Source organism: Nocardia paucivorans NBRC 100373 (assembly GCF_000308675.1).
GTDB classification, from domain to species: domain Bacteria; phylum Actinomycetota; class Actinomycetes; order Mycobacteriales; family Mycobacteriaceae; genus Nocardia; species Nocardia paucivorans.
On sequence record NZ_BAGE01000041.1, the window covers coordinates 346,029 to 402,931 of the forward strand.

At 66.9% G+C, this 56,903-nt stretch carries 56 protein-coding genes and 4 tRNA genes (2 of these 60 cut by a window edge); 17 read left to right on the forward strand and 43 right to left on the reverse strand.

Translation table 11 applies throughout. From position 1 onward, the window contains the following. A protein-coding gene (locus ON32_RS13075) for a RelA/SpoT family protein (RefSeq protein WP_040791299.1) crosses the window boundary here: on the reverse strand, positions 1-993 show its 5' end (the start). Its footprint begins 1,413 nt before the window's first position; only the first 993 of its 2,406 coding nucleotides appear in the window; the start codon lies at positions 991-993; its stop codon lies beyond the left edge, outside the window. Between the two features lie 313 nt (positions 994-1,306). Between ON32_RS13075 and ON32_RS13080 the strand changes: the two genes are divergently transcribed. Next, a complete protein-coding gene (locus ON32_RS13080) occupies positions 1,307-1,690 on the forward strand; it encodes an MmcQ/YjbR family DNA-binding protein (RefSeq protein ID WP_040791095.1) in 384 nt (127 codons plus the stop codon). Positions 1,691-1,703: 13 nt separating this feature from the next. On the opposite strand, the gene ON32_RS13085 is transcribed toward ON32_RS13080, so the two are convergent. The 6 genes from ON32_RS13085 to yajC all read right to left on the reverse strand — a co-directional run bounded on the left by ON32_RS13085 (position 1,704) and on the right by yajC (position 9,473). Continuing rightward, a complete protein-coding gene (locus ON32_RS13085) occupies positions 1,704-3,341 on the reverse strand; it encodes an ABC-F family ATP-binding cassette domain-containing protein (RefSeq protein WP_083874421.1) in 1,638 nt (545 codons plus the stop codon). Between the two features lie 196 nt (positions 3,342-3,537). Next, a complete protein-coding gene (locus ON32_RS13090) occupies positions 3,538-4,110 on the reverse strand; it encodes an adenine phosphoribosyltransferase (RefSeq protein WP_040791301.1) in 573 nt (190 codons plus the stop codon). A gap of 36 nt (positions 4,111-4,146) precedes the next feature. Further along, on the reverse strand, positions 4,147-5,862 hold the full coding sequence (locus ON32_RS13095) for an ABC transporter substrate-binding protein (RefSeq protein WP_040791096.1): 1,716 nt from the start codon (positions 5,860-5,862) through the stop codon (positions 4,147-4,149). A 19-nt stretch (positions 5,863-5,881) separates the two neighbouring features. Further along, positions 5,882-7,087, reverse strand: coding sequence for a protein translocase subunit SecF (secF, locus tag ON32_RS13100; RefSeq protein ID WP_051133183.1), 1,206 nt, complete (start codon positions 7,085-7,087; stop codon positions 5,882-5,884). A 5-nt stretch (positions 7,088-7,092) separates the two neighbouring features. Beyond that, the gene (gene secD, locus ON32_RS13105) at positions 7,093-8,937 is read right to left on the reverse strand and encodes a protein translocase subunit SecD (RefSeq protein WP_040791098.1); all 1,845 of its coding nucleotides are present in this window, start codon (positions 8,935-8,937) and stop codon (positions 7,093-7,095) included. Positions 8,938-9,110: 173 nt separating this feature from the next. Further along, positions 9,111-9,473, reverse strand: a complete 363-nt coding sequence (gene yajC, locus ON32_RS13110; protein ID WP_040791099.1) for a preprotein translocase subunit YajC — start codon at positions 9,471-9,473, stop codon at positions 9,111-9,113. Positions 9,474-9,644: 171 nt separating this feature from the next. Here yajC and ON32_RS13115 point away from each other — a divergent pair, with 171 nt between their 5' ends. Beyond that, the gene (locus ON32_RS13115) at positions 9,645-9,896 is read left to right on the forward strand and encodes a DivIVA domain-containing protein (protein ID WP_051133184.1); all 252 of its coding nucleotides are present in this window, start codon (positions 9,645-9,647) and stop codon (positions 9,894-9,896) included. A gap of 74 nt (positions 9,897-9,970) precedes the next feature. On the opposite strand, the gene ruvB is transcribed toward ON32_RS13115, so the two are convergent. The 4 genes from ruvB to ON32_RS13135 form a co-directional block, all read right to left on the reverse strand. Then, positions 9,971-11,077, reverse strand: a complete 1,107-nt coding sequence (ruvB, locus tag ON32_RS13120; protein ID WP_051133185.1) for a Holliday junction branch migration DNA helicase RuvB — start codon at positions 11,075-11,077, stop codon at positions 9,971-9,973. Positions 11,078-11,083: 6 nt separating this feature from the next. Further along, on the reverse strand, positions 11,084-11,689 hold the full coding sequence (ruvA, locus tag ON32_RS13125) for a Holliday junction branch migration protein RuvA (protein ID WP_040791100.1): 606 nt from the start codon (positions 11,687-11,689) through the stop codon (positions 11,084-11,086). Next, positions 11,686-12,255 carry a crossover junction endodeoxyribonuclease RuvC gene (gene ruvC, locus ON32_RS13130; RefSeq protein ID WP_040791304.1) on the reverse strand — a complete coding sequence of 190 codons (570 nt, stop codon included), beginning with the start codon at positions 12,253-12,255 and terminating at the stop codon, positions 11,686-11,688. Before ruvC ends, ruvA begins: the two co-directional genes overlap by 4 nt. 89 nt (positions 12,256-12,344) lie before the next feature. Beyond that, a complete protein-coding gene (locus tag ON32_RS13135; protein ID WP_040791101.1) occupies positions 12,345-12,857 on the reverse strand; it encodes an O-acetyl-ADP-ribose deacetylase in 513 nt (170 codons plus the stop codon). A 47-nt stretch (positions 12,858-12,904) separates the two neighbouring features. Here ON32_RS13135 and ON32_RS13140 point away from each other — a divergent pair, with 47 nt between their 5' ends. The 3 genes from ON32_RS13140 (at position 12,905) to ON32_RS13150 (ending at position 14,151) form a co-directional block, all read left to right on the forward strand. Next, positions 12,905-13,111 (forward strand): DUF5988 family protein, encoded by a 207-nt coding sequence (locus ON32_RS13140; protein WP_040791102.1) that lies wholly within the window; start codon positions 12,905-12,907, stop codon positions 13,109-13,111. Positions 13,112-13,243: 132 nt separating this feature from the next. Further along, the gene (locus ON32_RS13145) at positions 13,244-13,657 is read left to right on the forward strand and encodes an ArsR/SmtB family transcription factor (protein WP_051133186.1); all 414 of its coding nucleotides are present in this window, start codon (positions 13,244-13,246) and stop codon (positions 13,655-13,657) included. Beyond that, the gene (locus tag ON32_RS13150) at positions 13,654-14,151 is read left to right on the forward strand and encodes an SRPBCC family protein (protein ID WP_040791103.1); all 498 of its coding nucleotides are present in this window, start codon (positions 13,654-13,656) and stop codon (positions 14,149-14,151) included. The genes ON32_RS13145 and ON32_RS13150 overlap by 4 nt, the downstream gene beginning before the upstream one ends. Before the next feature lie 87 nt (positions 14,152-14,238). Here ON32_RS13150 and ON32_RS13155 read toward each other — a convergent pair whose 3' ends face one another. The 3 genes from ON32_RS13155 to ON32_RS13165 all read right to left on the reverse strand — a co-directional run bounded on the left by ON32_RS13155 (position 14,239) and on the right by ON32_RS13165 (position 16,609). Then, positions 14,239-14,991 (reverse strand): YebC/PmpR family DNA-binding transcriptional regulator, encoded by a 753-nt coding sequence (locus ON32_RS13155; protein WP_040791104.1) that lies wholly within the window; start codon positions 14,989-14,991, stop codon positions 14,239-14,241. A gap of 42 nt (positions 14,992-15,033) precedes the next feature. Then, complete coding sequence (gene pdxT, locus ON32_RS13160) at positions 15,034-15,636, reverse strand: pyridoxal 5'-phosphate synthase glutaminase subunit PdxT (RefSeq protein WP_040791306.1); 603 nt, start codon at positions 15,634-15,636, stop codon at positions 15,034-15,036. A gap of 148 nt (positions 15,637-15,784) precedes the next feature. Next, positions 15,785-16,609, reverse strand: coding sequence for an acyl-CoA thioesterase (locus ON32_RS13165; protein ID WP_040791105.1), 825 nt, complete (start codon positions 16,607-16,609; stop codon positions 15,785-15,787). Between the two features lie 94 nt (positions 16,610-16,703). Here ON32_RS13165 and ON32_RS13170 point away from each other — a divergent pair, with 94 nt between their 5' ends. Next, on the forward strand, positions 16,704-17,318 hold the full coding sequence (locus ON32_RS13170; protein WP_040791106.1) for a nucleoside/nucleotide kinase family protein: 615 nt from the start codon (positions 16,704-16,706) through the stop codon (positions 17,316-17,318). Positions 17,319-17,393: 75 nt separating this feature from the next. Here ON32_RS13170 and pdxS read toward each other — a convergent pair whose 3' ends face one another. The 11 genes from pdxS to ON32_RS13225 form a co-directional block, all read right to left on the reverse strand. Further along, on the reverse strand, positions 17,394-18,314 hold the full coding sequence (pdxS, locus tag ON32_RS13175; RefSeq protein WP_040791107.1) for a pyridoxal 5'-phosphate synthase lyase subunit PdxS: 921 nt from the start codon (positions 18,312-18,314) through the stop codon (positions 17,394-17,396). 434 nt (positions 18,315-18,748) lie between these two features. After that, complete coding sequence (locus tag ON32_RS13180) at positions 18,749-19,792, reverse strand: NUDIX hydrolase (RefSeq protein ID WP_040791307.1); 1,044 nt, start codon at positions 19,790-19,792, stop codon at positions 18,749-18,751. Further along, a complete protein-coding gene (locus tag ON32_RS13185; protein WP_040791108.1) occupies positions 19,792-20,916 on the reverse strand; it encodes a glycosyltransferase family 4 protein in 1,125 nt (374 codons plus the stop codon). Before ON32_RS13185 ends, ON32_RS13180 begins: the two co-directional genes overlap by 1 nt. After that, positions 20,913-21,959, reverse strand: coding sequence for a phosphatidylinositol mannoside acyltransferase (locus ON32_RS13190; RefSeq protein WP_083874427.1), 1,047 nt, complete (start codon positions 21,957-21,959; stop codon positions 20,913-20,915). Before ON32_RS13190 ends, ON32_RS13185 begins: the two co-directional genes overlap by 4 nt. After that, positions 21,956-22,633: a phosphatidylinositol phosphate synthase gene (gene pgsA, locus ON32_RS13195; protein WP_040791109.1), complete on the reverse strand. Its 678-nt coding sequence runs from the start codon at positions 22,631-22,633 to the stop codon at positions 21,956-21,958. Before pgsA ends, ON32_RS13190 begins: the two co-directional genes overlap by 4 nt. A 3-nt stretch (positions 22,634-22,636) precedes the next feature. After that, entirely contained in the window at positions 22,637-23,242 is a 606-nt protein-coding gene (locus ON32_RS13200) for an ATP adenylyltransferase (protein ID WP_245551008.1), read from the reverse strand. 94 nt (positions 23,243-23,336) lie between these two features. Next, positions 23,337-25,403: a threonine--tRNA ligase gene (gene thrS / locus ON32_RS13205; protein WP_040791110.1), complete on the reverse strand. Its 2,067-nt coding sequence runs from the start codon at positions 25,401-25,403 to the stop codon at positions 23,337-23,339. Positions 25,404-25,605: 202 nt separating this feature from the next. Further along, positions 25,606-26,238, reverse strand: a complete 633-nt coding sequence (locus ON32_RS13210; RefSeq protein WP_051133188.1) for a (2Fe-2S)-binding protein — start codon at positions 26,236-26,238, stop codon at positions 25,606-25,608. Further along, positions 26,235-26,672: a TIGR02611 family protein gene (locus ON32_RS13215; RefSeq protein WP_051133225.1), complete on the reverse strand. Its 438-nt coding sequence runs from the start codon at positions 26,670-26,672 to the stop codon at positions 26,235-26,237. Before ON32_RS13215 ends, ON32_RS13210 begins: the two co-directional genes overlap by 4 nt. A gap of 163 nt (positions 26,673-26,835) precedes the next feature. Then, the gene (locus ON32_RS13220) at positions 26,836-29,115 is read right to left on the reverse strand and encodes a SulP family inorganic anion transporter (protein ID WP_040791113.1); all 2,280 of its coding nucleotides are present in this window, start codon (positions 29,113-29,115) and stop codon (positions 26,836-26,838) included. A 621-nt stretch (positions 29,116-29,736) separates the two neighbouring features. Beyond that, positions 29,737-29,808 (reverse strand) — tRNA-Val (locus tag ON32_RS13225). Positions 29,809-30,171: 363 nt separating this feature from the next. On the opposite strand from ON32_RS13225, the gene ON32_RS13230 reads away from it, so the two are divergent. The 3 genes from ON32_RS13230 (at position 30,172) to ON32_RS13240 (ending at position 30,434) form a co-directional block, all read left to right on the forward strand. Continuing rightward, positions 30,172-30,244: transfer RNA gene (locus tag ON32_RS13230), tRNA-Gly, on the forward strand. 43 nt (positions 30,245-30,287) lie between these two features. After that, positions 30,288-30,358 (forward strand) — tRNA-Cys (locus ON32_RS13235). 1 nt (position 30,359) lies between these two features. Beyond that, positions 30,360-30,434: transfer RNA gene (locus ON32_RS13240), tRNA-Val, on the forward strand. Between the two features lie 559 nt (positions 30,435-30,993). Here the strand turns inward: ON32_RS13240 and ON32_RS13250 are convergent. The 10 genes from ON32_RS13250 to ON32_RS13295 form a co-directional block, all read right to left on the reverse strand. After that, positions 30,994-31,374 carry a hypothetical protein gene (locus tag ON32_RS13250; protein ID WP_040791115.1) on the reverse strand — a complete coding sequence of 127 codons (381 nt, stop codon included), beginning with the start codon at positions 31,372-31,374 and terminating at the stop codon, positions 30,994-30,996. Between the two features lie 20 nt (positions 31,375-31,394). After that, positions 31,395-31,946, reverse strand: a complete 552-nt coding sequence (locus tag ON32_RS13255) for a DUF3558 domain-containing protein (protein ID WP_040791116.1) — start codon at positions 31,944-31,946, stop codon at positions 31,395-31,397. Between the two features lie 1,213 nt (positions 31,947-33,159). Beyond that, on the reverse strand, positions 33,160-33,318 hold the full coding sequence (locus ON32_RS28850; protein WP_157224181.1) for a hypothetical protein: 159 nt from the start codon (positions 33,316-33,318) through the stop codon (positions 33,160-33,162). A gap of 298 nt (positions 33,319-33,616) precedes the next feature. After that, positions 33,617-34,810: a phage major capsid protein gene (locus ON32_RS13260; protein ID WP_051133189.1), complete on the reverse strand. Its 1,194-nt coding sequence runs from the start codon at positions 34,808-34,810 to the stop codon at positions 33,617-33,619. 13 nt (positions 34,811-34,823) lie between these two features. After that, a complete protein-coding gene (locus ON32_RS13265) occupies positions 34,824-35,363 on the reverse strand; it encodes an HK97 family phage prohead protease (RefSeq protein WP_051133190.1) in 540 nt (179 codons plus the stop codon). A gap of 373 nt (positions 35,364-35,736) precedes the next feature. After that, positions 35,737-36,051, reverse strand: coding sequence for a hypothetical protein (locus ON32_RS13270; RefSeq protein ID WP_157224182.1), 315 nt, complete (start codon positions 36,049-36,051; stop codon positions 35,737-35,739). A 2-nt stretch (positions 36,052-36,053) separates the two neighbouring features. Then, positions 36,054-36,263 (reverse strand): hypothetical protein, encoded by a 210-nt coding sequence (locus tag ON32_RS13275; RefSeq protein WP_040791118.1) that lies wholly within the window; start codon positions 36,261-36,263, stop codon positions 36,054-36,056. A 49-nt stretch (positions 36,264-36,312) separates the two neighbouring features. Then, positions 36,313-38,322, reverse strand: coding sequence for a hypothetical protein (locus ON32_RS30060; protein ID WP_245551009.1), 2,010 nt, complete (start codon positions 38,320-38,322; stop codon positions 36,313-36,315). Between the two features lie 314 nt (positions 38,323-38,636). Then, positions 38,637-38,843, reverse strand: coding sequence for a helix-turn-helix transcriptional regulator (locus ON32_RS13290; protein WP_040791120.1), 207 nt, complete (start codon positions 38,841-38,843; stop codon positions 38,637-38,639). A gap of 257 nt (positions 38,844-39,100) precedes the next feature. After that, entirely contained in the window at positions 39,101-40,252 is a 1,152-nt protein-coding gene (locus ON32_RS13295) for a site-specific integrase (RefSeq protein ID WP_040791313.1), read from the reverse strand. 390 nt (positions 40,253-40,642) lie between these two features. Between ON32_RS13295 and ON32_RS13300 the strand changes: the two genes are divergently transcribed. Further along, on the forward strand, positions 40,643-41,920 hold the full coding sequence (locus ON32_RS13300) for a sigma-70 family RNA polymerase sigma factor (protein ID WP_245551010.1): 1,278 nt from the start codon (positions 40,643-40,645) through the stop codon (positions 41,918-41,920). Here ON32_RS13300 and ON32_RS13305 read toward each other — a convergent pair. The 3 genes from ON32_RS13305 to ON32_RS13315 all read right to left on the reverse strand — a co-directional run bounded on the left by ON32_RS13305 (position 41,892) and on the right by ON32_RS13315 (position 45,444). Further along, entirely contained in the window at positions 41,892-42,851 is a 960-nt protein-coding gene (locus ON32_RS13305; protein ID WP_245551011.1) for a hypothetical protein, read from the reverse strand. The two genes, ON32_RS13300 and ON32_RS13305, sit on opposite strands and share 29 nt — an antisense overlap. Positions 42,852-42,992: 141 nt before the next feature. After that, positions 42,993-43,907, reverse strand: coding sequence for a LysR family transcriptional regulator (locus ON32_RS13310; RefSeq protein ID WP_040791121.1), 915 nt, complete (start codon positions 43,905-43,907; stop codon positions 42,993-42,995). Between the two features lie 7 nt (positions 43,908-43,914). After that, positions 43,915-45,444 (reverse strand): flavin-containing monooxygenase, encoded by a 1,530-nt coding sequence (locus ON32_RS13315; protein ID WP_083874434.1) that lies wholly within the window; start codon positions 45,442-45,444, stop codon positions 43,915-43,917. A gap of 143 nt (positions 45,445-45,587) precedes the next feature. On the opposite strand from ON32_RS13315, the gene ON32_RS13320 reads away from it, so the two are divergent. After that, a complete protein-coding gene (locus ON32_RS13320) occupies positions 45,588-46,193 on the forward strand; it encodes a GNAT family N-acetyltransferase (protein ID WP_083874436.1) in 606 nt (201 codons plus the stop codon). On the opposite strand, the gene ON32_RS13325 is transcribed toward ON32_RS13320, so the two are convergent. Both ON32_RS13325 and zapE read right to left on the reverse strand, forming a co-directional pair. Further along, the gene (locus tag ON32_RS13325; protein WP_040791122.1) at positions 46,140-46,943 is read right to left on the reverse strand and encodes a tyrosine-protein phosphatase; all 804 of its coding nucleotides are present in this window, start codon (positions 46,941-46,943) and stop codon (positions 46,140-46,142) included. The two genes, ON32_RS13320 and ON32_RS13325, sit on opposite strands and share 54 nt — an antisense overlap. 164 nt (positions 46,944-47,107) lie before the next feature. Continuing rightward, positions 47,108-48,124: a cell division protein ZapE gene (zapE, locus tag ON32_RS13330; RefSeq protein WP_040791123.1), complete on the reverse strand. Its 1,017-nt coding sequence runs from the start codon at positions 48,122-48,124 to the stop codon at positions 47,108-47,110. Positions 48,125-48,159: 35 nt separating this feature from the next. On the opposite strand from zapE, the gene ON32_RS13335 reads away from it, so the two are divergent. The 4 genes from ON32_RS13335 (at position 48,160) to msrB (ending at position 52,468) form a co-directional block, all read left to right on the forward strand. Then, positions 48,160-48,921 carry a pyrimidine reductase family protein gene (locus ON32_RS13335; RefSeq protein WP_040791318.1) on the forward strand — a complete coding sequence of 254 codons (762 nt, stop codon included), beginning with the start codon at positions 48,160-48,162 and terminating at the stop codon, positions 48,919-48,921. Between the two features lie 32 nt (positions 48,922-48,953). Next, positions 48,954-50,522, forward strand: coding sequence for an alpha/beta hydrolase (locus ON32_RS13340; protein ID WP_040791124.1), 1,569 nt, complete (start codon positions 48,954-48,956; stop codon positions 50,520-50,522). Between the two features lie 96 nt (positions 50,523-50,618). Further along, complete coding sequence (locus ON32_RS13345) at positions 50,619-52,019, forward strand: glycosyltransferase family 87 protein (RefSeq protein WP_083874438.1); 1,401 nt, start codon at positions 50,619-50,621, stop codon at positions 52,017-52,019. After that, the gene (gene msrB / locus ON32_RS13350) at positions 52,016-52,468 is read left to right on the forward strand and encodes a peptide-methionine (R)-S-oxide reductase MsrB (protein WP_040791125.1); all 453 of its coding nucleotides are present in this window, start codon (positions 52,016-52,018) and stop codon (positions 52,466-52,468) included. Before ON32_RS13345 ends, msrB begins: the two co-directional genes overlap by 4 nt. A 102-nt stretch (positions 52,469-52,570) precedes the next feature. Here msrB and hemQ read toward each other — a convergent pair whose 3' ends face one another. From hemQ to hemE, 3 genes are all read right to left on the reverse strand, one after another. Further along, complete coding sequence (hemQ, locus tag ON32_RS13355) at positions 52,571-53,266, reverse strand: hydrogen peroxide-dependent heme synthase (RefSeq protein WP_040791320.1); 696 nt, start codon at positions 53,264-53,266, stop codon at positions 52,571-52,573. Positions 53,267-53,362: 96 nt separating this feature from the next. Continuing rightward, the gene (locus ON32_RS13360; RefSeq protein WP_040791126.1) at positions 53,363-54,712 is read right to left on the reverse strand and encodes a protoporphyrinogen oxidase; all 1,350 of its coding nucleotides are present in this window, start codon (positions 54,710-54,712) and stop codon (positions 53,363-53,365) included. Between the two features lie 65 nt (positions 54,713-54,777). Continuing rightward, on the reverse strand, positions 54,778-55,833 hold the full coding sequence (gene hemE, locus ON32_RS13365; protein WP_040791127.1) for a uroporphyrinogen decarboxylase: 1,056 nt from the start codon (positions 55,831-55,833) through the stop codon (positions 54,778-54,780). Between the two features lie 324 nt (positions 55,834-56,157). Between hemE and ON32_RS13370 the strand changes: the two genes are divergently transcribed. Both ON32_RS13370 and ON32_RS13375 read left to right on the forward strand, forming a co-directional pair. Next, the gene (locus ON32_RS13370) at positions 56,158-56,709 is read left to right on the forward strand and encodes a DUF3000 domain-containing protein (RefSeq protein ID WP_051133228.1); all 552 of its coding nucleotides are present in this window, start codon (positions 56,158-56,160) and stop codon (positions 56,707-56,709) included. A gap of 21 nt (positions 56,710-56,730) precedes the next feature. After that, a protein-coding gene (locus ON32_RS13375) for a ribonuclease D (RefSeq protein ID WP_083874440.1) crosses the window boundary here: on the forward strand, positions 56,731-56,903 show its start. It continues 1,153 nt past the right edge of the window; only the first 173 of its 1,326 coding nucleotides appear in the window; its start codon is at positions 56,731-56,733; the stop codon falls past the right edge of the window.

The window sequence follows — 56,903 nt, forward strand, 5'->3', positions numbered from 1 at the left end:
GTGGATATCGTCGAAGTCCTTACCCTTGACGATCATCTTCTGGTAGATCGACCAGTAGTGCTTGGGGCGGCCCTCTACGATGGCATTGATCCGGGAGGCGGCGAGAGTATTGACGATCTCGGCGCGCACCTTCGCCAGATAGGTGTCGCGCGATGGCGCGCGGTCGGCGACCAGTCGCACGATCTCGTCGTACTTCTTGGGATGAAGGATGGCGAAGGCCAGGTCCTCCAACTCCCATTTGACGGTGGCCATGCCCAGCCGGTGTGCCAGCGGCGCGATCACCTCGAGGGTTTCGCGAGCCTTCTTCGCCTGCTTCTCCGGGGGCAGGAAGCGCATGGTGCGCATATTGTGCAACCGGTCGGCCACCTTGATCACCAGGACACGCGGGTCACGGGCCATGGCGATGATCATCTTGCGGATGGTCTCGGCCTCGGCCGCCGAACCGAGATTGACCTTGTCCAATTTCGTGACGCCGTCGACCAGATGCGCGACCTCGGGTCCGAAATCGGCGGTGAGCTGCTCCACCGAGTAACCGGTGTCCTCGACGGTGTCGTGCAATAGCGCGGCGACCAGGGTGGTGGTGTCCATGCCCAGCTCGGCGAGGATATTGGCGACTGCCAACGGATGGGTGATATAGGGATCACCCGATTTGCGGAACTGGTGTTTGTGCCGTTCGTCGGCCACATCGAAGGCGCGCTGCAACAGGGCGAGGTTGGCCTTCGGATACAGCTCCCGGTGCACCGTGGCCAAGGGTTCCAGAACCGGCTTGACCGCCGCGATCCCACGCTGTCCGGTCATTCGCCGGGCCAGCCGGGCACGCACCCGCCGGGAGGCAGAGGTCGGCACCGCGGCCGTCCCGCCCTGGCGGGTCCGATCGGAATCGGTGCGGGACCGGGGCGTGGGGGCCGCACCAGGAGGAATGGCCGGGACATCGCCGGATCGCTGGGCGGACGTCGGTTGCTCGACATTCGCTTCGCCCAGATGCTGAGCCATGCCACCACCTCTCCATGCCGCGGTCCGGACCGGCTCCGAACCCGCAACTTCCTCCCGGAATACCAACTCTAGCCGCCGCACCGGTATCGCATACCCCCCACCGATGCCGAATGCGCCGGCCACGATAACTCGACTATTCGAAACGTCGGCGTTCAACACAACGCCGACCACCCGCCGAACCTTCCCGAGTACCTGCGATGAGACCGCCCGGACACCCTTTACCGACCGCAGCGCCGACCGGCCCCGAAACGGCGGTATTCGTCGACCCGGCGCAGACCACATCCGGGTGGGACCGGGCCCTTACACTGCGACCATGGATCCGTTGGAGCGGCTGCGGGCCATCTGCCTGAACCTGCCGGAGACGAGCGAACGCCGTAATCACGGCTCACCGGCGTTCGTGGTGCGGTCGAAATCGTTCGCGATATTCCTCGCGGCCGGTCGCCACGGCCCCGGATCGGATCTCTGGTGCCCCGCCCCCGAAGGGGTGCAGGCCGAGGTCGTGGCCGCCGAACCCGAACGGTTCTTCGTCCCCCCGTATGTGGGTCGCGGCGGATGGATCGGGGTGCATCTCGACATCGATCCCGACTGGGACGAGATCCGCGCGATCATCCACGACGCCTACCGGAAGGTCGCACCGAAGCGGCTCTCGGTCGGCCTGAACCCACCCGCCACGACCGCCCCACCAACCCACGCCTGAGCGCCGGACCGGATCATCCGGTCGCCTCCGGAGACCCGCCGGGTACAGGATCGACCTGCGCCGACAGCTCGGACTCGTCCGTCAATCCCGCCGGGGTGAGCACGAGGCGCCGGGTCACCCCGATCTCGTCCAGGAACCGCGGATCGTGACTCACCACGATCAGGGCGCCCTGGTATGCCGCCAAGGCCTGGGTGAGGTGGCCGAGACCGGACAGATCGAGATTGTTGGTGGGCTCGTCGAGCAGCAGGAGCCGCGGCGCCGGTTCGGACGACAGCAGCATCGCCAGCGCGGCGCGCAACCGCTCCCCGCCGGACAGGGCCGAAACCGGGATATCGGCCTCGGCGCCGCGGAACAGAAAACGGGCCAATCGAGCGCGGATACGTTCGGCATCGGCATGCGGGGCCGCGGCCGCCACATTCTCGAAAACCGAACGTTCCTCGTCGAAGATGTCCAGTCGTTGCGGAAGCATGCGCCAGGGCACCTTCGGCGGCTCGGCGGCGATCCGACGCAGCAACGTCGTCTTGCCCGCCCCGTTACGGCCGGTGATCGCCAGGCGCTCGGGTCCGGACATCCCGAGACTCACAACCGGGCCATTGGCCAACCGCACCTCGTCGAGCGCGATCACCTCCTGCCCGGGATACAACCGGGTGTGCGGTAGGTCGACCCGGATCTCCCGATCGTCGCGCAACAACTCCTCGGCCTGCTGCAACTGCTCCTTGGCGGCATCCAGTTTCTCGATGTGGTTGTTGCGCAACTTCCCGGCCGCGACCTGAGCCTGACGTTTACGCATCCCCATGACGATCTTCGGCTCCCGCTTGTTCTCGTACATCTTGCGGCCGTAGCGCTGCCGGCGATCCAGTTTGATGCGGGCCTCCGCCAGCTCCTTCGCCTGTTTGCGCACATCACTGCGGGCATCCCGGATCGCGGCCCGGGCCACCTGTTGCTCTGCCTCGACAATGCGCTCGTATTCGCTGTAGTTGCCGCCGAACAACCGCAGCTCACCGGTCCGCAGTTCGGCGATGGTCGCCATACGTTCCAGGAGTTCCCGATCGTGGCCGACCACCAACACGGTGCCGGAGAACTGCTCGACGACCTCGTACAACCTTGCCCGCGCCACCCGGTCCAGATTGTTGGTGGGTTCGTCCAGCAACAGCACATCGGGTTCACGTAGCAGTTCGGCGACCAGCCCGAGCAGTACGGTTTCCCCGCCGGACAGGGTTTCCAGCCGTCGGTCGAGTCGGTCCACCGAATCCGCGAGATGGTCGAGACCGAGCCGCCCGAGCAGCGCGATGGCGCGTTCCTCGACATCCCATTGTCCGCCGACGAGGTCGAAGTCGGCCTCGTCGCCGGTCCCGGCTTCGATCCGATGCAGCGCCCGCCGTATCTCGGCTATCCCGAGCACCGCGTCGACCCGCTCCCCCACCGCGAGACCGAGGTCCTGTCGCAGGTATCCGAGCAGACCGGTGACGGTGATCGAACCGCGTGCGGGGGTCAGTTCACCGGCCACGAGTCGGAGCAGGGTGGATTTACCGGCCCCGTTGCTCCCGACCAGCCCCACGTGCCCGGGACCGATGACGGCGTCGAGTCCCGCGAACACCGGGGTGCCGTCGGGCCAGGAGAAAGAGAGATCGGAAAGGACGATATTGGCCATGCCTGCCTCACAGAGGTTTCGAACCGAACGCGGCGCGCGGGGTGCGGGCCGCCCGAACGACTACCTCAGGAGAGCAACGGCGAACTCCGATCAACGGGAACAGGACTCGACCAGAGTAGCCACACCGATCATCCCGTGCCAGTGTTTTCTCGACCGGCTTTTCGACCGAGGGGTTCCGACCGGGGTGTCCCTCGTATCACACGGTGACGATGGAGGTGAGCGGATAGTCCCCCTGCCGGGCACGTCCGTCCAGGAACCCGAGTTCCAGTACGACCGCCGCCGCGACCACATGGGCGCCGGCGGAGACGAAGAGATCCGCGGCCGCGGCGAGGGTGCCGCCCGTGGCCAGCACATCATCGAGCAGGAGCACCCGACGGCCCGGCAGATCCACGCCCTCGCCGGGAATTTCCAGCGCGGCAGAACCGTATTCGAGATCGTATTCCCGGGTGACGACCGGCGGCGGCAGCTTGCCGCGTTTACGCACGGCCAGCACCCCGGTACCCAACGCGGTGGCCACACCGGCGCCGAGCAGGAAACCACGGGCGTCGACCCCGGCGACCAGGTCCACATCGGGGGCCAGGGCGGCCAGACAATCGATAACGGTGCGGAACCCCTCGGAATCAGCGAAAACGGGAGTGAGATCGGCGAACCGAATACCGGGCGAAGGGAAGTCGTCGACCCAACGAGTATGCCGATGGACCAGTTCGGCCGCCTTGGCCGTACGCTCGGCGATCGTATTGTCCGACTCGATCGCCGCATGCTTGCTCATCGACACCACTCCATTCTCCACAACCCACAACACCGCTCATCGCTGGAGCACCCACCGGTCCATATTCCATCCGGTCCCGGCCCGGGTGGGTCCCGCGATGCCGTTCTGCAAACCGCCGCCGAAGGCGATGGTGCGCGGAGTGGCGAACAACGGAATGCTCGGCAATTCCGCCCACAGAAGATTTTCCGCTTCGGCGAGCAGACCCAGCTGCACTCCCGAATTGTCATCGGCGGCAAGCTGATCCGTTATCGCATCGTAGCGGCCGTTACGGAAGTGCCCGAAATTCAATCCGCTACCGGTGCGCAATGCGCCGGTAGCGGTCACCCCGGTCAGCGAACCGGCCGGACCGGGCGCGGCCGCGGGGCCGGCCAGTACGGCGTCCACCTGTGCCTGTGCGAGTCGGTCGGGAGTGAAGTCGGGGGTACCGGCGTCCTCCACCGTGATACCTGCCGGTTTGCAGGCCTCGGCGATCGCCTGCACCGTGCGAGCACGCCGGGCATCGGGAGCCAGATAACCGATCCGCACGGTGGGATGGTCCACACCGGCGGCGGTCAAGGCGGCGGTGGCACGTTTCACATCTGAACCGTCGAACGGCGCCCCCGCCCCGGCGACCGCGGAATAGAAAACCGAATCCTGTTGCACGATATGGGCATTGACCGGCGACGAACCGACACCGGCCTCTGGGGCGTCCTCGACCCGGCCGAGTTCGTCGAACAGCGCACGACGCGGTATGCACAAGGCCAGTGCCCGCCGGACATCACCGGAACGGAAGACGCCGTCGGTGCCCAGGATCAATTGCTCGGTGCCCCGACTCGCCACCTGGTGCACGTCGAACCCGTCCAGGTCCAGTTCCGGAATCGACCCCGCGCCGATATCGACCACGGCCACCGACCCGTCGGAGATCTTGGCAGCGAGATCGGCCGGTTTCGGCCAGATGACGATCCGCCCGGTCGCGGGCCGATCCCCCCACCACTGTTCGTTGGCGACCAGGACCAGGCCGTCCTCGGCGGTGAACGATTCGATCCGATACGGGCCGGAGGACGGGAAACGGGTCGGATCGAGCTCGCCGGGGGTCATATTCCACCCGGTGTTCCAGAAATCGGCCAGCTTTCCCAGCGCCGCCATATCACCGGACTGGACCGCGGACACCACATCCGGCACCCCCGCCGCCTGCGCGGCCACATGCGCGGGCATCAGCTCCCCCGCGGCGAAGAGGGTGCGCCAAGGCAGATAGTGCCGGCCCGGACGGAACACCACGGTCGCGTCCTTGGATCCCGATTGGCAGTCCACTCGTTCGATGGCCGAGTAACCGGCCGTGCTCGCGGTGTCGAACAACGGAACCTGACCACCCGGCCCGGGCTTGGTGAACCGTCCGCTGCGCGCGGCCCAGGTGAGCACCAGATCGTCGCAGGAGGTGGGTACTCCGTCGGAATAGACTCCCTCGGGATTGAGCCGGTACTGGATGGTCTGGGCTTCGCCGGGTACCTCCTTGGCGGTGCCCACATCCGTATCGGCGACCTGCTGCCCGTCCGGGCCGGTGTAGAAGAAGCCGGTCAGCACCCGACCGAATACGGCCGCCGCGCCACCCGCCGCACCGGCGGTGCTGCCGGCGTTGTAACTGGTGACCGCGACATCGACGGCGTAACCGATCGACGGCACCTGATCCTTGCCGCCGGAGCAACCGGCCGCGAGAGCGGCGACCACCACGGTGGTGCCCAGTATCGCGATCACCCGGCGCACGGATTGCCGCATCGAGGAACCCCCTAGCTGGTCAGTACCGCTTCTTCTGCCGTTTTCCAGTCGGTCTGGCGCCGGGACGGGGAGCGCCCGCCGCGGCCCGACGCGGTATGTCGGAGGAGGCTCTCCCCGGGGCCGCCCGCCGCTCGCCACGGGGGCCGGTGCGATCGTCCGATACGCCGGCGGCATTGGCTCGTTTCGCCAGCACCTTCTTGGTGTGCGCGGCGACCGGGCCCCAGCGTTCCTTCAACGAGACCAGCATCGGCGTGGCGAAAAAGATCGACGAGTAGGCGCCGACCACCAGCCCCACCAGCTGGATCAGCGCCAGATCCTGCAGGGTGCCGACGCCGAGCATCCACACCGCGATCACCATGAGCCCGATGATCGGTAGCGCGCCGATGACCGCGGTGTTGATCGACCGCATCAATGTCTGGTTGACGGCCAGATTGGCCTGTTCGGCGTAGGTGCGCCGGTTGAGATGCAGGATGCCGCGGGTGTTCTCCTCGACCTTGTCGAAGACGACCACCGAGTCGTACAGCGAGAAGCCCAGGATGGTCAGCATGCCGATAACGGTCGCCGGTGTGACCTCGAAGCCGACGAGCGCGTACACCCCCGCCGTGACCAGCATGTCGAAACCGAGCGCGGCGAGGGCGGCGAGCGCCATATCGCGTTCGTAGCGAATGGTGATGTACGCGGTGACCAGCACCAAAAACACCACCAGCGCGATCAGCGCCTGCCGGGTGATCTGGCCGCCCCAGGTCTCGCTGACATCGGAGACACTGATCGCGTTACGGCTCGGGTTACCCGCGTCATCGGTGGGTTGGAACCGGTCGAACAGCGCGGCCTGGAGGGCCTCGGCCTGTTCGGATTCCAGGGTGGACGACCGGATGAGAATGGTCTTCGTATCACCACTTCCCACGGTCTGCACCGACTCGGGATCATCGCCGATGACCTCGTGGTACACCTGTTCGACCGCGGTGGTATCAGCCGAGCCGGCCGGGAACTGGACCCGCGTACCGCCGACGAAATCGATCCCGAGAGTGAATCCGCGCAGCAGGATGCCGGCCAGACAGACGAGCACGATCAGCGCGGTGATCGCGTACCACATCCGGCGTTTGCCGACGACATCGAGCACACCGGTCCCGGTGTAGAGACGATTCATCCAACTGTGCCTGGGCAGGGTCGAACCGTCGTCCTCGAGAGCCCGGTGCTCCATTGCGTGCGTTGTGGGGCTGTTCATCGTCCTCACGCCTTCCCGACCGCGGCCTCGGCCGCCTTGCGCTCACGGGCCAACTGCTGGATCGCGCCGAGGCCGTTCACCGACGGTTTCGCCCAGAAGGGGGAACGGGCGGCCAGTTGCACCAGCGGGGCCGTCACCAGGAACACCACCACCACGTCGAGGATGGTGGTGAGTCCGAGGGTGAAGGCGAAACCACGCACCTGCCCGACGGCCAGTACGTACAGTACGGCCGCGGCGATGAAACTCACCGCATTACCCGACAGGATGGTGCGGCGCGCCCGCTCCCATCCACGGGGCACGGCCGAACGGAAACTACGTCCTTCGCGCATTTCGTCCTTGATGCGTTCGAAGAACACCACGAACGAGTCGGCGGTCATACCGATACCGATGATGAGACCGGCGATACCGGCCAGATCCAGGGTGAACCCGATCCACCGGCCGAGCAGCACCATGATCCCGTAGACGGCGATACCGGAACCCAGTAGCGACAGCGCGGTGAGGAAGCCGAGCATCCGGTAGTAGATCAGGCAGTACAACAGCACCACGGCCAGGCCGACGGCGCCGGCGATCAGACCGGCCTTCAGCGACGACAGGCCGAGCGTCGCCGAGACGGTTTCGGCCTCCGATGTCTGGAACGACAGCGGCAGAGAACCGTATTTGAGGGTATTGGCCAGTTCCTTGGCGCTGGTGGCGGTGAAGTTTCCGGAGATCTGGGTGCGACCGCCGTGTTGCGGGCCCTGCTGCACGACCGGTGCGCTCACCACCTCCGAATCGAGCACGAAGGCGACCCGCTTGTAGAGGTATTCGCCGGTGAGGGTGGCCCAGGCGTCGCTACCGCCGCCCTTGAACTCCAGGTTGACCTCGTGTCGCGCCTGCTGAGGGTTGAATCCCGAGGTGGCGTCGGCGATCTCCTGACCATCGATGCGGCTCTTGTCGAGCAGGAACACCTCCGTGCCATCGGCGGAGCAGGTGACCAACGGCAGATTCGGATCGTCGTTACCCGCCAGCGGGTCGGCGCCGCTGCAATCCAGGGTGGCCATGGCGGTCTGCTGGACGGCCGGGTCGGTGCTCTGGCGCAAGGCCTTGGCCGCAGCGATGTCGCGTTGTGCCCGCTGCTGAGGGCTCAGCGAGGCGTCGTCGGGCTGCTCGGCCGGAGCGGGGGCCGGGGGCGCCGACGGTTCGGGCGCGGGGGTGGTGGGCGCTTGGGCCGGGAATACCCGCTGCTGCGGGGTGGAGCCCTGCGTCTCCGATTCGCTCGTCGTGCCGTTCTCGGCAGAATCGGTGCCGTCCTCGGCGGAACCGGTGGTGTCCTCGGCAGAATCGGTGTTCTCCTCGGTGGAACCGGTCTCGTCGACCGTTCCGGACGCGTCCTCCGCACCAGGTGTGTCCTGGGACGGGGTCGCGTCGCCCTCGGCGGGAGCGGGGGCGGGAGGGGCCTCCGGCGCGACCGGAGCCGTCGGGGCCTGACCGGGAGGCCGAGCATCCAGGACCGGGCGGATGTACAGCTTGGCGGTAGTGGCCAAGGTGCGCGCCTGCTGGCTGTCGTCCCCGGGCACGGTGATCACCAGGTTGTCCCCGTCGATGATGACCTCGGAACCACCCACACCGAGCCCGTTGACCCGGTTCTCGATGATTTCCTGCGCTTTCCGCAGGCTGTCCTGGCTCGGCCGGCTACCGTCCGGGGTACGAGCGGTCAGGGTGACGCGGGTGCCGCCCTGCAGATCGATGCCGAGTTTGGGCGTCGGGGACTTGTCACCGGTGAAGAACACCAGTGCGTAGATCGCGGCCACCAGCACGCCGAACAGAGCGAGCCAGCGGAGGTGGTGCGCCGATCCCTGAGACGGTGGCACGGGTCGTCATCTCCTAGGCGGAAGTCGGGTGGAACAGTCGGGTTGCGCGCCGATCCACATCGGATACCGGTGGTATCCGATGGGCGAACCGCACAGGTGAGCGGTCTGTGCCCGGAGGCGGCAGCGCAGTGTAACCACGCGGGGTGCCCGCCCACGCGCCGAACGACACGAACTCAGTCCTTGGACAACCGGATGTCGGTCTGCTCGGCGGTTTCCTCGACGGGGTCGGTGTCGGTCGCCCCGGTCTCCTCGCCGGTATCGGCCTCGTCGGTCGGGATCTCGTCGTCGGTGCGTACCTCGCGGATCGCCTGGCGCAACCAGGTGGTTACCACGTCCTCGGCGATCTCCAGATCGACGGTGGTCTCGTCGACCTCGACCACGGTGCCGTACAGCCCCGAGGTGGTGGTGACCCGGTCGCCGACCTTCAGGTTGTCCTGCATATCGGTGATCTTCTCGGCCTCCCGCTTCTGACGGCGGATACCGAGGAACATCGGCACGAGCAGGGCTACCAGCAGTAGCGGGAACAACACGTCCATGGTCGAAGTCAGTTCCTGATCCGAGTGGTGTGGGCACGGGTACCCCCATAGTCTGCCGGCTCCGCCGAGGCGCGCTACATCCGCACACCCGGAACCACCACGAGTCGCGCTCGACCGAGGCGCCGCGGAAAGCCCGCCGGCCGGGTCATGCCCGCCGGCATAATCCGATCCATGACCCCCGAAGATGTGCACCGAACCACTTTTGCCACGGCTCTGCCCTGGCAACGGGGTTACCGGATCGCCGACGTGGACGATTTCCTCGATCACATCGCGGCGGCCCTCACCGGCCGGGCCGCCCTGACGGTGGCCGATCTGGATCGGGTTGCGTTCGGTGAGGCGAGGTGGTGGACCCGCGGTTATCGCGCCGAACAGGTCGACGCCTTCATCCAGCGGGTACGGGCCGAGTTCGGGTCCCGAGCCTGATTCCGGGGACGGCAGCGCATCGAGCCGGCGCACCGCGCCCGCCGAACCACCGCCCGATCGGTCGAGCAGATCGATCAGTCGAACAGGTCCAGGGTGGGTTGCGGTTCCCGGCCACGCACCTCGATCGACCCGAAGACCAGGTCCGGGGGCGGAACCATACCGAGGTGCTCCCAGGCGGCGGCGGTGGCGACCCGACCGCGCGGGGTGCGGGCCACCATTCCGGCCCGGACCAGGAACGGCTCGCAGACCTCCTCGACGGTCGCCGCCTCCTCCCCCACCGCTACCGCGAGGGTGGACACCCCCACCGGACCACCGCCGAAACCGCGCACCAGCGCGCCGAGCACGGCCCGGTCGAGACGGTCCAGACCGAGGGGGTCCACATCGTAGACTTCCAGCGCGGCGCGAGCGACCGGAACGGTGATCCGACCGTCGGCGCGCACCTCGGCATAGTCGCGGACCCGGCGCAACAGCCGGTTGGCGATGCGCGGGGTGCCGCGGGAACGGCCGGCGATCTCGGCGGCGGCGTCGTCGTCGATGGCGAGGCCGAGGATCCGCGCCGAACGCTGCAGAATGCGCAGCAACTCCTCGGGCTCGTAGAAATCCATATGCCCGGTGAAGCCGAACCGGTCACGTAGCGGGCCGGTGAGCGCCCCGGATCTGGTGGTGGCACCGACGAGCGTGAACGGGGCGATATCCAGCGGGATGGATGTGGCGCCCGGTCCCTTGCCGACCACCACATCCACCCGGAAATCCTCCATCGCCAGATACAGCATTTCTTCGGCGGGCCGGGCCATCCGGTGGATCTCGTCGATGAACAGCACATCGCCCTCGACCAGATTGCTGAGCATGGCCGCCAGGTCACCGGCGCGTTCCAGCGCGGGACCGGAGGTGATGCGCAGCGAGGTACCGAGTTCGGTGGCGATGATCATGGCCAGGCTGGTCTTCCCGAGACCGGGCGGGCCGGACAACAGGATGTGGTCGGGGGTGCCGCCGCGGCCGCGAGCGCCGCGCAATACCAGCGCGAGCTGTTCCCGGACCCGGGACTGGCCGATGAAATCGTCCAGCGAGGTGGGGCGCAGACCGGTTTCGATATCACCGTCGGAGTGCAGATAGTCGGGGCGGACCGGGGACTCCGCGCGGTCACCGGTGATATCAGGGGTGGGGGACTCGTCGTAATCCATGGCGTACTACCGGTTCTTTCCCAACAGACCGAGCGCGGTGCGCAGCACGGTGGAGTTGTCCGCGTCCGGGCGATCGGCGAGGACCATGTCGACGGCCTTCTCGGCCTGTTTGAGCGGGAACCCGAGCCCGGTGAGCGCCTCGGTGACCTGATCGCGCACCGGGGTGAGCACCGACGCCGCGGCGGTACCCGCCGGGCTCCCGGGCACCGGCACCTGGTTCACCTTGTCGCGCAACTCCACCACCATGCGCTCGGCACCGCGTTTACCGATGCCGGGAACCCTGGTGAGGGCGGCGATATCACCCGCCGCCAGGGCCTTGCGCAGCGCTTCCGGCTCCAGGACGGCCAGCACCGCCATGGCCGATCGCGGCCCCACACCGGATACCGTCTGCAACAACCCGAACAGGTCCCTGGCCTCGGTATCGGCGAACCCGTACAGGGTCATCGAATCCTCCCGCACCACCAGCGCGGTGTACAGGCGGGCCTGCTCGCCCCGGGTGAGCCCGGCCAGGGTCGCGGGGGTGGCGTTGAGCCGATAGCCGACTCCCGCCGCCTCGAGTACCACGTGGTCGAGTGCGAGCTCGAGTACCTCTCCGCGGACCGACGCGATCACTCGCGCACCGCCTTTCGTTGTCGGTCGAGCCTGTCGATGTACTGTTTACGCGCCCGTTCGGCCCGGGCCTCGGCCTCGGCCATTCGGGCCATCAGCGGCGCCCGCCAGCAGTGACAGATGGCGAGCGCGAGCGCATCGGCGGCATCGGCCGGTTTCGGCGCCGCCGCGAGCCCGAGGATACGGGTCACCATGGCGGTCACCTGAGCCTTGTCCGCCGAACCCGATCCGGTGACGGCGGCCTTCACCTCGCTGGGGGTGTGGAAGGCCACGGGGATACCGCGCCGCGCGGCCGCCAGGGCGACGACCCCGCCGGCCTGCGCGGTTCCCATGGCGGTGCGCACATTGTGCTGGGAGAAGACCCGCTCGATCGCCACCACGTCGGGCCGATGGGTGTCCATCCACTGTTCGGCGGCGTCGGCGATGCGCAGGAGGCGTTGCGCGAGCTCCAGCTCCGTGGGAGTGCGGACCACGGTCACGTCCCGGGCCCGAACCGCACGACCCGCCCCGCCCTCGACCATGCTCAGACCGCACCGGGTGAGCCCGGGATCGACACCCATCACCCGCACGGACACCCCTTCCGAAACACGAACAGTTGTTCGAAGTCTAGTGCAGCCCTCGGTATGTCGTCGGCGACGACATACAACCGGGGCCGAGCTCAGCCGGTAAGGGCCGCGGTGAACACGGCGTGGGCGGCGGCGTCGAAGAGCACGAACCGCACCTCGTCCGCCTCGGTCGGCGTCGCGCGCACGGTCTCCACGGCAATCCGCGCGCCGTCGTCCATGGGCCACCCGTAGATACCGGTGGATATAGCAGGAAACGCCACCGTCCGCGCGCCCAGTTCGTCGGCCACCCGCAGGGATTCGCGATAACAGGACGCCAACAGCGCCGAACGATCCTCACGGGTGGACCAGACCGGCCCGACGGTGTGCACGACCCAGCGGGCGGGTAACGCACCGGCCGTTGTGGCCACCGCCTGTCCGGTCGGCAGCCCATCGGGATACCGAGTTTCGCGCAGGCGCCGACATTCGGCGAGGATCTCCGGACCGCCCCGGCGATGAATGGCCCCGTCCACTCCCCCACCGCCCAGCAGGGAGGAATTGGCGGCATTGACCACCGCGTCCACTTCTTGTTCGGTGATATCACCGCGCACCAGCGTCAACGAGACCATGCCCGGATTCTTTCACCCACCCCGGACACACTCCTACCATCGGACATATGAGCACCGCAGGTATGGCTGTCCTCGAGGGCGGGCCCAGGGACCTGCTCGACCGCATCGTTTCCGTGGAGTCTCCGGATTCGGACGTCAGGATTCCGTTCCGAGGCGGCTACGAACATTTCACCCCCACCCCTCGACACAAGCACACCCCGGAGGGGGATCTACCCGTATACGAGTGGAGCTACCACACCGATATCGCGGAATGATCCGCATGCCCTATCCAGGGTGACGCCGTCGCGCCGGCCGACGGGTGAGGGCTGCGCGCTTCCCTCGGTCGACCACGGCGGGTCGGGGGCAATCGCCGAGCGAAAGAGTAACCAATCAGTTACACTTTTTGTATGGACGAAGTGGCCGCGGCCATCTCCGACCCGATACGCCGCGAAATCCTGGAGATACTGCACGAAACCCGCCTCACGGCAGGCGCCATCGCCGAACGGTTCTCGGTCAGCCGCCCCGCCATCAGCCGGCATCTACGGGTCTTACGCGCCGCCGGACTGGTCCACGACGAACCCATAGGCCGAGAGCGTTACTACACGCTCGACACCGAACCGCTGAACGCCCTGACGGCCTGGATCACCCGAATCAACACCCCCACCGGTTGGGAGAACAGCCTCGACGCCCTGGAAACCGAGGTTTACCGCACTCGGCGTGAACGCCGTACCGAGACCGCCCACAACCGACCCGGTACGACAGCCATCCCACGAAACGATCACGCCCAACGTTCCGACCACACCCGAAAGGGCACCGCATGACCACCACCGGCCCGAATGGACAACTGCGACGCGCACCCGCCGGCCGCGATCTGATACTCACCCGCACCTACCGGGCCCCGATCGAGGATGTGTGGGCGAGTATCACCGAGCCCGAGCGCACCGCCCGCTGGATCGGAGCCTGGGAAGGCGAGGCCGGCCCCGGAAAGACCATCCGCCTACAGATGGCCTTCGAAGACGAACGACCGTGGTTCGACACCACCATCGATATCTGCGAACCACCACGGCACCTCGCCCTCCGAACCCTCGACGATCACGGCGCCTGGCGTCTGGAGGTGGTGCTGTCCGAACACGACGGAATCACCGAACTGGTGTTCACCCATCACCTGCCGGCAGAGGCGAATATCGCCGAGGTCGGCCCGGGCTGGGAGTACTACCTGGACGCGCTGGACGCTTTCCGGACAGGAGCACTCCGCCCGAATTTCGACGACTACCTTCCCGCTGTGAAGGCCCACTATGAGGGACTCGAATCCTGAACGAAGCGACCCCGACGCGGATGGCCGATCCGCATCTCGACGAACCGGCCGCCTGCTCCGCTTCGTCCCTGATCGGCCGGTCTCCGATCAGGCCTCGAGCTCGGCGAGCACCTCGTCGGAGACGTCGACATTGGTGTAGACGTTCTGCACGTCGTCGCTGTCCTCGAGCGCGTCGACCAGTTTGAACACCTTACGGGCGCCCTCCACGTCGACCGGCACGTTCACCGAGGGCTGGAAGCCGGATTCGGCGGAGTCGTAGTCGATGCCCGCGGCCTGCAGCGCCGACCGCACCGCGACCAGATCGCCGGGCTCGCTGATGATCTCGAACGATTCTCCGAGGTCGTTGACCTCCTCGGCGCCGGCGTCGAGAACCGCGGCGAGCACATCGTCCTCGGTCAGGCCGTTCTTCTCCAGGGTGACGATGCCCTTGCGGTGGAACAGGTAGGCCACCGAGCCGGGGTCGGCCATGGACCCGCCATTGCGGGTCATCGCGACCCGCACCTCACCCGCGGCGCGGTTGCGGTTGTCGGTCAGACATTCGATGAGGACGGCGACACCGTTGGGTCCGTACCCCTCGTACATGATGGTCTGCCAGTCGGCGCCGCCGGCTTCCTCACCGGCGCCACGCTTACGGGCACGCTCGATATTGTCGTTGGGGACCGACGATTTCTTCGCCTTCTGGATGGCGTCGTAGAGCGTCGGGTTTCCATCCGGATCGCCGCCACCGGTGCGGGCCGCCACCTCGATATTCTTGATCAGCTTGGCGAACAGCTTGCCGCGCTTCGCATCGATCACAGCCTTCTTGTGCTTGGTGGTGGCCCATTTGGAGTGGCCGCTCATTCACTACTTCCTTCAGGTCGAGGGCATCTGTGGTGTTCCAAATTACCGGCAGGCGTCGGGACCCTCACGCACCAGGTCGACGAACATCCGGTGTACCCGGTGGTCGCCGGTGACCTCGGGGTGGAAGGCAGTGGCCAGTACCCGCCCCTGCCGCACGGCCACGATACGACCCGCGGCCGGACCGCTCGGCACCCGCGCCAATACCTGGACCCCGTCGCCGACCCGTTCCACCCACGGCGCCCGAATGAACACCGCCCGAACCGGCCCGCCCTCGAGCCCGGCGAAATCCAGGTCGGTCTCGAAGGAATCCACCTGGCGACCGAAGGCGTTACGTCGCACCGTCATATCGATTCCGGACAGATGCTGCGCATCGGGACGGGTATCGAGCACCTCGTCGGCCAGCAGAATCATCCCGGCGCAGGAGCCGTAGGCCGGCATCCCCTCCCGCAACCTGGCCCGTAGGGGCTCCAGTAGATCGAACACCTGCAGCAGCTTGCTGATGGCGGTGGACTCCCCACCCGGCAGCACCAGCGCGTCCACGGCCGCCAGCTCGTCCGGACGACGCACCAGCACCGGGTCGGCCCCGCACTCGCCCAGCGCTGCGACGTGTTCCCGCACATCGCCCTGCAAGGCCAGCACACCGATGGTGGGCCGGGCGGCGGCGACCTGCGTCGGGACGGGGACGACCGCCGTGCTCTCGGCACCGGCGGCGAGGGAGGATACCGCTGCTTCGTTCACGACAGCGAGCTTACGAGTGGACCGTGTGTGGGCGGGCTCACAGCGTCGTCGGACGTCATCGGTCTGCCCGTAGGGTACGGATCAGCCCCTCCTGCACCACCGCGGCGACCAGCCTGCCCTCGCGATCGAAGATCTTGCCGCCGGTGAGCGCCCGACCGAACCCGGCCGACGGCGAGGACTGGTCGTAGAGCAGCCATTCATCGGTGCGAAAGGGACGCAGGAACCACATGGCGTGGTCGAGCGAGGCGTTCTGGGTGGGCTCGTCGGGGTGGGTGACCTTGGACGAGCCGAGCAGCGTCATATCGCTCATATAGGCCAGCGTGCACACGTGGAACAACGGGTCGTCGGGCAACGGGTGCCGATACCGGAACCACACCTGTTGCGGTGATACCACCCCGGGCCGCTGCGTCACCGACTCCTGGGGCACCGGACGGATATCCCAGTGCTCCCATTCCCGCATGGCCCACAACCGTTCGGGGCTCATGCTGGTTTTGGCGTCGGGCAGCACCTCGGGCGGCAGCACCTCCGGCATCTCGTCCTGATGTGTGGGGCCCTCGTCACCCATGTGGAAGGAGGCCGACATGGTGAATATCGCGGCGCCGTCCTGTACACCGGTGACCCGTCGGGTGCAGAACGAACGCCCATCGCGAATACGGTCGACCAGGTAGACCGTCCGCTCCGAGGGGTTGCCGGGCCGCAGGAAGTAACCGTGCAGCGAATGCACCTGGAAGCGCGGCTCCACGGTGCGCACCGCCGAAACCAGAGCCTGGCCCGCGACCTGACCGCCGAATGTACGAGGCAGCTGGGTCTTGGTGGACGCGCCGCGAAAGATATCCCGTTCGAGACGCTCGATCTCCAGTGCCTCTTCGATAGTCGCCATGCGCCGAGAGTATCCCGAACGGCCGATTACGCCGTGATCGGCAGCGAGTAATCCTCGCCACCGATCGGAATGCCGGACCTGCTGTGATGGTGCGATGCCGAGTTTCACCCCGATCACTCCGGACGCTCTCGCCGACCTCCTGGCCCGGCGGCTGCGCGCCCTGAACGGTCGCCGGGTGGTTGCCGTGGACGGCGCCGACGCGGCATACCCGGTCGATTTCGCCCTGCGCCTCGCCGAGCGGGTCCGCGCCGACGGCCGTCCGGCCGAACCGGTTCGCCTCCACGACTTCGTGCGCCCCGCCTCGGTGCGATTGGAGTTCGGGCGGGACGAGGCCTCCTACCGCAACGGCTGGTTCGACTACGCGGCATTACGTCGCGAAGTACTCGACCCGCTCCGTTCGACGGGCACCTGGCTGCCCGCACTCTGGGATGAGACCACCGACCGCTCCGCACGCGCCCACCGTCGGATGGCGCTTCCGGAAACAGTGTTGTTCGTGGCGGGTCCGATGCTGCTGGGCCGCGCCCTGTCCTTCGACCTGAGTGTCCGGCTCGATCTGAGCCCGGCGGCGCTGGCCCGCGGCACCCCGGACGAGACGGCCTGGACCATACCCGCACTACTGGCGCATGCGCGCGACAGCGGCGAAAGGCCCACGTATTTCGTGCGCTGGGACCACCCCGACCGTCCCGCCTTGCGGGTCGAAGCTCCCTGACATCCGGCCGATCCGGCTCGGCGCCGCCCGTGGGTGGACGCTACGACCTGGTGGCAGTAGCGCCCACCTCGGGTCTCACCAACCGCGTTCGGCCAACCGATGCGGCTGCGGGATCTCGTCGACGTTGATCCCCACCATTGCCTCACCCAGACCGCGCGACACCTTGGCCAGAACATCCGGGTCGTCGTAGAAGGTGGTGGCCTTGACGATGGCGGCGGCGCGCTGCGCCGGGTTGCCGGACTTGAAGATGCCGGAACCGACGAACACACCCTCGGCGCCGAGCTGCATCATCATGGCCGCGTCGGCCGGAGTGGCGATACCGCCCGCGGTGAACAGCACCACCGGCAGTTTGCCGGTTTCGGCGACCTCACGCACCAGCTCGTACGGCGCCTGCAGTTCCTTGGCGGCCACGTAAAGCTCATCGGCGGGCAGTGCGGAGAGCCGGGCGATCTCCTGCCGAATCTTGCGCATATGGGTGGTGGCGTTGGAGACGTCGCCGGTGCCGGCCTCACCCTTGGAGCGGATCATGGCCGCGCCCTCGGCGATCCGGCGCAGTGCCTCACCGAGGTTGGTGGCACCGCAGACGAACGGCACCGTGAAGTTCCACTTGTCGATGTGGTTGGCGTAGTCGGCGGGGGTGAGCACCTCGGATTCATCGATGTAGTCGACGCCGAGGCTCTGCAGGATCTGCGCCTCCACGAAGTGCCCGATCCGGGCCTTGGCCATCACCGGAATCGATACCGCGGAGATGATGCCCTCGATCATGTCCGGGTCGCTCATCCGGGCGACCCCGCCCTGGGCGCGAATATCGGCGGGCACCCGTTCCAGGGCCATCACGGCGACGGCGCCGGCGTCCTCGGCGATCTTGGCCTGCTCCGGAGTGACCACGTCCATGATCACGCCACCCTTGAGCATCTCGGCCATACCGCGCTTCACCCGGGCCGTACCGGCCTCACGGGGCGCCTCGGTGGTCTGGGTGGTCTCGGACGTCGTCACGGCATACTCCTGTGGTCTGCGCCAGTGGGATCTTCGTTGGAAACACCACGATTCTAGGTGCGGCTCCATACCGGATTCATAGCCAGTCGACGGCCACTGGCCTGGTCGCGACCTGGGATTATGACGAATATCTCGGCATCCGACCGGTTTCCGACCCCTCGAAACGACCATCGCCGGACCGGTACGGGTACCGGTCCGGCGATGACGTGAGCACGATTCGGAATGCGCTCAGAGGGGATCCACCACGAGCAGAGTCGCCCAGTATTCCGCGGCACTCGGGCCGAGGAGCGGCAGGAGAAAATCGTAGAGAAGATAGGACACGGGCTCACCTCCGCACACCGAATAGACATAAATGCCGGTGCGCCAAACCGAAGTGGAGGGTATCACGAAGTGATACCGGTCACATCAGCATTCGAGCAGCGGGGCGAGCTCGATCAGAAGATGGAGCGCACCTCGGGATCGGTCGCCGAGTCCGCCGCTCGCGCCGCCTCGGCCAACAGTTCGTCGAGACGAGCGGGATATACGGTTTCCCCGGAGGCGTCCAGCGCTGCGATATCGGTCGGTGTGCACCAACGGTGATCGGTGAGGGAGCGCCGTTCCACCGCGGTCAGATCGGTGGGACGTGGTTCGAACACGGGCACCCGCAGTACGAAGAACAACTCCTCGGAGCGGATCAGATCCCCGTTGAACGGAAACACCGCCACCCGCCGCCAGATCGGCCCACGCAGATCCGCCGGGTCGGCGATATACCCCGTCTCCTCGCGCAATTCCCGCACCGCGGCGGCGCGCAGACTCTCCCCGGCTTCCACACCGCCGCCGACGGTGAACCAGAAGGACACCTCCGGGACCATCGGATCGTGCCCGCGCAACAGCAGCACCCGGTCATGTTCGTCGAGCAATACGACCCGCGCCGAGGTACGCATACTGTCCACATCCAGTCCGATCGCCGCGGCCGGGCCGGCGCGCTCGGCGATCTCGAAATACGTCGGCATGGGTGCGGTGCCGCCCAGGTGCAGCAACCGCACGGGACGCCGGGTGCGCAGCGCGAGGGTATCGCGCACGGCGTCGTTGTGGAACCGACGGGCGATGAGCACCCGGGCCTCGGCATCGGCCAGTTCGGCCGCCAACTGCGGACGCAACAGCGAGACATCCACCGCCGACAATGCCGCCGCCAGTTGGTTCTCGACCGCTTCCCGTTCCTGCCGGTCGACCCGTTCGGAGCGATCGGCCAGCGCGACCAGTCGTTTCGCCTGTTCTTCGCGTCCCGGCTCCGAGCTCGGACCGGTGAGGGACATGGCCACCGATCTGGCCACGACCGCGCGACGTGCCAGGGCCGCTTCGAGGGCCTGCCAGGACAGATCGGTCCGCACGTGCAGCCGATCGAGCCGGTTGGCCGTCGAATAGGTCCACACCCCCAGGGCCAACACGATCGCCACGACCAGGGCGAGAACCAGAACGGTGGTCGCCGAGAAGGTGATCATCCGGCCGCACGCACCCGAAGGTCACCCACGGTGACCGTTTCGTACACCCGCAGGATCTGTTCGGCCACCACCGGCCAGTCGTAGTCGCCGACCACCTGACCGGCCGCCCGCACCAGCGATTCGCGTCGTACCTCGTCGGTGAGCACCGTGTCCAGCGCCTGCGCCAGGGCCGCCGAATCACCGACCGGTACCAGCACACCGGCGGTGCCATCACGCAGGACCCGTCGGAAGGCGTCGAGCTCGCTCGCCACTACGGCGGTGCCCGCGGCCATGGCCTCGATCAGGATGATGCCGAAGCTCTCCCCACCCAGGTTCGGCGCCACGTACACATCCGCGCTGCGCATCGCCGATGCCTTCTCCGCATCGGAGGTCTGTCCCAGGAATCGCAGATGGCCGGCGTGCGGTCCGGCCAGACGGCGCAACCGGTCCTCGTCGCCGCGACCTACGATGAGGATTTCCACCCGCGGATGCCGCTCCGCCAGCGCCGGTAGCGCACCCAGCAGCACCTCCATCCCTTTACGCGGTTCGTCGTACCGACCCACGAACAGGACGGTGCCGCCCTCCCGGGGATAGCCGGGCAGCAGGGGTGCACGGGCGAACGCGGAAACGTCGACCCCGTTGGGAATTTCCACCGCGTCCGACCCCAGCGCTTCCACCTGCCAGCGCCGTGCCAGCTCCGATACCGCGATTCGGCCGCTGATCTTCTCGTGGTACGGCCGCAGTACCCCCTGGAAGGTGCTGAGCACCAGTGACCGGGTGGTGGAGGTGTGAAAAGTGGCCACTATCGGCCCTTCGGCGATCTTCAACGCCAGCATGGACAGGCTGGGCGCATTCGGCTCGTGGATGTGCAGGACGTCGAAATCGTTGCCGTCGATCCAGCGCCGAATCCGGGTGTAGGCCGTCGGCCCGAACGACAACCGGGCCACCGAACCGTTGTACGGAATGGCTACGGCGCGGCCCGCGGAGACCACGAAATCCGGGAGCGGGGTGCTGTCGGAGGCGGGTGCGAGCACACTCACCTTGTGTCCGCGTTCGATCAACACCCGCGCCAGATCGACCACATGGGCCTGCACACCGCCGGGAACATCGAACGAATAGGGGCAGACCATGCCGATCCTCATGGTGTCGGCTCCCCCTCGACCTCGGTCGCGGATCTCGGCGCGTGCTCGGCCCGGGCGCCCCCGGCCGCGGTGGCCGCCCGCCCCCCACGCCGGGCCCGGGCGGCGGCGATCCGATCCAACTGCCGCTCGGACAGATCGGTCTCCCACAGCGGCTGCAGCATATGCCAGTCGGCCGGATGCTCGGCGATATGCGCAGCGAACCAGTCGGCCACCTGTTGGGTGACCGACTCGACCCCACCGGAGACATCCAGCGGCGCCGTGGTTTTCAATACCCACCCCTCGCGGCCATCGGCGTCCTCGGTGAACCACACATGGACGGGCAGCAGCGCCGCGCCGGTATCGATCGCCAGCTTGGCCGCGCCGGCCGGCATCCACGTGCGCTCTCCGAAGAACATCACCGGCACACCGCGCCCGGTCAGATCGCGCTCCCCCATCAGGCAGACGATCCTGTTGTCGCGCAGCCGCCGCGCCAGCACCTCGTACGGCGGACGTTGGCCACCGGTCAGCGGGAACACCTCGAACCCGAGACTTTCCCGATAGGCGACGAACCGCTCGAACAGCGACTCCGGTTTCAGTCGTTCGGCGACGGTGGAAAACGATCCGTAGTGCTGGACCAGCCAGGTGCCGGCGATATCCCAGTTGCCCGAATGCGGCAGGACCAGGACCACTCCGCGACCACGGGCCAAGGCGGCGTCGAGATGTTCCCGCCCCTCCACCACAACCCGTCCCGACGTGGCCAGTTCGGCGTGGTCCATGGCCGGCAGCCGAAACGTCTCCCGCCAGTAGCGGGCGTAGGAGCGCATACTCGCGCGCACCAGCTCGTCGGGCACCTGCTCCGGTTCGGTGCCGAGCACTCGGGCCAGATTGCGGCGCAACTGCGCCGGTCCCCCCTTACGGGCTGCCCAGGTGCCGCCGCGGTCGAACAGTCGACGCGCGGTGTTCTCCGGTAGTGCCCGCACCAGCCGCCATCCCGCGGCATAGGCGCGATCACTCAGCCCCGCCTTGATTCGTGCCGTGAAACCCTCCCGTGGCGATGCGGTCACGACAGCCCCGTATCGGTGGTCGGACGCGGCGCGGGCCGCGGGAGGATATCGCGGGCGCCCGCCGAATTGCGGACCGCCAGCACGCGTTGGAAAACCGTCACCACACTGAGCACCGCCAACACCCACATGGCGATATGTACGGCCCAGGTCAGCCACTCGATCCCCCAGTAACCGCCCACACCGGTCAGCCCGGCGCCCACCAGCACGATCACCAGCCGGTCCGGGCGTTCGATCAGGCCGCCGTCGGCGGACAGTCCGCTGGCCTCCGCCCGCGCCTTGGCATATGAGATCACCTGCGAGGTCACCAATACCACCAGTGTCGCACCCAATAGCGGTTTGCTGTTCTCGTGGTACACCGCCCACCAGGCCAGACCACCGAAAACGGCACCGTCGGCGACCCGGTCACAGGTGGCGTCGAGGACGGCCCCGTAACGGGTTCCGCCGCCGCGGGCCCGGGCCATGGCGCCGTCGAGCATGTCGAACATGACGAACAGCCAGATCACCATCGTCCCCCAGAACAGATGCCCGGTGGGGAACAGGGTGACCGCGGCCGCGATCGATGCCACGGTGCCGATCAGAGTCACCGCGTCGGGGGTGAGCCCGGTACGGACCAGGGCGCGCCCCAACGGGGCGGTTGCCTTGGCGAACGTGTCGCGACCGAAAAAGCTGAGCACCCGCTATGCCTCCTGCCAGGCCGCCGCCAACAGGGCTCTGGTCTCCCGGAGCAGTTGCGGCATGACCTTCACCCCGCCCACGACGGTGATGAAGTTCGCGTCACCGCCCCAGCGCGGCACGATGTGCTGGTGCAGGTGGTCGGCCAACGATCCGCCCGCCACTCCGCCGAGGTTGAGCCCCACATTGAAACCGTGCGGGCGCGACACCTTCTTCATCACCCGGATGGCGCGCTGGGTGAAGGCCATCAACTCGATGCTCTCGGCCTCGGTGAGGTCCTCCAGGTTGGCGACCCGGCGATACGGCACCACCATCATGTGCCCGGGGTTGTACGGGTACAGGTTGAGGACCGCGTACACCAGCTCCCCGCGGGCGATCACCAACCCCTCCTCGTCGGACATCTTGGGAATATCCGTGAAGGGATGTCCGGTGGCGTCCTTGGGCGCCGAGGTGGCCGCCTCGGCGATATAGGACATCCGGTACGGAGTCCACAGTCGTTGCAGCCGATCGGGTTCGCCGGCCCCGCGGTCCACGATATCGGCCGGTTGGGTCTGCTCGGGCTCGGTGTCGTCGTGACCGGCCAAACCCTCCGGCACCGTACGCTCACTCATGCCGCATCCTTTCCGCGCATGAGCGGACGCCCCACGTGACCACGTGGGTTACCTCCTCCGGACGGACCGCTCATGGTATGTACTTCCCGCATGATCAGGCGCTTTCGCCCGCCTCGACGGCCGTTCGGACCGTGTCCGCGGTCGGGGAGGTGTTGTCGCGACGGGAGATCCAGTCCGCGATCACCCGCACCGCCGTGGCGACCGGCACCCCGTTGACCTGGGTGCCGTCGCGGAACCGGAAACTCACCGCGCCCGCGTTCACATCCCGCTCACCGGCCAGCAGCATGAACGGCACCTTCTGGGCGGTGTGGTTGAAGATCTTCTTCTGCATGCGATCGTCGCTGCGATCCACCTCGGCGCGCACCCCGACCGCCCGCAGCCGGCCGACCACCTCGTCCAGATGCGGCACAAAGGTATCCGCGACCGGGATACCGACCACCTGCACCGGCGCCAGCCATACGGGGAAGGCGCCCGCGTAGTGCTCGGTGAGGACCCCGAAGAAGCGCTCGATGGAACCGAACAGGGCGCGGTGGATCATGACCGGCCGCTTCTTGGTGCCGTCGGATGCCGTGTATTCCAGCTCGAACAGATCCGGTTCGAAGAAGTCCAGCTGAATGGTGGACATCTGCCAGGTGCGGCCGAGCGCGTCCTTGGTCTGCACGGAGATCTTCGGTCCGTAGAAGGCGGCGCCGCCCGGATCCGGGACGAGCTCCAGTCCGGAAGCCTCCCCGACCTTGCGCAGGGTTTCGGTGGCCTCCTCCCACACCTCGTCCGAACCGACGTACTTCTGCGGGTCCTTGGTGGACAGCTCCAGATAGAAGTCCTCCAGCCCGTAGTCCTTCAGCAGATCGAGCACGAACCGGAGGGTGGTGGTGAGCTCCTCGGTGACCTGCTCCTGAGTGCAGTAGATATGCGCGTCGTCCTGGGTGAAACCGCGGGCCCGGGTCAGCCCGTGGACCACACCGGACTTCTCGTAGCGATACACCGAACCGAATTCGAACAACCGCAGCGGCAGTTCCCGATACGACCGGCCGCGGGACCGGTAGATCAGGTTGTGCATGGGGCAGTTCATCGGTTTGACGTAGTAGTCCTGTCCGGGTTTGCGGACGGTGCCGTCGGCGTTGTATTCCGCGTCCAGATGCATGGGCGGGAACATGCCGTCGGCATACCACTCCAGGTGTTTGGAGGTCTCGAACAGGTGCGCCTTGGTCAGATGCGGGGTGTTGACGAACTCGTAGCCCGCCGCCACGTGCTTGCGCCGCGAATAGTCCTCCATCTCCATGCGGATGATGCCGCCCTTGGGATGGAACACCGGCAGACCGGAACCCAGTTCGTCGGGGAAGGAGAACAGGTCCAGTTCCGCGCCGAGCTTGCGATGGTCGCGGCGCTCGGCCTCGGCGAGCATGGTCAGGTGCGCTTCCAGTGCCTCGGTCGACTCCCAGGCGGTGCCGTAGATGCGCTGTAGATCCTCGCGGTTCTGGTCACCGCGCCAGTAGGCGGCCGAGGAACGGGTCAGTTTGAACGCCGGAATGTATTTGGTGGTCGGGATATGCGGCCCGCGGCACAGATCGCCCCAGACCCGTTCACCGGTGCGCGGGTCCAGGTTGTCGTAGATGGTCAGCTCCTTACCGCCGACCTCCATGACCTCCGGATCGTCGATACCCGACTTGTCGGAGATGAGCTCCAGCTTGAACGGCTCGGCGGCCAGTTCGGTGCGGGCCTCGGCCACATCGACCACCCGGCGGGAGAACCGCTGGGCGCCCTTGATGATCTTCTTCATCCGGGATTCCAGCTTGGCCAGATCCTCCGGGGTGAAGGGGCGGTCCACCTGGAAGTCGTAGTAGAAGCCGTCCTTGATCGGCGGGCCTATGCCGAGTTTGGCCTCGGGGAATTCCTGTTGCACGGCCTGCGCCAGCACATGGGCCGCCGAATGCCGGATAACGCTGCGTCCCTCCTCGGTATCGGCGGCGATGGGGACGACCTCGGTATCGACCTCCGGCGCCCAGGACAGGTCCTTCAGCTCGCCGGCGGCATCCCGGACGACGACGATGGTCTGCGGTCCCTTGGTGGGCAGCCCCGCCTCACGCACCGCGGCACCCGCCGTGGTCCCGGCCGGCACCCGGACGAGGGCGGCTGGGCTGCGGGGGACTGTGGTGGTCACGGTGGCTCTCCTCGAGGTTGTCTCCGGTGCCGGGGTGTCCCCCGGTCACGGCCGAGCGATATCCGCTCCGACCGCGGACCATGCTATCGGCAGACGAACAACCGTGTGTCGATGGACCGGGGCTACGACGCACGGCCACACCGGACCGCATTCGGCGTCGAAACCGGCACCACGCCGACCGAAGCTCGAGCAGCGGAGGCGTTCAGTTCTGCGCCGCGTATTCGGCGAGCAGCGCCTCACGTTCGCGGGCCGGTCGTTTCGGGCAGCTGATGCACTTCGAACAGTCGGGCACCTCGTAGACCAGGCAACAGGAGGCGCGACGGACGAAGGTACGGCCGCCGATCTCGACGTAGCGCGGGGTCGGCAGAGGGTCTCCGAGTTCGGCGACCAACCGCGCCCCGACCTCCGGGGCACCGGTATCGATCGCCCGGTTGGCGATCGCGTCGGCGGTCACAGCCCACAGGGCGGGTGGCCGCACCCCGGTCACCGCGGATACCCGGGCGATCACGGCGGTCAGGACCGTCGCCAATGCCGCGGCGCCCGGATCGGCTCCGGTCGGGCTCGGACGGGCGGTCTCGGCATCGGTGATCCGGATCTGTTCGACACCGCCGTCGCGGCGCATCGCACAGGTGATTCCGTCCAGCGTGGGAACCGGCCCGGACATACCGCGGACGCGGGCGGCGACAATGCCCTCGACCAGCGCCGAGGCCGCCATACACCACCACAGGGTGCCGCCCACCCGGGCCGAATCCGTCCCCCAGGAAGCCCCCATCTCCGCGATCCGCTCGGCCAACCATCGCTCGTCGGTGAGCAGCCGGCCCGGAACGGTGTTCACGACATCAGGGGACTGCGCAGCCATGCCCATTCGATTCCGATCCACCCGCCGATCAATCCGAACGTTCCCAGTATCCACAGTGTCGCGACGACCACCACGCAGGTGGCCAGCAGGGCAACCGCCTGCGTGAGCGGTCCGCGCGCGATATACCAGGCCATACCGCGCCGGTACTTGTCCCGCACCCAGGTCAGCACCCGGCGCGCGGCGGCGAATTCGGTGGCGAGAATACCCAGTCCGGCGAAGACCATCGCCCATCCCGGCCCGGGATAGGGGATGGCCAGAATTCCCACGGCGAGCACCACGGTGCCGACGATCGCCACCCCGACGCGATAGCAGAGATCGAGCACAGGTCGCGCGGCGATCCGATCGCGAAAAGCGTGCCAGGTGTTCTTCTCCCGTCGTGGATCTCGTTCCTCGTCGGGGCTCGTACGGATCGTCTCGGCCGCGGGCTCTGTTGTCGGCGAGGATTTCTCGGACTCGGCATCCACGCACCCAAGCCTACGAGACCGCGATCGGACCGCCCCGGACACCATGAGGGGCTCGTACGGACCGTGCGGTCCATACGAGCCCCATACGGTGTTCGCCCCCGGGCAACGATCAGGCGGGCAGCGCCGACACCCGCTTGCCGGTTTCGTCGATGTGGGCCAGTCCTTCCGCGCCGACCTCGATGACGCGTCCACTGGCGATATCGAAGAAGAGCCCGGAAACCGTGAGCCCACGCTCGGCGATGGCCCGGCTCACCACCGGATGCCGGCGCAGCCGCTCGAGCTGCACCGCGATATTCACCATGCTCAACTGGTCGACCGCACCGAAACCGGCTTCTTCGGCCGCCTGGCGGACCGGATGACCGGCCCGGAACCGTTCGAGGCTGTCGTGTGCGTTCTGCAACCACTCATCGATGCCCGGCCCGGCCGGTTCCCCCGAGTGCAGCGACTGCATGGCGCCACACGAGGAGTGCCCGCACACCACTACCGAACGGATCTCGAGCTGCTCGACGGCGAATACCAGCGCCGCTTCCACCGAGACATCACCCTGCTCGGGTACCAGGTTGCCCACATTGCGCACGGTGAACAGGTCGCCGGGACCGCTGTTGGTGATGAGATTGGGCACGATCCGCGAGTCCGAGCAGGCCAGGAAGAACGAATCGGGCTCCTGCCGATCGCGCAATTCGTCCAGGTGCGGCCGCACCAGATGGAGGTGGCTGCGGTGGTAGGCGGCGATACCGGCGACCAGCGGGTCATCGATCGCGTCGGTGTCCTTCTTCCCCCGACCGGCCCGCCATGGAGCGAGGATGTCGTTGAGGACGACCCGGCCGAGACTGCGCGACGGCGGGGCCTTGGTGGCATCCGCCATTCGGGCCGTACCGATCTCCGCGAAGGTCACCGTCGCGCCGCCGGCCTCGTGTTGACGCGCCCAGTCCGCGATGGCCTCGTAGGCGGCGTGGTCGAGGAAGTCGACGGTCATCTCCACGGTGACGTCCACACCTTCGGGCACCGTGGCGAAGACGGATGACAGTTTCGGCAGGGCCAGGAAGGTGCACGAGCCGTCGATGGTGACCAGCCAACGGTCGGCGCCGACGATCGGTTTGGCCTCCACGTGGACCCGAACGACCCGCCAGATCAACAGCGCGAAGGCCAGTGCCAAACCGATCAGCACTCCTTCAAGGAGGTTCAGGAACACCACACCCGCAATGGTGGCTGCGTAGATCAGCAGATCACCGGTGAGATGAGCCATTCGGATGTGCGCGAGCTTGACCAGCTGCACGCCGATCACGATCAGCAGACCGGCCAGCGCGGCCAACGGGATCTGCTGGACCACCCCGGCCAGCGCCACCGAGAACACCAATACCCAGAAACCGTGCAGCACCGCGGAGGCGCGGCTGCGCGCGCCGGCGGCCGCGTTGGTGGAGCTGCGCACGATGACACCGGTGACCGGCAGGCCGCCGAGCAGTCCGGACAGCACATTGGCCGAGCCCTGACCGATCATCTCGCGGTCGAAGTCGGCACGGGGGCCGGTGTGCAGTTTGTCGACGGCGACGGCCGACAGCAGACTTTCCACGCTGGCGATGAGCGCGAACGTCAGGACGGTGACGGCAACGGCGCTCCAGTCACCACTGGGGATCTCGGGCAGGCCGATGGCGTCGAACAGTGAGCCGTTCAGGGCGATCCGCTCGATATCGAGCGGAAGGATCAGGGAGAGCACCGTGGCGAGAACCACGGCAACCAGCGGGCCGGGCACCACCCGAATGCGTTCGGGGACGTACTTCCAGCCCAGCATGACGGCGATGACGAGAACGCCGATGAAGACGCCCGCGGGGTCCATCGAGGCGAGTCCGGCCGGCAATTGGGTGATATTGGCCCAGGCGGAGCTGTTCGAGTCGCCGCCGAGCAGCACATGGATCTGTTGGAGCGCAATGGTGACGCCGATACCGGCGAGCATGGCGTGCACCACCACCGGCGCCACGGCCAAGGCCGCACGCGCGATTCGACTCAGGCCGAACAAAATCTGCAGGACACCCGCCGCTGCGACCATGAAACAGGTTGTCCGCCAACCGAATTGATGGATGGATTCGGCAACGACGACGGTGAGGCCCGCGGCGGGGCCGCTCACCTGAAGGATCGAGCCACCGAGCGCACCGGCGACGATACCGCCGACCACGGCGGCGATGAGGCCTGCGGCGACCGGAGCACCGGAGGCGATGGCGATACCGAGCGACAGCGGTAGCGCCACGAGGAAGACGACGATCGAGGCGGGTAGGTCGTGGCGCAGGATCGAGGTCAGACGGGTGGTTGCTACGGACCCGGCCGCCGGTTCCGCGGCCGGGTCCGATCCAGGCGGCGGCGACAGATGGGGGGCAGGGCGCGTCTTGGTTGCCATTTCTTCTCCTTCGCCGAGTCGGCAGGCACCGACGTCGGTTGACGATCGACATGTCCAATCGGGCACAGACCGCGAACCGGCATCTCGCGGTGAAGCAGCTCCCGGCACGGCAACGGGCCGAGAAGTAAACCCAATACAGGGTATTAGTAAAGACTAAGCAAAGCCTGAGAATGTGATGTTCTCGTGCGTGGAAACATGGACCGATGAGCGGCGAGGCCGCACGCAGCAGCACCCCGGCGCAATGGGCCATCCCTCCTCTCCGCCGACCCTCTACCGGCAAAGGCTCTGCAGTGCAGCTGATTTCACCTCGACTCCGGGTAACGATCGAAGAGGTCGGCGGCATGCGCCGGGCCTCCGAATCGAGAGATGCCGCACCGTCCGGCCGACTGCGACCACCCGAGATCAAGGGTAAAGACTTACTAAAGTATAGAGAAAGTATGCAGACTCGATAATGACAATCGGCACCAACGCTGTGACAATTGCGTAAACCGGGACGAACACCGCCCGTCGGATGCGGCAACAGCACTCATCGGATGCCGCTCATCGGATGCAACTCATCGGATGCAACGAAGGGGGCAGAAACCGAGAACCCCCCGGCAGATTGCGCCGAGGGGTTGTGGGTGGTCCCAGCTGGGATCGAACCAGCGACCTTCCGCGTGTGAGGCGGACGCTCTCCCGCTGAGCTATGAGACCGAAAACCTCTTTCGAGCTGTTGTTCGTCGGTGTCGTATCGAACCGCCCGAACGAGTACGAACCTTAACATGCCCCACCCGTTCGCCACCAAATCGTCGGGTGGCCACCCGACTCGGGCGCGCTTCCGATCTCCATGCGAGCCCATGACCCCCGGGAGCCGCCGGCGACAGACCGAAGAAGGCGATAACGAAGAAGGCAATATCGCAGGAGGCGATAACACGGAGCCACCGCGTCACGTCCACGCCCGAACGAATCACAACGACGTCATTTACCGCTTCTACCAGCCGATTTGTAGGTTACGCCGAACGTCGGCTAATGTTCTATCTCGCACCGGGAAGGCACACCGAAGCCGCCGGAGCGAATGCGGATGTAGCGCAGCTGGTAGCGCATCACCTTGCCAAGGTGAGGGTCGCGGGTTCGAATCCCGTCATCCGCTCGAGAGGTAGGGCCAGGCGCTTGATAGCCTTTCCCCCTTGCGCGGTGGAGTGGCCGAGTGGTGAGGCAACGGCCTGCAAAGCCGTGCACACGGGTTCGATTCCCGTCTCCACCTCGCGCGATTAGCTCAGCGGGAGAGCGCTTCCCTGACACGGAAGAGGTCACTGGTTCAATCCCAGTATCGCGCACCACAGTTTAACCAGGTCAGCCCCGGTTTCCGCCGGGGTTTTCTTGCATCTGCACCACATGCGCACCACATCGAAACGGCCGCCCAAGAGATGCACAGACAGGGCGTAACCGTCTGACGAACGGGTAAAGCCCGCGTCATGGACATCGACCTGAGCGAACCCTTCCACATCCAAGTTCTCGAGCCTCTCGGTCCGGAGAGGGACCGCCCGCTGAAGATTGACCGGCAAAACGGGGATCCGCTCATCTATCGACCGTATTGGCTTGCGACCGTCCTTGTGAGCACACCAGGCCAACCACCTCAGAGATTCGAGAGGCACCCGATCGTTGAGCATGAAGGGCAGAAGATTCCCTTCTTTCTGCTCTCACTCACGCTTGGCGAAGATTTGACCACAGGTTTCGAGCCTCCCGCTTAATCCTCCGGCTACACATCGCCCCTGTGGTACGAGGGCATCCAACTCGCGGACGGCACGACCCTTCGACCACGGAGCGAGCAGCGCCCGAGTGCTGCGGTAGATCTCACGCAAACGCGGGGAGGTGTTGCCCTTGACCGGAACGATCCAGCTACTGCGGCGCTGTCCGGCCGAGTTGAGTGGCAATTTCCTGGTCGGTGGTGTCCAACTGGCGGATCGCCAATTCGTAGGTCGCCTTCATCGTCTTGACGATCTCGATGCTTTCTTCCAGTCGCTTGACGGCCGAGTCCTCGTCACCGAAAGCTTTCCTGGAGAACTTGCCGGCCAGGGCCTGGGCCGACGCGAGGCCGCCGAACCCTGACACGTACTGGAGGTCGCCCGCCTGTTCGAGCATCAGCTCCAGCTTGCCTATGAGGGTGTGGCACTCCCTCGCCAGGGCTTCGCCGAGGTCCTTGTCCATCCGCAGCTCACCGTTCTCGGCCTGGGTGCGCAGATTCTGCCAGTATTTGAGCTGGCCCTCTTCCTCGGCCACTGCCGACCCCCTTCTTGTTCCTATTTCGGCAGAAATGGTTCCAGTGCGCGGGCCCGCTCGACGGCCAAGGTGCACGGCGGCGTCTCGGGTGCCGATTCGCGCTGACTGTAGCGCCAGCTGAGGATGACGTTGTGCATCCCGTGTTCGGCGGGGAGTGAGACGTAGCAGCGAAGTAGATCGTCTGTCCCCCGGCCTGCCTGGTGGTAGGTCTTGCCCGCCCTGTCGCCGATCTGGACGTCCTTGAATCCGGTAACGGTCGGGTTGTTCAGTACTTCATCCTGGGTGTGGGTGGTGGAGGCGATGCCGACCATGTAGGGCTGGCCGTCGATCGGATCCCACCGACAGATGCGCCATGTCGACGGACCGGACGGTGGATCGATCGAGGTGCTCTTGCTGGCGGGGTCCAAGTCTGCCGCTCGTAATGCCTCGTCGGGAAGTTCGGAGCACGGGTTGAACGCGACCGACTCTTCTGTGGTTTGTTCCGTACCTTCCGGTGTCCCCGCGACCTCCGATGAACATCCGGCCGCCACCACCGCCATCAACAGCCCGCTGCTGAGCAATGCCCGTCGCATCCCGCCCCTTCCCCGTGTTTCCGGCGCGCACATCACGATACAGTCCGCCCTCGCCGATTGCCGCTCGAACCGTGTGGCGGTTTCCCGGTCGGTTGTCGCAGCCGTCGATCTTGCCTGGAGCTTTTCTCGCGATTTCCCGACCTACCCCCTAGGGGTACTGCCGCCGACGCGCTGTTTTGGCCCCCAAATGGTCCCTTTTTCGGGTAACAATTGATCTTCAGAAGCTTTCTAGATCGTAAAAACACCATCTGATCTGCGGTTTTGCTGGTCACAATTTTATTAACAGAGAGGGAAAAGTCGACCGGGCGGTCTTGTGATCTTGATCGGAGCTTCCTCGGCTGTGATCTACCCCCCGGGGGTAGAAGCTCCGCCGATCGTCCCCCGTCCGCGAGGTGTCGCCGTCGTTCGATGTTCGTCCTCGCCGGGCTGTCGGTCGGTGTCACTGCTGATGGTTGTCGGTGTCGGCTGTCGTCGTTCGGGTAGAGGTCGGGGGCACGGCTGTGGGTGCCCACGTGGGCCAGGTAGGCGTCGGTCGGGGATGGCCGTCAGGGGGAGCGACGGTCGCGGTGGTCGTTGTCGCCGTTGGTGTCGGATTCTCCGTGGATCGGTTGTGCTGCGTCTTGCACCTGGTGGGCTGTCGGGGTGCGCTGCCCATCGGCCGGCGGTTGCCGTCGGCTTCGGCTTCGGTCGGTGCTGTCGACATCGGTCATGCTGCTGTGTGCTGTCGGTGTCACACCGCTGTGCATCGGTCGACATCGCTGTGCTTCGGTCGTCGTGGTCGTGACCTCATGCGCTATCGGTATCGGTCGGTCGGTGGCTGTGCCGGCGGTCGGGTCACGGTCGGTCGGTGGCTGTGTGCTGGCGTCGGCACTCGGCAGGCGCAGGCCGTCGGTGACAGATAGCAGGACGCAGGCATGGATCGTCGGTAGGCGTGCCACGGGGGCGGTAGGTGGGACGCAGGGCAGGGGCAGCAGGATCGAGATGTGGCATCGGCACACGGTAGGCACCGGGCCTTCGGCTGGGCGTGGCGCTGTCCACGCGCTGCCCTCACGCCGTGGGATATCACCTATCGAAACCCCAGCCCGATCGAATGCCCCTACCGGCTCGAATGCCCCGGTACTTATTGACCACCCCACCCGGTCGTGATGCCCCAGCCCGAATAGCCACCCCACCGCCGAGCAGTAACCCCCACCCGATCACGAGAGCCCCTGTCCTATCGTGGCCCGGTCCCCGAGGTATGCGCTTCTTTCTCCGCCCGCCGTTCGGCAAGTAATCGGTCGAGAATTCGCACCGCCGCTGTGTTGTCCGAGCACTGCGCCTGCTCGCGAAGCCAGAGCAACCGTCGCAGCGGCAACCGTCGTAGTTCGACCATGGTTGCTCCTTCGTTCGTGGCAGGCGGATGGCCCCGGCCGTAGGGGTGGGCGAGACCATCCGCCGCCGTGACCGCAGCGCCGGGGGAGCAGGGGCCGAGGGAGACCCCGGAAAGGAACCGGCGCTGCGGTGGTTCCTATGCAGGCTTTCGGGTCATGGCGGTGAATCGGGCAGAGCGCGCCACAGGTCCACGTCGATACCTTCTCTGCGTGGTCGCTGTGCCTGCTCTTCGTATTCCTTCTCGGCTTGTTCGCGGTTGTGCCGGTGACACTCCACCACCATCTCTAGGCCGCCTCGCATCAGCGCACTCCCGTGTCCACCACGAACGCGCCCGGCTGGAGTACTGCGACATCGGCCCGGATGTGCGCGAGGAAGCCCAGCTGCATGTTGTCGGCGTATCGCTCGGTCAGCACCTCCAGGGTGAAGCCGGTACGGATACCGATCGCCAGCTGATTCCACTGCCCCGTATAGATCTCCGAGGCATCGGTGCTGGTCCCGACCGTGAGGTTCGTCGGTACCTGTTTGGTGGGCAACAACGGTGGCAGACCCGAAGGCGGTGCGAGGTAGGCGTTCTGGGCGTCTTTCAGCTTGCTCAGCGTCGTCAAGGTACGCGGTGCCGTGATGACCGCGGAGGGCTCGAAGTTGTTGCTCCGCACCGCCCCGACCGAATCCAGCAACCAGTCGTAGGTATTGATCACCGTCCCGTTCGCACCGTGGCCGGTCAGTGCGACACCAGCAGTGTTCAGCACCCCTCGGGGTTCGGGCGCGGTTCCGCTGCCGCGCAAGGCGACCCTGTCGAGTTCGAGAGCGATCTGTGCGGCGAAGGCATTCGACACCACTTGGGAGACGCTGGGGTCGGAGTCCTCGAACAGCTCACGGCTGATCTTCACCAGACGTGTCAGGCTCCGGGCGGTCAACGTCACCTGCCCGAATACCAGGTCCCCCTCCGCGACGGCGGCGTTCTCGTTGCGCCAAGCCGGGGCGCCCTCCCCCTCGAGTCGCGGGATGCGCAGCGTCTGGGAGGTCATCGGCACCGTGTAGCCACCGGCCGACATCGTGCCTTCGGCCAGTGCGCGTTCGTACGGGGCGTGTCGCCAGTCTCCGGTGACCAACCCCCGGACATAGCGGTCGAAGCTGACGGTTTCGCTGCCGGGTTCGGCGTGTCCGTTGTCGCGGACCCACTGCGACATCGACTGGTCGCGGCCGAGGGTCTGCGCCCCACGCAGCGCCGGAGCGGGGCGGTGGTCGTCGAAGGGGCGAGAGCGGTCGTCACCGGGAACCAGGCGGGAAGGGTCGGTGACGGCAACGCGCTTGGCGGTTTCGATGCGGGCTTCCGTCCGGCTGATGAAGTCCTTGAGTTCGGCTGCCCGAGTGACAATCTCATCGAATCGCCGCGCGTCGTCGTCGAGGAGGTCCTCACCCCGGCGGAGCAGCTCCTCGGATTCGGTTCTGAGTTCGGCGAGTTCGGCTCGCGCTTCGCGGAGTGTCAACATTGGTCTTGTCCTGTCAGAGTTCGAAGAGGTTGAAATGGATACGACGCGCGTGGTCGACCGTGACGATCCGCGCAGGCTGTCCGCTGCGCACACCAGCGATGGCGGCCCCGGCATAGGCCGGTTCGGTCACGAGCGAGACCTCCCGCAGCGATACCTCCAGCCGTTCGAGCACACCGTCGACTGTTCGATGCCGCACCGGGACGAAACCGATGGAGAAAGCGCTCACGGTGCCGTCGCGGACCAGCGCGAGCGCGTCGTTGCCCGCTGTGGTTTCGCTCACCGCGAACGCCACCCGGAGCCCCTCGGTGGTTTCGACGAGTTCAGTGGCTCGACCGATCGGCAGGGCACGGGAATTGTGCATCGCCATCAACCTGACCTTGTGGCTGCGCTCGGCAATGGTCCGCGCGAAGGCGCCCTTGACGAATCGCTCGCGGTAGGCCGGGCCGTAGCCGTCGCGGACCTCGGCAACCTCGCCGAACGGGACTGCCAGGCCATGGACAGTCCTGCCCGTGGTTCCACCGACGGTGGCGTAGCGGTGAAGAATCTCGCTCATAGAGCATCCATTTCGTACGCGCGCTGAATCAACGATCGGCCTTTGGGCCGGCGCATGGCGACTGCGACTGTCCGGGGTTGCCCCGCTGTGGGGGTCCGGCGCGGCGCTGGATGCCGAGCTGTTGTGGACAGCATACCCTACCAGGGTAAGGGTTTGCCCAGCCGCTCGGAAAACAGCGCCACGGAGAGCCCTGCCCTTGCCCGGCGGTTTCGGGCGTCTCCGTGGCGCTGGGCGGCTTTATCGGCGGACAACGCGGCGTTTTGTCGGCGAAATGCCCACCACCGTTACAGGTAGCCGGCATTCGCCATTCTGCCAGGCATTCGCCATTCTGCCGTTCCCAGGGGAATCCCCTATCCCGAGGCATAAAAGTGGCTCAGCGTGGATTCCGGGGGTCGTTTTCGTCGTCGTCGTCGAACAATTCGGAGGCGTCGTCGGGGCATCCGCGAACCATTTCGGGCAGATCGGGTTCCTCGTCGGCGTACAGAATGGCCGGGTTGACTATAGCCACCCGAATCCTTCCGTGGGCGCCCCGATAGTCCCACATACCATCGGGGAGTCGGTGCGCGGCGATACCGGGGTTTGCCATCACCTCGGCGAGGTCGTCCGGATGGAGCCGGAGAAGGGATTCCTCCAAGATTTTCCGTAAACGAACTCGGGCGCGGGCGTCAGGGTCGGGGGTCTGGTTCATGATCATTCCTTTCGGGTCGGGCTATCGGGTTTGCGGAGATGTTTCCCGGTGCGCAGCAGCATCCATATCGGGGCACGTTTGGCTCGCCGTCGGGTGAAGTCGGCGAGGTCGACCGAGAGGGTGACCAGCGCGCGGGACAAATCGGTCAGGACTTGGGCGATGCGATCGAGCCCCTCGTCTAGGCTGTCGCGGTCGGAGTTGGGATCGGACATGAGCGTTCCTTTTCGGTATACGAGTCGGGCCATTCTCGGATTTCGGGATTCACCTTTCCGGGTGTCCCCTGACCTTGTTTGCGCAATCCGGGTGCATTCCCTCGGTCTGTTCGGAGGAGGTGAGGGGCCAACCACAGACCGAGCAATCGATGGGTTTCCCGATACCAGATTTGGCAGTAGGGGGATGTACCCCTGTCTCTCTTTTTTGTAGACCTAGGGGCCTATTGCCAAATCTGGTATCGGGCGCGGAGCGCAAAGTCGCTGGATCGATGCCCGACGCCAATGAGTAGTGCCAGTCGGAGGTCTCTTTTCCCGCTCTGGCCGTCGGCACCTCGTCGACCACGACGACACCGAGAATGTGCAGCGCTTGTAGCTGACGGTCCACGGTCGTTCTGGGCTTTCCGAGCCGCTTCCGAACCTCGGTGGTAGAACTGTGCGGATACTTCGCCAGATCATCGACAATCGCCAGCCGTAACGGCGGCATCGAATCCCGTGCGCAGCGAATCGCCAACCGCAACGCCTCGGCCCGGTCCATTCCCAACGCCACGCCACCGCGCACGACCTGCGCCAGTTGCTTCGCAAAGCGGGTCGGCATCTCCGGCGCGTGGGCGTCGATCACATAACCTCGATAGTCGTAATCGACGCCCGTGCGTGCCAGCGTCACCAGATCGGCGGCGGCGAGCAGGACATCGCTCTCCGACTCGGTGAGCGTGACGGCATCGTGGCACATCCCGGCCAGCACACCACCGACCACGCCCGCCAGCTCCGCACGCATCCCCTCCTCGGAGCCGGTGTTGCCAATCGCCTGCCGCCCGGCGGCGACCCTTTCCGCCGTCGAATCCATCCGCAGCAGCACGAACCGGTCACCCATCGACGCGATGACATCGTGCGCCCGGTCCCAGGCCGTCGTGACCGCACCGACCACCGCCAACCTGCCGGTCCAGTCGAGCGACTTGCCACCATCGGTGCCGACGTTGCGCTCCCAACGACCGTCGTAGACCTCCCGAAGCGCGGCCAGCACCTCACCCCTGGAATCGCGAGACATCGACAGGATCGAGGTCACGTCCTTGACGACCAGCACCCCGCGACCACCGATCTTTCGCAACAGTCCCCCCGTCGCGTCTTTCGTCTTCTCCCGCTTCGATGTGGCACTCAACAGCGCACCTGCCGACGAGATGGTGCTGGTAACGGTCGCCCCGGCGCCACCGAGCGCCTGGACGATCTCGGTTTTCGCGTTGCCGGAACCACTGATCAGCAACAGCCACAGCGGGTCGCCGTCGAGCCGTTCGACCGCCGCCGCCGCCAGCGCCACGTCGAGTGCATCGGTGTCGAAGCCGGCGCCGAGCCACTTCCGGAATGCCGCGTGCGCCTCGGCGAGCGACTTCGGCGCTTCGACCACGGTGAACTCGTCGATACCGTGGCCGCCCGCGATATGGTCGGCGGCGTCCTTCCCGAGGGAAGCCTCGACGATCTTCACGCATCCGGCGACCCCGACGAGCAGCCCACTGACCTGCCGGGCGTGCCGGCGGCCCGGGTCGTCCCTGTCCTGAACGATCACCACGTCCGCGCCCCGCAACGGCGACCAGTCGGCGAGGTGCGCCTTCCCCGCCCCCATCGCCGAGCACACCGCTATCCCGCCCAAAGCCTCGATCGCGTGGCAATCCTTCTCCCCCTCGACCACGAAGATCGTTTGCCCGGCGGCGACGGCCTCGGCGGCTCGTTCCGCACGATAGAGGGCGTTTCCTTTCGTGTTCCCGGACTGCCGGAACCGCTTTGTCGGCGAACGATGCACCCTCCGGCCGTCGCCGTAGACATACGTCGCTCCGGCTGCGTCGTCGAACAGGGCAGACATCGGCATATCCAGCGCGGTGAGCACGTCGTCGGTGGGGCATCCCCCATGGCAGAAGACCAGCACGTGCCCCTCGACCGCCCGCACGGCAAGAGAGTCATTACTCCGACCGTCGTGCGCTGGGCACTTGGCGCGGGCCTGATCACGGCCGACGATCGTGACGTTCCAGTCCGCCAGCGCGTCGACGATCCGCTCGAACGCCTCACTCATCACCGACCACCTCTCACCCAGGGCAACGGCGCGCAGCCGACGAATATCCGGTGTCCGTCGCGCTGGACCTCCACCACGCCGACGACCGCCGTCGCCGAGCTGCCCAGTGCAGCGGCCACCTGCGACCGCTCCTCCGGCAGCAGCGGACGGCATCGGCGTACGGCGAGGGGATTGCTTCCGAAACCACAACGAATCCGAGGCGATTCGGTCACGTCGCGCGCCACCCCGGCAGCCGCGACGGCACCGACGGGTAGGCTCGACCGCAGTGGTTTTATTGGTGCCCCCGGTTGCCCGGCCGGGGGTTTTTTCTGTCCTCACGCGGCGCCGCCGCCATTGAGGGGGCGTAGGACTTGCGTCTCCAGTTCGTTCAAATCGACGCGGAGAACCCTCGGCCCCAACCGATATCCGGTGAGAATGCCCGAGGCGATGTAGCGACGAATCGTGTGGGTGCAAACTCCCGTATATGCGGCGGCTTCGGCGATTCCTACCAAGCGTCGGGTGGGTGCGTTCTGTTGTGCCATTCTCGGGCCTCCTGCTGTGTCGATGCGTGTGGAGGCGACCCTAAATGCGCACACGGCTATTCGGCAATGCACCGAATTCACGAAATACGCTGTGTCCGTTACCTTTTTGACAGATACGTGTCAATTCACGGGAATCCCGCGTGTGGTTTGTCGACTTGAATCGGTGCCGAGACAAGAAAACCGAGCCGAGGCGGCTGTGCGTTATCGACGGATATTCGATATCGGCGGGTCCGAGCGCCCGGACCAGATCGTTACAATTATTCTTCCGCCAGCTTCGACAACAACGCCGCAATGGCCTTGTCCCTGCCCTCTGCCGCGTGTTGATACCGCATGGCCGCCGCTGGTGTGCTGTGGCCTAGGCGGTTCATCAACTCGGCCAACGTCGCCCCCGTCGCGGCGGCCAGCACGGCGCCACTGTGCCGCAGGTCATGGAAGCGGAGGTCGTCGCGCCCGGCCGCAGCGCGCGCCTTGTAGAACTGCCGGTAGAGCGTGGCCGATGCCAGGTGTCCCCCATGGGCTGCCGGAAACAGCAGGGCGTTCTGTTGCGGGGCAACATGCTGTTTCAGGTGCTCTTCGATCAGCGGCACCAGGTGCGGCGGTATCGCGACATCACGGGTACCTGCCTCGGATTTCGGGTCGCCGACCACAAACTTGCCATCGACCCGCACCACCGCACGGCGAACATGGATCACGCCGAACCGCACGGCCTCACCGTTCACGGTCTCCGATCCCAGCTCGATGTCCTTCCGACGCAATTCGGTCAATTCGCCGAAGCGCAGCGCGCACCACGACGCCAGCAGGATCATGGCCCGATACCGCTCCAGCATGGCCTCGGTCAGTACCGCCAACTCGGACAGGGTCGCGGGTCGGATCTTGTGGACCCGCTTCGCGCTGCCCGCACCTCGAATGTGGCAGGGATTGGAATTGATCTTGCCCTCACTGGCGGCAGTCCCCAAAATGGTGCGCACCAAGCCGTAGGCGTGGCTCCGCAGGGTCGGTGTACCCATATCTAGCTGCGCATACCAATCGCGAATGTCGTCGGGCGTGATGGACGCCAGCGGCAGCGCGCCGATACCCGGCAGTATCTGGCCGTCCAATAGCTTGCGGTAGTGCTCGCGTGTACGGGGTTTGATCTGGCGATGCTCAAGCCATGTCTCTGCATACTCACGGAAGGTGACCGACTTGGCGAGCTTGACGGCCCCGGGCGGCGACCACAGCTCGCGGTCGATCTCCCGGCGACGATCCGTCAACCACGCTTCGGCGTCGAGCTTCAGCGCGAACGTCGATGGGGCTTCGTACAGCCGCCCATCCGGTCCGGTATAACTCGCCTTCCACCGGCCCGACCGGAACTGACGGAGTCGCCCGAAGCTGCGTCGAGTGCTTCGCGGGGCCTTCGCCCGGCGTGTCACTGGGACCGCCGCTTGCACCACATATGCACCACATCAGGGTACTCTCGTGTCCTATCGTGTTCGCAAGTGTCCTGCCCAAACTTCTGGCATTTACACAGGTAAAAGCACTATTTGTGCAGGTGCCGAGACCGCGATACATCCCCTGGTTGAACTGGTTCAATCCCAGTATCGCGCACCAAACCATTACAAGAGGTCCCGGACAATTCCGGGGCCTCTTGTTTTTCCCACCGGGCCGACAATCGGAAATCGCTCTCGGGCCCGGATGGCCACCACCCTTACCCGGCCGCGCGGTTTGTCGACGGGCCGATGGTCGGTCATGCCGATTAGGCTGACTCCGGACAGTGGTGGAGCCGACCGGGGGCGCTCGGTCCCGACAGGAAGTCTGTGGTGGTGGCGGAAACGATCGGCCCTCGCGCCGAAACGCCCGACGAGGCGGCGGAGGATTCGGCCGCGGGCCTGGTGGACGATCTACGTACGGATGTCTCGTTCGGCCCGGAGGACTGCGTGGAACGCCTGGCCGAACTCGTCGCCGAATACGGCACGGAACGCGAACGCGCCGCCATCATCCTCGATCTACGGCTCGGTATCTCCGGCGACCGTCCGGAAACCCTCACCCGAATCGGCGCCCGCTTCGATTTCTCCCGCGACCGGGCCCGCCAGCTGCACACCAAGGCCGTCGGGGAACTTCTTCGGTATGCCGCCCACACGGGCAGATTGCCGGTGCCGGAGTACGCGCGACGCTATCCGGTCACCGCCCGGGATTCCCAACTGACCCGGGCCCTGCTCGCCGAAACCTATGCCACCGACACCGATATCGCGGTCAACGACCTCTCGTATCTGAAACTGCGCTTGGCCGGGCATACGGCCGCCGATGCGAAGCGGGTGGCCGGTTACGTCACCCAGCGCATCGCGGCGTGGCGGCGGAAAACCAACCATAGGCTGACCCGGTTGCACGAGCTTCCGGAACCCGCCGGACCACCGAACCCGTGGCCGCAGCGCGTCGACTGGCCCGACGATGCCGCCGCGCCCGCCCCGCTACCCACCGGCCCCGCCCGCACCCTCGACCTCGACGACGATGGCCGCGGCCACTTCTATCTGGCCAAACTCGGCCGCGATGTCGGTTTCGACTCGGGTCTGGAGGCCCGACTGTTGCGGATACTCAACAGCGACGAACGGGTGCGCACCTTTCAGGAATATCCCGAGGCGGTCCTCTACCGTCTCGACGGCGTCGAGCGAATCCACTTCCCCACCCTCGTCGCCGAACTCCACGACGGTCGGCGGGTGCTGATCGATGTCCAGCCGCTCGGCCATATCGCTTTCCAGCTGAATCGGGCCCGTTCCGCGGCGGCCCGCGCCTATGCCCACGACAACGGCTGGGGCTGGCTGATCTGGACCGGCAGCGCCCTCGGCGTCACCGAACTGTGCGCTCGTCCCGTCGCCGCCGATATCGAATCCCGATTGATCGAGCTGCTCGCCGAGGGGCCGTTGCGCTGGTCGGCACTGCGACGGGTGCGCGAGGAAACCGGGCTCGAACTACTCGATTTGGCCACGCTCGTCCTGCGGCACCAATGGCGGTGGGATCGGGGGCCGTTCCGCCTGAGCGCGACCGCGGATCGAACCGACGGCACGGCCCTCGGATTCAGCGCTGCAGCACCACCGCCGCCGTAATGAACACCAGCAACAGCAGCAGGGCACACACCGTGATCAGCTGCCAGTTGTCGATCGTGCGATGCAACCGCTGGATGGTCGCCCGATACGCATTGTCGACCCGATAGTGATCGGCGAGTTTCCGATTCACCAAAGCCAGTTTGTCCGCCTGCTCCTGAGCGAACTGTCGCGTGCTCTCCAGTCGGGCCTGCAGCGTTGACACCTGTTTCGTCCGCTCCCGCAACGTCTTTCGGACCACGGCCAAGGCCATCCGCTGGTTCAGCAGTTCCTGATGCTGTTGCGCCAACATCCGCGCCTGGGTGCCGGTGTGCTGCTCCCAGTCGGTCACGCTTGCCCATCCTTTTCTCGACTCGTCGCAATATCCCCACGCGATCGAACCGGTCACCCACCCGCGCAGAAACTCGCGCAGTTCATAAGGTTCCGTCCGAGGCACCACCACCCCGGCGACACCGAGCTCGAGCATTCCGCTCACCACGCGATAGTCACCGGAGATCGGCGCCAGATCGGCGAGGCCGAGTGCCGGTAGCCGGGTCACCCAGAATCCCGGGGCGCACAACCACAGCACCCCGCTGAAGCCGAGGGCCCGCAATCGAGCGGTGTGCTCGGCCGACGCCTGCTGGGCCAAGGGCCCACTACGAACCTCGATCGCGTACTCGCGCTCACCTTTTCGCCAGTAGACGTCGACGGTCATCGCATCGATGCCCCGATCCACCACCGCCTCGTCGGCGCCGAAGTCGAGCAACCGACCCACCAGCCAGTACTTGAGCCGCTGTACATCCCATTGCGCGGCAACACATCGGGAACAGCGGCAGCCGTAACCGGATCCCGTGTCCTCGGTCGGTCTCGCATATTCCGGGCGTTCGGCGATTCCCAGATCGGCCGGCAGGCTCTGACGTCCGCAAAAAACCTCTGTCCGCTGCGTCGTCTGCACGCGACCACCCACCTAACCCATACCTACTGCCGAACGACCTGCCACAGCCCGCACTCCCAGAGTGCGTCAAACCACCGGGAACTCGCTACCCTTCCCGCCAGGGAGTTACCCATATGGGATGTACCAGGAACCCATATTGGGTCACGATTCGGCTGTTTTCGCACCGGAGACGAGAATCGAGCGAATCAGCGTACGCAGCCAGGCATGTGCCGGATCGGGAGTATTGCGGGGATGCCAGGCCAGGGAAATGGTGATCTCCGGCAGCGGCAGCGGAATCTCGAAGGGGCACAGGCCGAATGCGGGCAGCGTGCTGCCGACCACCGAGGCGGGGGCCGGGCAGACGACCGCCCCCGAGCGGACCGCGAACAGGGCCGTGGTCAGATCGGGCACCGTGGCCACCACCCGACGGGTGCGGCCGTGCAGGGCCAGCCGATCGTCGATGGGTCCGCGGGCGACTCCGCGCCGGGACACACTGATATGCGCGGTGGCCGCGTACGCGGCCACCGTAACCCGCCCGGTGACCAGCGGATGGTCGGGGGTGGCCACACCGATCCACCGGTCTCCACGCACGCGTTCGATCCGGGTCTGCGGATCGGCTCGTTCGATCACCCCGACCTCCACATCGATACGACCGTCCCGGAGCGCTCCCGGACCGACCGCATCGGCCGGGACGAATCGCAGTGTCACCCCGGGCGCCCGCTCCTGCACCGCGGCCAACAACGGTGCGACCAGTTCGGGCAGCACCGTGTCCTCCACATACAGCGTGAACCCCCGGGTGAGCGCCCTGGGGTCGACGGTATCCGGAGGTGCGAGCAGGGCACGTCCCTGCTCGACCAGAGCGCTCACCTCGGTGCGCAGTTCCAGGGCGCGTGGGGTCGGCACCAGCTGTCTACCCGCCCGCACCAGCAGCGGGTCGCCGTACACCCGGCGCAACCGGGCCAGGGTGCGGCTCATGGCTGGTGGTGAGGTGCCCAACCGTTCGGCGGCACGGGTGACGCTGTTGGTCTCCAACAGAGCATGCAGCGCCACCAAGAGGTTCAGATCGGGATCGGGCACGCCGGTATCACATATGCGGTGCGGGCCCGGTCACCGAATCCACCGGCGAGGCCGACCCCACCCGGGTACGGCGGCGTCCGGCGACGATCTGATAGGCAGCAGGGCGAACCGGGCGGAACCATTGGGCGAAACGGGCGGAGAACGGCAGCCGGACCCCCAGATCGGCCATCAGCTCGTCGATATCCCGGATGGAGTACGGCGCCACCGAGGTGCCGTGGGCATGCCGGCCGCCGGTGAACTCCTCCATCCATTGCAGTCGCCGGTCGACCTGCTCACGCATGGCGTCCATGGGCGGCAACCGCAGATCACCGGTGAGCAGAGCCGAGGTCCAGTGCGCGCCGACCTCCGCGGCCACGGTGCTCAACAGGGAGGAGCTGTAGCCCGCGAAGGTCAGATGCGGCACATCCAGGGGCAGGATCTGGCGGTACAAGCGAAAGTTGCCGTGCTCGTCGGTCAGCTGCCGCTGCACATACGGGGTCAGGAACGGCACTCGCTGCCGGAACCCGGTGGCGCAGGCGACGATATCGGCGGGTATCCGCTCCCCGGTCGACAACCGGGCGACCGGTCCGTCGGGGCCCGCACCCAGAGCGGTGACGGTGGTATCACCGAGCACCCGGATCCGCCCCGCCGCGACCTGCTCGACAAAACCCGCGGAGGACAAACCGAAACCGGCCTCGGCGGCGGCTTCCTCGAATCGCTGCGCCGGAACCAGGCCCAGCCGCGCCGCGCCGGAGCGCTCGGCCACCAGTGCCTCGACCAGGTCGAGGTTGCTCACGCGGAACGAGTTGCCCGGCCCGTGCAGGAACCGCTGGAAACGACCGGGTTCGGGGTGCCGGAAATGCGCCTCGCCCAGCCTGGTCAGCAGCAACCGCTCGAAATCGAAGCCGCGGGCCGGTCGGCGCGGCACCTTCCACCGCAGTCGCCGGGCCACCACGGTGGTGGCGGCCGCGACGGGGCCGATGGCCTCGGCCACTTCGCAGGCCGCCGCGCCGTAGCCGACCACCACCACCGATCGACCGCGCACCGCCTCGAGATCCAGGAACTGCGAGGAATGCCCCAACTGGCCCCCGGCACGCAGGTACTCCGTCGCACCCTCGAAATCGGGCATCGCCGGATCGCTGAACACGCCATTGGCGATCACCAGGTGGTCGCAGGAGGCGCGGTGCACACCGGTGGCGTCGCGGATCTCGAGCAACCACCCGCCGTCCACCGGGTCGGCGGCCACCACCTCGGTGCGCAACCGCACCCGGTCGGCGATCCCGAACCGGTGCGCGTAGTCGCGCAGGTATTCCCGCATCTGCCGACCGTCCGGCACCACCGGGTAATCGGCGGGCATCGGATGGTCGGAGAAGTGGTAGGTGTGCTTGCTGCTCTGTGCCCGTAGGCCCGGGTAACGGCGGGTCTCGCTCCACACGCCGCCGATATCGGGTGCCCGTTCGAACACCTCGACCGCAAACCCGTCCTCACTCAGGACTTTCGCGCAGGCCAGACCTGCGATACCCGCACCGACGACAACGACGCGGTTCCCGCTCCTCATGCGACGAGAGATTACGGGCCTCGGGCCCGTCGGCAAAGCCGGCGTCTCGAAGCGGTCATCGCATCGGATGATCCGATCGACGCCGATGGGACCGCGGCCGAACCGTACGTGCCCCGCCGGCGGGGGTGTGTTCTCATGGTCGTATGGCGACCGTCACCGTCGATCGCGCCGGGCTCTGGGATGCCGAGGAGCTCAGCGATATCGCCACCACCACCTTCCCGCTGGCCTGCCCGCCCGAGGCGACCTCGGACGATATCGGGCTCTACGTCACGGAGGCGCTGTCGGCCGAGCGGTTCGGCGACTACCTGTCCGATCCGGCGTGGACCGTGCTCAAGGCGATCGACGACGGGGAGATCGTCGGTTACGCCATGTTGCACGACGGCCCGCCCGACGACCCGGAACTGGCCGCCGCCGTGAACGTGGACCCGGTCGTGGAGATCAACAAGATGTACGTGTTACCCGGACATCACGGCACCGGGGTCTCCACCGCGCTCATGCACGCCGCACTGGAGCAGGCGCGCGCGGCCGGGTACGCGGCTGCCTGGCTGGGGGTGAACCAATCGAATCTGCGCGCCCAGCGTTTCTACGCCAAACACGGGTTCGAACGGGTGGGCACCCGAACCTTCACGGTCGGCCGGCAGGTGCACCACGACCACGTGCTGCGGTTGGTGTTCCGAGCGACCGATCCGAGCCGTTCAGACCAGCATGACCTCGCGCAGCGCCGCGATATCGGCGGCCGACAGCCTTAGACCGTCGCGCACATAGCGCTCGAAACCACCATAGGTCGCGGTGGCCTGGTCGAACGCGGCCTCCAGCCAGGACTTGTCGACCCCGCCCAGCAGATCGCCCGGATCGGCGCCGCGATAATGGTTGGACAGCAGATAGTCCTCGACCACCGTGTCCCGGTCGACCCCGAGCAGGGTCAGCAATACCGCGGCCACCCAGCCCGTGCGGTCCTTACCCGCCGTGCAGTGGAACAGCACCGCGTCACCGTTTCGGCCGTTGTCGATGACATCACGCAACACCGCCGCCACCGCTCGATTGGCGCCAGGGGCGGTGATGAAGGCGCGATACATCTCCGGACCACCGGCCAGACTGGACATCAGTTGCGGTAACGGGGTCTCCCCGACCACGTCGTACCAGTTGTCGTGCGCACCGGTGGGAACCCGATCCGGGGCGAGCGCGCGCTCGTAGACGGTGCGCAGATCATCGATCTCACGCACCTGTCGGCGGGATAGTTCGGCCAGGTCGGCGGGGGTGAGTTTGTTCAGTTGATCGGCCCGGTACACCACTCCGGTGCGAACGGTGCGCCCGTCGATGGTGCGATAGCCGCCGATATCTCGGGCATTGACCGCGCCCGCCAATCGCAGCGACCGTTCGAACGCGAGCGGACTCGACGCCGCGGTCGGCTCGGCCTGCCCCGGAACGACCACCGGGCCGAAGACGAGCATCGTCCCGGTGAGCACGGCGAGCGGGATACGTGTCGAACGACGGACCATGGCGGAAGCTCCCCTCGACAAGACCGGCCGGCACCCATGAACTCCGGACTCAGCAAATCAAGGGCAGGCGGCGCGGTCAACTCGAATACGGCGCGTCGTTCGATGTCGTACCGCGGATCGTCGGTGCTCCGCCGGCCGTGCCGCCACACGCGGCCCCGCGACGATCAGGCCGCGACCTCGAAACGCGACAGGGCCAGCAACCGGGAGATGGCGCGCAGGTACTTCTTCCGATAGCCGCCGTCGAGCATCTCCTGGGAGAAGATCTCGTCGAGCTTGGCGCCGGAGACCGTCACCGGCACCCCCGCGTCGTAGAGCCGGTCGGCCAGCACCACGATCCGCAGCGCCACCGCCTGGTCGACCACCGGATGCACGCCGGAGACGAAAACCGCCGAGACCCCCTCGATCAGAGCGCCGTACTTGGACGGATGCAGGGTGCTCAGATGACGCAGCAGTTCGTCGAAATCGTCCAGGGTGGCCCCGGGGGTGGTCTCGGCACGTTCGGCGAGCTGCTCCGGGAGGCTCGGTTCGGGAGCGGGAGGCAGGTCGCGGTGCCGGTAGTCGGGACCGTCCACACGGACGGTTTCGAAGATCGACCCCAGTTTCTTGATCTCGCGCATGAAGTCCTGGGCGGCGAACCGACCCTCCCCCAACTGCCCCGGCAAGGTGTTGGAGGTGGCGGCGATGGAGACACCGCTCGCGGACAGCTCGGTCAGCAGCCGCGACACCAGCATGGTGTCGCCCGGATCGTCCAGTTCGAACTCGTCGATGCACAGCACACTGTTGGCGGACAACCGCTGCACCGCATTACCGAACCCGAGGGCGCCGACGAGGTTGGTGAGCTCGCCGAAGGTACCGAAGGATTTCGGGGCGGGAGCGCTGTGGAAGATCGATGCCAGCAGGTGTGTCTTGCCCACGCCGAACCCGCCGTCCAGGTACAGACCGGCTCCGGTGACCTGCTTCTTCTTACCGAAGAAGGTCTTCTTGTGCGCGGCCTTGTGGATGGCGGCCACCTTCGCGGAGAACGCGCGCCCGGCGGCCACGGCGGCGGCTTGGCTCGGTTCCTTCGGATCGGGGATGTAGGAGTCGAAACTGACCTCGTCGAACATGGGTGGCGGCACCATCTGGGCGACCAACCGATCGGCCGGCACCTCGGGATGACGATCGACGAGACGTTGCAGCATGGACGTAGCCTAAAGACGTGGTGTGTGCTGTCCCCATGCAGCGTATGCCCAATGCGATTCAGCTCACAGACCTCGACGACGAGGAACTCGCCGCGCGTTACGCCTATCCCGCCCGTCTCGGGCAACCCTGGGTGCGGGTCAATTTCGTCTCCAGCATCGATGGTGCCGCCACCAGCGCGGGCCGCACGGGTGGATTCGGCACCCCGGCGGACAAACGGGTGTTCGGGTTGTTGCGTGAACTGGCCGATGTGGTGCTGGTGGGCGCAGGTACCGTTCGAGCGGAGAACTACGGCGGCGCGCGGACCGACGAGGTCTTCCGCCGGTGGCTGTTCGAGCAGGGTTTCGGGGGACATCCCACGGGCACTGCGCCGCCGATCGCGGTGGTGACCGCATTCGGTGCCCTGGACCCCACCGGCCGGCTGTTCGCCGAGGCGACGACCCCACCGCTGATCCTGACCACCGCCGCGGCCTCCGAGGAACGGCGCAAGGAATTCACCGCCGCCGGCGCCGAGGTGATCATCGCCGGCGAACGGGAGATCACCCCGCACGCGGTCATCGATCTGCTCGCGGCGCGTGGACTGCGGCGGGTGCTGTGCGAAGGTGGGCCGCGGCTGTTCGGCCAACTGCTCACCGCCGATCTGGTGGACGAACTGTGTCTGACCACCGCACCGGTGTTGACGGGCGGTACCTCGATGCGAATTTCGGTCTCGCAGGTGGAGTTCCGCATGCCGATGCGACTCGACGATCTGATCTACGACAGCGACGGAACGGTGCTCACCCGTTGGGTCCGTTCGTGAAAGACGAACGCGGACCTGGCAGGCTGTAGCGCATGCGCTGGACTCGGACCGTGGTGCCGCCGTCGGTACTCGCCCTGGCACTGTCGATCGTCATCGCCGGATGTGGCGCCGGTCCCTCCGACCGGCCCCATGTCGCCGTCGAACGGCCGCCGGCCCCCGGCGGTCCCGCCCGTACGGAACAGGCTCCGCCGCCCGCGCCGGAAGTGCCGAAGAAAGACCTCGCCTGGCAGGAATGCACCCAGCCGACCTTCGATCGGCTCGGGCTCGGCCCGGCGCCGCAGGGCGTGGTGCTGGACTGCGCGGAGTACCAAACCCCCATCGATACCGCCGGCACCGTGCTCGGTTCCTTCCGCACCGGCGCGGTCCGCGCCCGGCTCCCGCAGACCCCGCCCGATACCGCGCCGCTGATCCTGACCTCCGGGAGCGATCTGTCCTCCACGGCCACCCTGGCCGGGCTGGTCGCGACGGCCGGGGCGCAGACGAACCAGCTCCTGACCGAGCGGCCCATCGTCGCCGTGGACCGCCGGGGCATCGGCAGTTCCCAGGCCATCGATTGTCTGACGGCGGATATCCGCCGCGGAATGCAGGACAACGCTCAGTTCGCGCCCGGCGGCAACCCGGCCGGCGCACTGACCGAACTCGGCCAGGACGCCACCATCGCCTGCCGGGACTTCCTGCAGCCCTACGACGGCACCTTCGACGCCGCCCACGCAGCCGACGATATCGATCAACTGCGCAAGCAGTGGGAGGTCGAGCACATCGCGCTGCTCGGCACCGGCGACGGCGGCCGCGTCGCGCTCGAGTACGCGCGTAAATACGGTGAGCATCTGACCCGGCTGATTCTCGACTCCCCCGCCGCGGTCGGCGCCGATGCGGTGACACAGGCCGAACAGCAGGTTCAGGGGGCGGAGGCCGCACTGACCGCCTTCGCACAACGATGCGTGGGCGTGGGCTGTTCCCTCGGCCCCGATCCGCGTGGGGCGGTGATCGCGCTGATCCGCAAGGCGGAGGCCGGGCAACTCGGCGATATCTCGGCCAATGCGGTAGTGACCGCGGTGACCGGATTCCTCGGCGACCCCCGAGCCGATCAGGCGACCCGAACCACCACGCTGGCCGATGCCCTGTCGGCGGCCGACCGCGAGGACCTCGGTCCGCTCACCGCCCTGATCGAGCGGGAGAACGCCGCCCGCGCCTCCGACGGCCAGTTCGTCAACCGATGCACCGACACCTTCCGACCGCCAACCCCCACCCAGGCCGGCCAACTGGCCGAGACCTGGGGAGAAAAGTATCCGGCGTTCGGCCGCGCCACCGCGCTGGCATTGCTGACCTGCTCGGCCTGGCCGGCCAGCGAACCGCCCCCCGCCCCGGAGAAGCTGGACCTGCCCGTTCTGGTGTTGGCCGGTGTCGCCGATCCGGTGAGCGGCGCCGGACAGGCCTCGGTGACCGGTCGGCTCGGCACCGCCGGCGCCCGCCATGCCACCATGGTCTGGCAGGGGTGGGGGCATCCGGTCAGCACACATTCCGGATGCGCCCAGCGGGCCGTCGTCGACTACCTGAACGAGGCCCGGCTCCCCGGCGACGGAACCGCCTGCCCCGCCTGACCGGAACACTTGGACGAGTTTGCGCTCCGAGCGGCGGCGAACCCCCCGCTCGGAGCGCAAATCGGGTGGGGCCACGGCAACACCGGAGCACGTTCGGTGTACCGTGCCCCAGTGCTCCTAAGACAGCTCGAGCCCCGGACAGCTCGTACCACCGCTGACGTGCTCAAGTTCGCACTATGGCCGCTGGCGGTCATGACCGTGCTGAACCGTGTTTTCATCAAGGCTGTCAACGGTTTCATCACCGACGACTACAAGCCCGTCTACGCGGCCTCATTCGAGTTCCTCAACGGTCGTCCGGTGTACACTGCGAATTTCGACTCCGTCGATCCGCACTACCTGTACCCCCCGAGCGGCACCCTGCTGATCGCGCCGATCGCCGTGATCGATTACGAGAAGTCGCGGTGGTTGTTCATTCTGCTCAATGCGATCGCGATCCTGATCGCGTGGTATCTGCTGCTGCGGTTGTTCGACTACACGATGCGCTCGGTCGCCGCGCCCGCGCTGCTGTTGGCGATGTTCATGTCCGAGACGGTCATCAACACATTGGTGTTCACCAATGTCAACGGCTGCCTGCTGCTGGCCGAGATGATCTTCTTGCTGTTGCTGCTACGTCGGCGTGATCTGTGGGCGGGAGCGGTGCTCGGATTGACCATCGCGGTGAAACCCACCCTCGCGCCGCTGCTGCTGATCGTGGCGGTGCGTAAACAGTGGGGAGTGTTCGTCACGGCGATCGCGGTGCCGCTCGTCCTGACCGCGGTCGCCTGGCCACTGTCTAAGGACCCGGAACAGTTCTTCATCCATACGTTGCCGTATCTGCTCGAATCGCGGGACTACTTCAACAGCGCCATCGTCGGCAACGCCGAGTACTATGGTCTGCCGTCCTGGCTCACCTGGGGTATCCGTCTGAGTATGGCCGCCATGGTCGCGGTCACACTGTGGCTGCTCTACCGCTACTACCGACACGACGAACTGTTCTTCGTGACCACGTCCTCCGGGGTGCTGCTCATCGCGTCCTGGTTGCTGTCGTCGCTGGGCCAGATGTACTACTCGATGCTGCTGTTCCCGTTCCTCATGTCGGTTGTGCTGCGCAATTCGGTACTGCGCAACTGGCCGGCCTGGCTGGCGGTCTTCGGTTTCATGTCCTATGACAAATGGCTGTCGGACCGATGGCCGGATGTCGGCCGCAACCTGGAGTATCTGCGGATCACCTTCGGTTGGGGTCTGATGCTGATCGTGGTGTTCTGCGTCCTGGGCGATCGTTATCTGGCCGCTCGCCGCAGCGGCCGGCTGCCGCAGCTCGACCAACCCTGGATGGTCACGGCGCCGGATTCCCGCGTTGCGGGGGTCGAGACCGACACATCGGCTCGGCGGCCCGACGGCGAGCCGGAGACAGGGAAGCCGGAATCCGCCCGGGTGTCGGAACAATCGCCTCGCACCGATGCGGTGCGCTATGGAACCACGACGGTCGACGGGAATCGTATTAGCGTGGAGGGATGAGCTCCGACCAGGACGCGACCGATACCTCCCTGCCCGAACCGCGGATCCGGCTGACCCCCCAGCAGTGGCGGGCGAAGCTGGATCCGATGGAATACGCGGTGTTGCGCGAGGCCGCCACCGAGCGGCCGTTCACCGGCGAATACACCGACACCACCACCGAAGGCATCTACGTCTGCCGAGCGTGCGGTGCAGAACTCTTCCGCAGTACGGAGAAGTTCGCCTCGCACTGTGGCTGGCCCTCCTTCTTCGACCCGGCCGATTCCGACGCGGTGCTGCTGCGCCCGGACAATTCCCTGGGCATGCACCGGGTCGAAGTGCTGTGCGCGAATTGCCACAGCCACCTCGGCCACGTCTTCGAAGGTGAGGGGTACCCGACACCCACGGACAAGCGCTACTGCATCAACTCGATCGCACTGCGACTGCACCCCTCGAACAGCGCGGCGCAATAATCGGTTCCGCCGTAGCGCGCAGCGAAACCGTACGATGCGCCGAGCCCGTCGCGCCGGCCCCGAAATTCGGGGGGTCGGCGCGGCACGGAGGCGTGGGGCGGATCAGGGCAGTGCGGCCATGAGCTGTTCGATCTCGACCCGCGGACCGGTGAAGAACGGGATCTCCTTGCGCACGTGCAACCGGGCCTCGGTGGCCCGCAGATCACGCATGAGATCGACGATCCGATGCAGTTCCGGCGCCTCGAAGGCGAGGATCCACTCGTAGTCGCCGAGCGCGAACGCACTCACCGTATTGGCTCGCACATCCGGGTAACCGCGAGCCGCCTTGCCGTGGTCGGCGAGCATCTTGCGCCGTTCTTCGTCGGGCAGCAGGTACCACTCGTAGGACCGGACGAACGGGTAGACACAGATGTAGGCGCCGGGGTCCTCACCCGCGAGGAAGGCGGGGATATGACTCTTGTTGAACTCGGCGGGCCGGTGCAGGGCGGTATTGCTCCACACCGGGGTGGCGGCCCGGCCCAGTTCGGTGGTGCGCCGGAAATCGGCGTACGCCGCCTGCAGGTCCTCGACCCGCTCGGCGTGGGTCCACACCATGAAATCGGCATCGGCCCGCATACCGGCGACATCGTAGATACCGCGTACCACCACCTCCCGGTCGGCGAGACCGTCGAAGAACGCGCGGGCCTCCTTGGTCGCCGCTTCCCGGTCGTCGCCCAGCACGCCGGGTCGCACCTGGTACACCGAGAACATCAGGTAACGAATGGTGGAGTTGAGAGCCTGGTAATCGAGTCGCGCCATACCCCCATCGTGCCACTGCGGGTCCGCGAGCTTTCGTCGGCGGTCGTCTCCGCCGACCCACTCCGGCCGGCGATCCACCACCGGATATCCGCCGATTCAGCCGACGAGCGCCGTCGCTATCCGCCGGGCCGCCGCGGTCGCCGCGGCGACACAGGCCGGTACCCCGACACCGTGCAGATAGGCCCCGGTGACGGCGAGCCCGTCGATATCCGCGACCGCCGACTCGATATCGGCCACCCGCTCGGTATGTCCCGGCGCGTACTGGGCGAGACCCCCCGGCCACCGTTGCACGATAGCCGACAGCACGGTGATCGGGATCCCGGTGACCGTCGCCAGATCCGCGGCGGCGGCGTCGACGAGGTCGGTATCGGACCAGGACAACGGGGCGTCGTCGCCGAACTTGCCGAACGAGGCCCGCACCAGGGCGGTGTCCCGGGCCGCCAGATGCGACCATTTGCGACTGGACAGGGTGAACGCCTTGGCCCGCAAGGCTTCTCCGGTGGCCACCAGGATGCCGGAATTCTGCGGAAGCGGGGTGTCCCGGGGCAGAGCCAACGCCACGACCACCGAAGAGGACAACTCGATCCCGGCGGCGGCCTCGGCGGCGGCGGGAACGATATCGCGGAGCAGTCGGGCGGTTACGGGGGCGGGAGTGGCGAGCACCACTGCATCCACCGCGCCGACCGGATCCAACTGCCAGCCCCGGCCCGCTCGGGTCAATTCGGTGACGGCCGTCGACCGAACGATCGTGGCCGCCGCCCGCTCGGCCAGCGCGTCCAGCAGTACGCGGTAACCGTCGCGGATACCCCCGAACACGGGGGCCGTCGAGGGCGGCGGCAATACCTCGGTCACCGCCGCGGTGAGGCTGGGTGCGCCCCGGTCCAACGCGGCGGCCAGGGTGGGCAGGGCCGCCCGGACACCGATCGAGGACGAGATTCCCGCGTACACCCCGCCGAGCAGCGGATCGACACTGCGTTCGACGGTCTGGGCACCGAACCGGTCGGCGACCAGACCGAAGACATCGATATCGCCGCCGGGGCGCCAGTCGAGGGGACGGTCGGGTTCCGCGGCTATACGCGCCAGGGTTTCCGCGTCGACCAATCCCCGAACCGATTCCGGACCGGCCGGGATACCCATCAGTGTGCGTTCCGGAAGCGGATGTGTCTCCCCTCCGGCCCAGATCAGCGGGCGGAGTCCGGCGGGTGTCACCAGCTGCGATTCCAACCCCAGTTCACGCAGGAGGTCACCCACCTCGGGCCGCCGACCCACAAAGGCCTCGGCCCCCAGGTCGAACGGTTCACCCGCGAGTTCGCCGGTACGAAGCACCCCACCGACCCGATCCCGGCCTTCCACCACCATGATCTCGGCCGACTCGCCCAACGACCCCCGCAACCGGTAGGCCACGACGAGCCCGCTGATTCCCCCACCGACCACCGCGATTCTCATACCTCGAACCGTATCGGTGTCCCCGCCACGGCCTACGCCCCGGGGCGCCGGCCCGCGACGGCGGATCAGAGTTCGTGGACCAACTGCACCAAAGCGGTCAGCACACCGGGATCGGTGTCCGGCAGCACCCCGTGACCCAGATTGAAGATATGGCCGGCGGCACCCATCGTCACCGCGGCATCGGCCTCGGCGACGATCCGGCGTACTTGCGCCTCCACCACGGGCCAACCGGCGAACAGCACCGCGGGATCGAGATTGCCCTGCAAGGCCTTTCCGGGGCCGACCCGACGTACCGCCTCGGTCAACGGGACCCGCCAGTCCACACCGACCACATCGGCGCCCGCCTCCCCCATCGCGCCGAGCAGTTCCCCGGTGCCCACCCCGAAGTGGATGCGCGGCACCCCGGCATCGGCGATCTCGGCGAAGACCCGTTCCGAATGCGGCAGCACATGCGCGCGGTAGTCGGCCTGCGACAGCGCCCCGACCCAGGAGTCGAACAGCTGGATCGCGTCCACCCCGGCCGCCAGCTGCGCCTGCAGGAACACGATGGTGATATCGGTGAGAACGCCGAGCAGTTCGTGCCAGGCCTCCGGATCGGCGTACATCATCGCCTTGGTGCGCTCATGGTGTTTGCTCGGGCCGCCTTCGACCAGATAGGAGGCGAGGGTGAACGGCGCGCCCGCGAATCCGATCAACGGGGTGTCGCCGAGCGCGTCGGTCAGGAGGCCCACCGCGTCGGAGACCGCACCGACCTCTTCGGGCCGCAGCCGCGGTAGCGCGCGCACATCCGCGGCGGTGCGGACGGGTGAGGCGACCACCGGGCCCACTCCGGGGGCGATATCGAGCTCGATACCGGCCGCTTTGAGCGGGACCACGATATCGGAGAACAGGATGGCCGCATCGACTCCGTGCCGACGGATCGGCTGCATGGTGATCTCGCAGACCAGATCGGGGTCGAAACAGGATTCGAGCATGCCTATACCGGCGCGGACCTCACGGTATTCGGGCAGTGACCGGCCAGCCTGGCGCATGAACCACACCGGCCGATGACTCGGTACGGCGCCGGTGGCGGCGGCCAGGAAGGGGGAATCGGTCAACCGGCGTCGGGTATGAGTGTTCATCACCGCTCATCGTAGGCCGGTAGCGGCGCGGTGGCGGATTCGCGCGAGGAAAGCGGGATCACCGGTCGGGAACATTTCGTGCGGATCGCACCCGACACGACGAGGACGGAGAACCGGCGGCAACACCGGAACGCGACGAGGTGCGTTTACGATGGGATGCGCTCGGTCCATGTCGGCACCGGATGGCCCGGCGCGCCTCCGACCGCGCCGGGTACTCGGGGTCTACCGTCGTTCAGCGTGACACCGCTCGACTTCCGCGACGGCGCTGCACCGACCGAGGGCCCCGACGACGAACCCGCTTCATTTCGCGCCGCGACCGCGGCCATGGGTACCGCAACCGTGCATCCCCGGATCGAGCTGGCTCCGATCCGCCCTCCGCAGCGCCTCGCACCGTATTCCTACGCCCTCGGGGCCGAGGTCCGCCACGACGAGACATCGGCGGTGCCGGTCGACTCCGAGGGCGATGCCTTCGGCAGGCTCATCCTGCTCCACGACCCGAACGGCGCCGAGGCCTGGCACGGGACCTTTCGGCTCGTCGCCTACATCCAGGCCGATATCGATGCCGCGCTGGCCGCCGACCCGCTGCTGCCCGAAGTCGCCTGGAGTTGGTTGGTCGACGCCCTGGAATCGCGCGACGGACCGTTCACCGCACTCGGCGGCACGGTGACCTCCACGAGTTCGGTCCGCTATGGCGATATCGCGGGGCCACCGCGGGCACATCAACTGGAGTTGCGGGCGTCGTGGACCGCGCGCACGACCGAGATGCGACCGCATGTGGAGGCCTTCGGCGAAGTGCTCGCCTACGCGGCCGGCCTGCCCCCGGCCGGTATCACCGATTTGCGGCCCCAGTCACACACCGATATCGACCGGCGGTGAGGGGACGTAAAGTCTTGCTCTATGCCGGTAGCAGAGGAGCCCGCCCGTCACCCTTCCGGTGGTGACCCCTCGGGCGGGACAGCAGATTCCGCGGGAGCGAAGGAAGCCGCGTCCGCGGCGGTTCCGCTGCTCGCCCCGGCCGATGGGGTACCCCCGGTGCTGTCCACCGCGGAAGCGATCGCCGTCGCCGCCGA

Excerpts from the sequence above, each read along its gene's own strand:
- secF (WP_051133183.1), bottom strand. The coding sequence starts at position 7,087 with ATGAACAGCCCCACAACGCACGCAATGGAGCACCGGGCTCTCGAGGAC.
- ON32_RS13275 (WP_040791118.1), bottom strand. The coding sequence starts at position 36,263 with ATGTCCGATCCCAACTCCGACCGCGACAGCCTAGACGAGGGGCTCGAT.
- ON32_RS13095 (WP_040791096.1), bottom strand. The coding sequence starts at position 5,862 with ATGCGGCAATCCGTGCGCCGGGTGATCGCGATACTGGGCACCACCGTG.
- ruvB (WP_051133185.1), bottom strand. The coding sequence starts at position 11,077 with ATGGATTACGACGAGTCCCCCACCCCTGATATCACCGGTGACCGCGCG.
- ON32_RS13115 (WP_051133184.1), top strand. The coding sequence starts at position 9,645 with ATGACCCCCGAAGATGTGCACCGAACCACTTTTGCCACGGCTCTGCCC.
- ON32_RS13155 (WP_040791104.1), bottom strand. The coding sequence starts at position 14,991 with ATGAGCGGCCACTCCAAATGGGCCACCACCAAGCACAAGAAGGCTGTG.
- ON32_RS28850 (WP_157224181.1), bottom strand. The coding sequence starts at position 33,318 with ATGGTCGAACTACGACGGTTGCCGCTGCGACGGTTGCTCTGGCTTCGC.
- ON32_RS13360 (WP_040791126.1), bottom strand. The coding sequence starts at position 54,712 with ATGAGAATCGCGGTGGTCGGTGGGGGAATCAGCGGGCTCGTCGTGGCC.
- ON32_RS13085 (WP_083874421.1), bottom strand. The coding sequence starts at position 3,341 with ATGGCCAATATCGTCCTTTCCGATCTCTCTTTCTCCTGGCCCGACGGC.
- ON32_RS13135 (WP_040791101.1), bottom strand. The coding sequence starts at position 12,857 with ATGGTCTCGTTGACGCTGGTGCGCGGTGATATCACCGAACAAGAAGTG.
- yajC (WP_040791099.1), bottom strand. The coding sequence starts at position 9,473 with ATGGACGTGTTGTTCCCGCTACTGCTGGTAGCCCTGCTCGTGCCGATG.
- ON32_RS13315 (WP_083874434.1), bottom strand. The coding sequence starts at position 45,444 with ATGAGGAGCGGGAACCGCGTCGTTGTCGTCGGTGCGGGTATCGCAGGT.
- ON32_RS13370 (WP_051133228.1), top strand. The coding sequence starts at position 56,158 with ATGGGTACCGCAACCGTGCATCCCCGGATCGAGCTGGCTCCGATCCGC.
- ON32_RS13170 (WP_040791106.1), top strand. The coding sequence starts at position 16,704 with ATGCCGAGTTTCACCCCGATCACTCCGGACGCTCTCGCCGACCTCCTG.
- msrB (WP_040791125.1), top strand. The coding sequence starts at position 52,016 with ATGAGCTCCGACCAGGACGCGACCGATACCTCCCTGCCCGAACCGCGG.
- ON32_RS13255 (WP_040791116.1), bottom strand. The coding sequence starts at position 31,946 with ATGCGACGGGCATTGCTCAGCAGCGGGCTGTTGATGGCGGTGGTGGCG.
- ON32_RS13325 (WP_040791122.1), bottom strand. The coding sequence starts at position 46,943 with ATGGTCCGTCGTTCGACACGTATCCCGCTCGCCGTGCTCACCGGGACG.
- zapE (WP_040791123.1), bottom strand. The coding sequence starts at position 48,124 with ATGCTGCAACGTCTCGTCGATCGTCATCCCGAGGTGCCGGCCGATCGG.
- ON32_RS13090 (WP_040791301.1), bottom strand. The coding sequence starts at position 4,110 with ATGAGCAAGCATGCGGCGATCGAGTCGGACAATACGATCGCCGAGCGT.
- ON32_RS30060 (WP_245551009.1), bottom strand. The coding sequence starts at position 38,322 with ATGAGTGAGGCGTTCGAGCGGATCGTCGACGCGCTGGCGGACTGGAAC.
- hemE (WP_040791127.1), bottom strand. The coding sequence starts at position 55,833 with ATGAACACTCATACCCGACGCCGGTTGACCGATTCCCCCTTCCTGGCC.
- ON32_RS13150 (WP_040791103.1), top strand. The coding sequence starts at position 13,654 with ATGACCACCACCGGCCCGAATGGACAACTGCGACGCGCACCCGCCGGC.
- ON32_RS13320 (WP_083874436.1), top strand. The coding sequence starts at position 45,588 with ATGGCGACCGTCACCGTCGATCGCGCCGGGCTCTGGGATGCCGAGGAG.
- ON32_RS13140 (WP_040791102.1), top strand. The coding sequence starts at position 12,905 with ATGAGCACCGCAGGTATGGCTGTCCTCGAGGGCGGGCCCAGGGACCTG.
- ON32_RS13185 (WP_040791108.1), bottom strand. The coding sequence starts at position 20,916 with ATGAGGATCGGCATGGTCTGCCCCTATTCGTTCGATGTTCCCGGCGGT.
- ON32_RS13220 (WP_040791113.1), bottom strand. The coding sequence starts at position 29,115 with ATGGCAACCAAGACGCGCCCTGCCCCCCATCTGTCGCCGCCGCCTGGA.
- hemQ (WP_040791320.1), bottom strand. The coding sequence starts at position 53,266 with ATGGCGCGACTCGATTACCAGGCTCTCAACTCCACCATTCGTTACCTG.
- ON32_RS13200 (WP_245551008.1), bottom strand. The coding sequence starts at position 23,242 with ATGAGTGAGCGTACGGTGCCGGAGGGTTTGGCCGGTCACGACGACACC.
- ON32_RS13165 (WP_040791105.1), bottom strand. The coding sequence starts at position 16,609 with ATGGCGACTATCGAAGAGGCACTGGAGATCGAGCGTCTCGAACGGGAT.
- ON32_RS13335 (WP_040791318.1), top strand. The coding sequence starts at position 48,160 with ATGCAGCGTATGCCCAATGCGATTCAGCTCACAGACCTCGACGACGAG.
- ON32_RS13145 (WP_051133186.1), top strand. The coding sequence starts at position 13,244 with ATGGACGAAGTGGCCGCGGCCATCTCCGACCCGATACGCCGCGAAATC.
- ON32_RS13080 (WP_040791095.1), top strand. The coding sequence starts at position 1,307 with ATGGATCCGTTGGAGCGGCTGCGGGCCATCTGCCTGAACCTGCCGGAG.
- ON32_RS13340 (WP_040791124.1), top strand. The coding sequence starts at position 48,954 with ATGCGCTGGACTCGGACCGTGGTGCCGCCGTCGGTACTCGCCCTGGCA.
- ON32_RS13265 (WP_051133190.1), bottom strand. The coding sequence starts at position 35,363 with ATGAGCGAGATTCTTCACCGCTACGCCACCGTCGGTGGAACCACGGGC.
- ON32_RS13290 (WP_040791120.1), bottom strand. The coding sequence starts at position 38,843 with ATGGCACAACAGAACGCACCCACCCGACGCTTGGTAGGAATCGCCGAA.
- ON32_RS13270 (WP_157224182.1), bottom strand. The coding sequence starts at position 36,051 with ATGAACCAGACCCCCGACCCTGACGCCCGCGCCCGAGTTCGTTTACGG.
- ON32_RS13260 (WP_051133189.1), bottom strand. The coding sequence starts at position 34,810 with ATGTTGACACTCCGCGAAGCGCGAGCCGAACTCGCCGAACTCAGAACC.